This window comes from Phycisphaeraceae bacterium (genome assembly GCA_019636655.1).
In the GTDB taxonomy this organism is placed as follows: Bacteria; Planctomycetota; Phycisphaerae; order Phycisphaerales; family UBA1924; genus JAHBXB01.
The window spans coordinates 57,672-115,342 of record JAHBXB010000007.1 but is presented as its reverse complement, the minus strand read 5'-3'; the positions used below and the strand labels follow the sequence as shown (position 1 = coordinate 115,342).

Annotated in this window: 49 protein-coding genes and 2 tRNA genes (2 of these 51 cut by a window edge); 23 read left to right on the top strand and 28 right to left on the bottom strand. The window is 68.5% G+C overall.

Annotation, left to right across the window (positions count from 1 at the left end; genetic code table 11):
- Window positions 1-97, top strand: the end of a protein-coding gene (locus KF745_15090) for a hypothetical protein (protein ID MBX3359742.1). The gene continues 206 nt to the left of window position 1, outside the view; the window shows 97 of its 303 coding nt (coding positions 207-303); the start codon falls outside the window, past its left edge; the stop codon is at window positions 95-97.
- Between the two features lie 99 nt (window positions 98-196).
- Here KF745_15090 and KF745_15085 read toward each other — a convergent pair whose 3' ends face one another.
- The 8 genes from KF745_15085 to KF745_15050 all read right to left on the bottom strand — a co-directional run bounded on the left by KF745_15085 (window position 197) and on the right by KF745_15050 (window position 6,314).
- On the bottom strand, window positions 197-1,135 hold the full coding sequence (locus tag KF745_15085) for a fibro-slime domain-containing protein (GenBank protein ID MBX3359741.1): 939 nt from the start codon (window positions 1,133-1,135) through the stop codon (window positions 197-199).
- A gap of 296 nt (window positions 1,136-1,431) precedes the next feature.
- Window positions 1,432-2,364 (bottom strand): fibro-slime domain-containing protein, encoded by a 933-nt coding sequence (locus KF745_15080; GenBank protein MBX3359740.1) that lies wholly within the window; start codon window positions 2,362-2,364, stop codon window positions 1,432-1,434.
- Window positions 2,365-2,620: 256 nt separating this feature from the next.
- Window positions 2,621-3,268, bottom strand: coding sequence for a transcription termination/antitermination factor NusG (gene nusG, locus KF745_15075; protein MBX3359739.1), 648 nt, complete (start codon window positions 3,266-3,268; stop codon window positions 2,621-2,623).
- A gap of 60 nt (window positions 3,269-3,328) precedes the next feature.
- Window positions 3,329-4,030, bottom strand: coding sequence for a preprotein translocase subunit SecE (gene secE / locus KF745_15070; GenBank protein ID MBX3359738.1), 702 nt, complete (start codon window positions 4,028-4,030; stop codon window positions 3,329-3,331).
- A 131-nt stretch (window positions 4,031-4,161) separates the two neighbouring features.
- A tRNA-Trp gene (locus KF745_15065) sits at window positions 4,162-4,234 on the bottom strand.
- 73 nt (window positions 4,235-4,307) lie between these two features.
- On the bottom strand, window positions 4,308-4,493 hold the full coding sequence (gene rpmG, locus KF745_15060; protein MBX3359737.1) for a 50S ribosomal protein L33: 186 nt from the start codon (window positions 4,491-4,493) through the stop codon (window positions 4,308-4,310).
- Window positions 4,494-4,663: 170 nt separating this feature from the next.
- Entirely contained in the window at window positions 4,664-5,866 is a 1,203-nt protein-coding gene (tuf, locus tag KF745_15055; GenBank protein ID MBX3359736.1) for an elongation factor Tu, read from the bottom strand.
- Window positions 5,867-6,242: 376 nt separating this feature from the next.
- Window positions 6,243-6,314: transfer RNA gene (locus KF745_15050), tRNA-Thr, on the bottom strand.
- Between the two features lie 280 nt (window positions 6,315-6,594).
- Here KF745_15050 and KF745_15045 point away from each other — a divergent pair.
- Window positions 6,595-7,293, top strand: a complete 699-nt coding sequence (locus tag KF745_15045) for a hypothetical protein (GenBank protein MBX3359735.1) — start codon at window positions 6,595-6,597, stop codon at window positions 7,291-7,293.
- A 12-nt stretch (window positions 7,294-7,305) separates the two neighbouring features.
- Here the strand turns inward: KF745_15045 and KF745_15040 are convergent, their stop codons facing one another.
- From KF745_15040 to KF745_15025, 4 genes are all read right to left on the bottom strand, one after another.
- The gene (locus tag KF745_15040) at window positions 7,306-8,379 is read right to left on the bottom strand and encodes a DUF4105 domain-containing protein (protein ID MBX3359734.1); all 1,074 of its coding nucleotides are present in this window, start codon (window positions 8,377-8,379) and stop codon (window positions 7,306-7,308) included.
- Between the two features lie 82 nt (window positions 8,380-8,461).
- The gene (cls, locus tag KF745_15035) at window positions 8,462-9,895 is read right to left on the bottom strand and encodes a cardiolipin synthase (GenBank protein ID MBX3359733.1); all 1,434 of its coding nucleotides are present in this window, start codon (window positions 9,893-9,895) and stop codon (window positions 8,462-8,464) included.
- A gap of 48 nt (window positions 9,896-9,943) precedes the next feature.
- Complete coding sequence (locus KF745_15030) at window positions 9,944-10,777, bottom strand: hypothetical protein (GenBank protein MBX3359732.1); 834 nt, start codon at window positions 10,775-10,777, stop codon at window positions 9,944-9,946.
- On the bottom strand, window positions 10,774-11,340 hold the full coding sequence (locus tag KF745_15025) for an RNA polymerase sigma factor (protein MBX3359731.1): 567 nt from the start codon (window positions 11,338-11,340) through the stop codon (window positions 10,774-10,776). Before KF745_15025 ends, KF745_15030 begins: the two co-directional genes overlap by 4 nt.
- A 407-nt stretch (window positions 11,341-11,747) precedes the next feature.
- Between KF745_15025 and KF745_15020 the strand changes: the two genes are divergently transcribed.
- A complete protein-coding gene (locus tag KF745_15020) occupies window positions 11,748-13,796 on the top strand; it encodes a S8 family serine peptidase (GenBank protein MBX3359730.1) in 2,049 nt (682 codons plus the stop codon).
- Window positions 13,797-13,824: 28 nt separating this feature from the next.
- Here the strand turns inward: KF745_15020 and KF745_15015 are convergent, their stop codons facing one another.
- Complete coding sequence (locus KF745_15015) at window positions 13,825-15,081, bottom strand: amidohydrolase (protein ID MBX3359729.1); 1,257 nt, start codon at window positions 15,079-15,081, stop codon at window positions 13,825-13,827.
- A 78-nt stretch (window positions 15,082-15,159) separates the two neighbouring features.
- Here KF745_15015 and der point away from each other — a divergent pair, with 78 nt between their 5' ends.
- The 4 genes from der to KF745_14995 all read left to right on the top strand — a co-directional run bounded on the left by der (window position 15,160) and on the right by KF745_14995 (window position 22,621).
- Complete coding sequence (gene der, locus KF745_15010) at window positions 15,160-16,857, top strand: ribosome biogenesis GTPase Der (protein MBX3359728.1); 1,698 nt, start codon at window positions 15,160-15,162, stop codon at window positions 16,855-16,857.
- Window positions 16,858-17,032: 175 nt separating this feature from the next.
- On the top strand, window positions 17,033-17,923 hold the full coding sequence (locus KF745_15005; GenBank protein MBX3359727.1) for a hypothetical protein: 891 nt from the start codon (window positions 17,033-17,035) through the stop codon (window positions 17,921-17,923).
- 76 nt (window positions 17,924-17,999) lie between these two features.
- Complete coding sequence (locus KF745_15000; GenBank protein MBX3359726.1) at window positions 18,000-20,834, top strand: hypothetical protein; 2,835 nt, start codon at window positions 18,000-18,002, stop codon at window positions 20,832-20,834.
- Between the two features lie 62 nt (window positions 20,835-20,896).
- A complete protein-coding gene (locus tag KF745_14995) occupies window positions 20,897-22,621 on the top strand; it encodes a SpoIIE family protein phosphatase (protein ID MBX3359725.1) in 1,725 nt (574 codons plus the stop codon).
- 27 nt (window positions 22,622-22,648) lie between these two features.
- On the opposite strand, the gene KF745_14990 is transcribed toward KF745_14995, so the two are convergent.
- From KF745_14990 to KF745_14970, 5 genes are read right to left on the bottom strand one after another with little or no spacing between them, the layout of a single operon-like run.
- On the bottom strand, window positions 22,649-24,286 hold the full coding sequence (locus tag KF745_14990) for an NADH-quinone oxidoreductase subunit N (GenBank protein ID MBX3359724.1): 1,638 nt from the start codon (window positions 24,284-24,286) through the stop codon (window positions 22,649-22,651).
- Window positions 24,283-26,025: an NADH-quinone oxidoreductase subunit M gene (locus KF745_14985; GenBank protein MBX3359723.1), complete on the bottom strand. Its 1,743-nt coding sequence runs from the start codon at window positions 26,023-26,025 to the stop codon at window positions 24,283-24,285. The genes KF745_14990 and KF745_14985 overlap by 4 nt, the downstream gene beginning before the upstream one ends.
- Complete coding sequence (gene nuoL / locus KF745_14980; GenBank protein MBX3359722.1) at window positions 26,022-28,268, bottom strand: NADH-quinone oxidoreductase subunit L; 2,247 nt, start codon at window positions 28,266-28,268, stop codon at window positions 26,022-26,024. The genes KF745_14985 and nuoL overlap by 4 nt, the downstream gene beginning before the upstream one ends.
- A 47-nt stretch (window positions 28,269-28,315) precedes the next feature.
- Window positions 28,316-28,657: an NADH-quinone oxidoreductase subunit NuoK gene (gene nuoK / locus KF745_14975; GenBank protein ID MBX3359721.1), complete on the bottom strand. Its 342-nt coding sequence runs from the start codon at window positions 28,655-28,657 to the stop codon at window positions 28,316-28,318.
- Between the two features lie 11 nt (window positions 28,658-28,668).
- Window positions 28,669-29,643, bottom strand: coding sequence for an NADH-quinone oxidoreductase subunit J (locus tag KF745_14970; GenBank protein MBX3359720.1), 975 nt, complete (start codon window positions 29,641-29,643; stop codon window positions 28,669-28,671).
- 138 nt (window positions 29,644-29,781) lie between these two features.
- Here KF745_14970 and pgsA point away from each other — a divergent pair, with 138 nt between their 5' ends.
- The 5 genes from pgsA (at window position 29,782) to KF745_14945 (ending at window position 32,753) form a co-directional block, all read left to right on the top strand.
- Window positions 29,782-30,573: a CDP-diacylglycerol--glycerol-3-phosphate 3-phosphatidyltransferase gene (gene pgsA / locus KF745_14965; GenBank protein MBX3359719.1), complete on the top strand. Its 792-nt coding sequence runs from the start codon at window positions 29,782-29,784 to the stop codon at window positions 30,571-30,573.
- Window positions 30,570-31,109 carry a phosphatidylglycerophosphatase A gene (locus tag KF745_14960; GenBank protein ID MBX3359718.1) on the top strand — a complete coding sequence of 180 codons (540 nt, stop codon included), beginning with the start codon at window positions 30,570-30,572 and terminating at the stop codon, window positions 31,107-31,109. Before pgsA ends, KF745_14960 begins: the two co-directional genes overlap by 4 nt.
- A 20-nt stretch (window positions 31,110-31,129) precedes the next feature.
- Window positions 31,130-31,423, top strand: a complete 294-nt coding sequence (locus KF745_14955; GenBank protein ID MBX3359717.1) for a hypothetical protein — start codon at window positions 31,130-31,132, stop codon at window positions 31,421-31,423.
- Between the two features lie 13 nt (window positions 31,424-31,436).
- Complete coding sequence (locus KF745_14950) at window positions 31,437-32,045, top strand: class I SAM-dependent methyltransferase (protein MBX3359716.1); 609 nt, start codon at window positions 31,437-31,439, stop codon at window positions 32,043-32,045.
- A 75-nt stretch (window positions 32,046-32,120) separates the two neighbouring features.
- A complete protein-coding gene (locus KF745_14945) occupies window positions 32,121-32,753 on the top strand; it encodes a peroxiredoxin (protein MBX3359715.1) in 633 nt (210 codons plus the stop codon).
- A gap of 39 nt (window positions 32,754-32,792) precedes the next feature.
- Here KF745_14945 and KF745_14940 read toward each other — a convergent pair whose 3' ends face one another.
- Complete coding sequence (locus tag KF745_14940; GenBank protein MBX3359714.1) at window positions 32,793-33,719, bottom strand: DUF2950 family protein; 927 nt, start codon at window positions 33,717-33,719, stop codon at window positions 32,793-32,795.
- Window positions 33,720-33,794: 75 nt separating this feature from the next.
- The gene (locus KF745_14935; protein ID MBX3359713.1) at window positions 33,795-35,084 is read right to left on the bottom strand and encodes a DUF3300 domain-containing protein; all 1,290 of its coding nucleotides are present in this window, start codon (window positions 35,082-35,084) and stop codon (window positions 33,795-33,797) included.
- 205 nt (window positions 35,085-35,289) lie between these two features.
- Between KF745_14935 and KF745_14930 the strand changes: the two genes are divergently transcribed.
- Window positions 35,290-35,712, top strand: a complete 423-nt coding sequence (locus KF745_14930) for a hypothetical protein (GenBank protein ID MBX3359712.1) — start codon at window positions 35,290-35,292, stop codon at window positions 35,710-35,712.
- Window positions 35,713-36,222: 510 nt separating this feature from the next.
- Here KF745_14930 and KF745_14925 read toward each other — a convergent pair.
- Both KF745_14925 and KF745_14920 read right to left on the bottom strand, forming a co-directional pair.
- The gene (locus KF745_14925; protein MBX3359711.1) at window positions 36,223-37,857 is read right to left on the bottom strand and encodes a YifB family Mg chelatase-like AAA ATPase; all 1,635 of its coding nucleotides are present in this window, start codon (window positions 37,855-37,857) and stop codon (window positions 36,223-36,225) included.
- An 89-nt stretch (window positions 37,858-37,946) separates the two neighbouring features.
- Window positions 37,947-38,417 carry a hypothetical protein gene (locus KF745_14920; protein ID MBX3359710.1) on the bottom strand — a complete coding sequence of 157 codons (471 nt, stop codon included), beginning with the start codon at window positions 38,415-38,417 and terminating at the stop codon, window positions 37,947-37,949.
- A 246-nt stretch (window positions 38,418-38,663) separates the two neighbouring features.
- On the opposite strand from KF745_14920, the gene KF745_14915 reads away from it, so the two are divergent.
- Both KF745_14915 and KF745_14910 read left to right on the top strand, forming a co-directional pair.
- A complete protein-coding gene (locus tag KF745_14915) occupies window positions 38,664-39,890 on the top strand; it encodes a hypothetical protein (GenBank protein MBX3359709.1) in 1,227 nt (408 codons plus the stop codon).
- 54 nt (window positions 39,891-39,944) lie between these two features.
- A complete protein-coding gene (locus KF745_14910; protein MBX3359708.1) occupies window positions 39,945-40,280 on the top strand; it encodes a hypothetical protein in 336 nt (111 codons plus the stop codon).
- 117 nt (window positions 40,281-40,397) lie between these two features.
- Here KF745_14910 and KF745_14905 read toward each other — a convergent pair whose 3' ends face one another.
- Complete coding sequence (locus KF745_14905) at window positions 40,398-41,804, bottom strand: hypothetical protein (GenBank protein ID MBX3359707.1); 1,407 nt, start codon at window positions 41,802-41,804, stop codon at window positions 40,398-40,400.
- A 205-nt stretch (window positions 41,805-42,009) separates the two neighbouring features.
- On the opposite strand from KF745_14905, the gene KF745_14900 reads away from it, so the two are divergent.
- Entirely contained in the window at window positions 42,010-43,275 is a 1,266-nt protein-coding gene (locus tag KF745_14900; GenBank protein MBX3359706.1) for a hypothetical protein, read from the top strand.
- 138 nt (window positions 43,276-43,413) lie between these two features.
- Window positions 43,414-44,997 (top strand): aldehyde dehydrogenase family protein, encoded by a 1,584-nt coding sequence (locus KF745_14895; protein MBX3359705.1) that lies wholly within the window; start codon window positions 43,414-43,416, stop codon window positions 44,995-44,997.
- Between the two features lie 47 nt (window positions 44,998-45,044).
- Here KF745_14895 and KF745_14890 read toward each other — a convergent pair whose 3' ends face one another.
- Window positions 45,045-47,108 carry an HDOD domain-containing protein gene (locus KF745_14890; protein MBX3359704.1) on the bottom strand — a complete coding sequence of 688 codons (2,064 nt, stop codon included), beginning with the start codon at window positions 47,106-47,108 and terminating at the stop codon, window positions 45,045-45,047.
- Window positions 47,109-47,394: 286 nt separating this feature from the next.
- On the opposite strand from KF745_14890, the gene KF745_14885 reads away from it, so the two are divergent.
- The gene (locus tag KF745_14885; GenBank protein ID MBX3359703.1) at window positions 47,395-50,223 is read left to right on the top strand and encodes a DNA translocase FtsK 4TM domain-containing protein; all 2,829 of its coding nucleotides are present in this window, start codon (window positions 47,395-47,397) and stop codon (window positions 50,221-50,223) included.
- 80 nt (window positions 50,224-50,303) lie between these two features.
- On the opposite strand, the gene KF745_14880 is transcribed toward KF745_14885, so the two are convergent.
- From KF745_14880 to KF745_14870, 3 genes are read right to left on the bottom strand one after another with little or no spacing between them, the layout of a single operon-like run.
- The gene (locus KF745_14880; protein ID MBX3359702.1) at window positions 50,304-50,783 is read right to left on the bottom strand and encodes a hypothetical protein; all 480 of its coding nucleotides are present in this window, start codon (window positions 50,781-50,783) and stop codon (window positions 50,304-50,306) included.
- A 49-nt stretch (window positions 50,784-50,832) separates the two neighbouring features.
- Window positions 50,833-52,134 (bottom strand): glycosyltransferase, encoded by a 1,302-nt coding sequence (locus tag KF745_14875; protein ID MBX3359701.1) that lies wholly within the window; start codon window positions 52,132-52,134, stop codon window positions 50,833-50,835.
- An 8-nt stretch (window positions 52,135-52,142) separates the two neighbouring features.
- On the bottom strand, window positions 52,143-52,430 hold the full coding sequence (locus tag KF745_14870) for a hypothetical protein (protein MBX3359700.1): 288 nt from the start codon (window positions 52,428-52,430) through the stop codon (window positions 52,143-52,145).
- Window positions 52,431-52,521: 91 nt separating this feature from the next.
- On the opposite strand from KF745_14870, the gene KF745_14865 reads away from it, so the two are divergent.
- Window positions 52,522-53,082: a hypothetical protein gene (locus KF745_14865; GenBank protein ID MBX3359699.1), complete on the top strand. Its 561-nt coding sequence runs from the start codon at window positions 52,522-52,524 to the stop codon at window positions 53,080-53,082.
- Window positions 53,083-53,142: 60 nt separating this feature from the next.
- Here KF745_14865 and KF745_14860 read toward each other — a convergent pair whose 3' ends face one another.
- Window positions 53,143-53,478: an RNA-binding protein gene (locus KF745_14860; protein MBX3359698.1), complete on the bottom strand. Its 336-nt coding sequence runs from the start codon at window positions 53,476-53,478 to the stop codon at window positions 53,143-53,145.
- Between the two features lie 411 nt (window positions 53,479-53,889).
- On the opposite strand from KF745_14860, the gene KF745_14855 reads away from it, so the two are divergent.
- The 4 genes from KF745_14855 to KF745_14840 all read left to right on the top strand — a co-directional run.
- Window positions 53,890-55,455, top strand: a complete 1,566-nt coding sequence (locus tag KF745_14855) for a phage portal protein (protein MBX3359697.1) — start codon at window positions 53,890-53,892, stop codon at window positions 55,453-55,455.
- 80 nt (window positions 55,456-55,535) lie between these two features.
- Complete coding sequence (locus tag KF745_14850; GenBank protein ID MBX3359696.1) at window positions 55,536-55,967, top strand: hypothetical protein; 432 nt, start codon at window positions 55,536-55,538, stop codon at window positions 55,965-55,967.
- 68 nt (window positions 55,968-56,035) lie between these two features.
- Window positions 56,036-57,205, top strand: coding sequence for a DUF5309 family protein (locus KF745_14845; protein MBX3359695.1), 1,170 nt, complete (start codon window positions 56,036-56,038; stop codon window positions 57,203-57,205).
- 192 nt (window positions 57,206-57,397) lie between these two features.
- Window positions 57,398-57,671, top strand: partial view of a hypothetical protein gene (locus tag KF745_14840; protein MBX3359694.1) — the 5' end (the start) only. The gene runs 344 nt beyond the window's last position; only the first 274 of its 618 coding nucleotides appear in the window; the start codon lies at window positions 57,398-57,400; its stop codon lies off the right edge, out of view.

Sequence of the window (57,671 nt, the reverse complement as noted above, 5' to 3'; positions counted from 1 at the left end):
ACGGATGGGGTTCACCAAGTACGAGCGCAAGGGCAAGGGGTACATGGAGCGGACCGCCGGCACGCAGGGCCCGCGCAGCATCTCCGCCGACGACTGAGGCCCCGCGGGGGGCGGGCGCAGAAAAACGCCCGGGAGCCTTTGGGCCGCCCGGGCGGGAGAGTGCCGTCGCCTTGCGTTCACAGGGCCCGACGATCGATCAATCGAACACCGCGGCGGCCGACGGCAGCTGAGCCGGCAACAGCGTGAGCGTGGTGTCGATGCGGAAGTTGGACTGCGTACGGTGGCGCTCCGCGAAGAAGAACTTCAGCGAGTAGGTCTTGTTGTCCTGCAACCAGGCCAGGCGGTCGAGGTCGATCGTCTGGCTGACGGCCGAGTGGACGCCGCCCAGGTCGATGACGCACTTGCCGTCGATGAAGACGAACACGTCGTCGTCGCCGGTGAAGGTGAAGACCTGGCCGGCGCCGCGCTTGTACACGAATCGCGTGTCGATCTCGTAGGTGAAGTGGAAGTTCTTCGTCTCGCCGCTTGAGTTGCCGAAGAGCTCGCCGTTGATGGGGAAGAACCCGCCGCGGCCCTTGAAGAGCTCGTCGGTCTTGTCGTCGAACGTGTACATGTTCGAGTTGGGCTGGCGCTTGAGCGTGACGGCGTACGGGGCGGCCATGTTCACGCCGGGGACGTCCCGGAACCACTTGGCGAAGTTCTCGGCGTTGGTCGTCGAGCCGCCGAGGCTCGTCTCCTTGACGCCCGCGATGTCGCCGGGCTTGGCCGCGATGTGGCTGCGCGGAGGCGAGATGTTGCGGTTCATGGAGTCCCGCCACTGGGTCGAGACCTTGTAGCCGGTCGACTGGAACACGGGCTTGCCGTCCGCGTCGAGCTGGTCGGCGACCTCGCCGGCGTACATGCCGAAGCCGCGGGTGGGGGTGCGCTCGAAGTCCGCGTGCCCGCCCTGGGAGACGGAGAGCTCCTTGAAGTCACGGACCACGCCCGAGAGCGTCAGCGACGTCGGGAGGTGCTCAAAGGGATCCGCCGTCGCCGCCGCGCCGGAGTGCGGGGCGGAGACCATCGCGAGCCCGGCGGCCGCCAACACACCGAGCACCGAAACCGAAGCAAACACGCTGCTGGACTGCCGGTTCATAGTCAGGCTCCTCGTTCAATGGCCTTGCCTTCAGCGGCAGTCGGCCCGGCTTGGCTCCCTGCACGGCCCCCCTCGGGCAGGCCGGTCGAACGTCGACCGCTCACCTTCAGATGTACGATTCACCGGTGGGCGAACAAGGGGGTTGGGGGTGATCGCGGCGGGAGGCTGCGAACCTGTGCGGTCTGCACGGCCGGCCCTCGATCCCTGCCGCGAGGTTCTGCGGGCAGGTCCGAAGAAAAACCCCCGCCGTGGGGCGCGGGGGCACGTGCGCCTTGATTGGCAATCCTGCCGAGGGGTCAATCGAACAGGAACGCCGTCTTGGGCAGCTCGGCTGGGAGCAGGAACAGGGTGGTATCGATGCGGCAGTTGGACCGTGTGGTCCGCCGCTCGGCAAAGAAGAACTTGAGCGAGTAGGTGGATCCGTCGCGCAGGCCGTGCTTGGAAGCGAAGCGGTCCAGGTCGACCGTCTGTGAAACGGCGCTGTGCACGCCGCCCACGTCGATCGCCAGCTTCCCGTCGATGAACACGTACACGTCGTCGTCGCCGACGAAGGTGAAGGTCTGGCCGCCGCCCTGCTTGTAGACGAACCGGGTCGAGAGTTCGTAGGTGAAGTGGTAGTTGTGGTGGTAGGTCGGGTTCATGTCGTTGTAGAGGTCGTTATCGGCGGGGAAGAAGCCCTCTCGCTCGGCGGTGGACTCGTTGTCCTGCTCGTGGAAGCTGTAGATGTTCGTGTTGGGCTGGCGAGAGAGGACGATGGAGTGCGACTTGGCCATGTTCGTGCCCGGCACGTCCCGCCACCACTGCGCCATCGTCGCCTGGGAGGTGACGGCCCGTGACGAGGGGGAGGCGAGCGCCCCCGCGGCGTCGCCCTTGGACTGGTCGTACATCGCCGGCATGATGTTGCGGCCGCGGCTGTCGCGGTATTGCGTCTGGACCGATTTGCCCTCGCCGATGTAGACAGGCTTGCCGTCGGCGTCGAGTTCAGCGGCGACAAGGCCGACGCGGTGGCCGGTGTTGTAGGCCTCGAAGTCCGCGTGGCCGCCGGGCGTTCCCGCCGCGCGGAAGTCCCGCACGGTCCCGGCGAGCGTGATGGCCGCCGGGAGGTCGGCGTAGGGATCGCTCGAGAGCGCCCGGCCGGTGCCGGGAAGGGAGACGACGGTGAGCCCCGCCACAGCGATGATCCCCGCTGCCGACACCGCCGCATTCCTGCCGTGAGTTCCGCGCGCCATGACGTGTCCCCTGCGTTGGCCCGGGGAGGGTGCGCAGCGCGGTCCGGGCGTCGTCGCCCCACCCCCGGGCGCATCTTGACTCCCATCGCGCCCGAGCATCACGGGCGCCTGTACTCCAGACATGAGATACAGGGCGCGGAGCGGCCTCGAACCGGGGTTCGTGGGATGGATGATCGCATCCGGTCGCGCGGCCTGTGCGGACGGCGCGGACACGCGGTCACGGCCTTCGGCGGACGGGTGGAGACGGCCTGTCGGATCAGACCTCGTCGGCCTTGCCCAGCTGCCACTCCTCGAGGTCGATTGGGGCCTGGCGGCCGAAGATCGTGACCAGCACGCGGACGACGCCCTTGTCGGGGAACAGCTCGTCCACCGTCCCCTCGTAGCCCTCGAAGGGGCCCTCCTTGACGCGGACGTTCTCGCCCTTCTGGAAGACGAGCTTGACAGTCGGTTGGTCCTCGGGCTTGCGAGAATCGATGAGCATCTTCTCGATCTCGTGGTCCTTCATCGGCGTGGGGCGCCCCGCGGTGCCGACGAAATCACCGACGCCGGTCGTCTCCTTGATGAGGAAGAACACGTCCTGCGGGATACGGCCGTCGGGCTCGAGGCGCATCTCGACGAAGACGTAGCCGGGATAGAGCTTGCTCTCGACGATCCGCTGCTTGCCGCCCTTGACGGTCTTGGTCTTCTCGGTGGGGACCAGGATTCGGCCGACCAGGTGCTGCATCGCCTCGATCTGGACCTTGCGCAGCAGCGTCTCGCGGACGTACGACTCCTTGTTGGAGGCGACGCGGAGCACGAACCAGTTCATATCACCCTGCCGGATCGGATCGTCGCCGGTGATCACACCGGCCCGCTCCGGGGCACCCTCGGTTTGGCTGTCGGTCGTAGCGTTCTTGTCGGACATGGCTGGAGCACCCTTTCCCGCCCACCCCGGGGCATCGAGCGAAGAAGACACGCCGATCGGTCAGGATCCCGAGCCCGTCGCCAGGATGCCGATCGCGCGGAAGAACAGGGAGAACACCTGGTCGAACCCGTAGAGCACGCCGGCGATCAGCACCGACGCGAAGATCACCACGCCGGTGGACCGCACGATATCCTTCCGAGTGGACCAGTTGACCTTCTTCATCTCCGTGTCGGTGGCGACGAGGAAGTCCACCGTGCCGGGGCGGATCGCCACGACCCAGTAGATGATCACGGCGCCGATCAGCAGGACGATGCCGACCGCGGCGCCCTGGACCATCAGCGGCTCGACGGCCGCGGAGGCGGTGGGCGACCCGGTGACCTCGCCGGTGAAAGGCGCGGCCCCGCCCGCCGAGACGCGGCCGGCGCGGCTCAGGTCGGACTCGGGGGTGGCCCCGACGAACCCGGAGACGCGGAGCTCGGTGTTGAACTGGTCGTAGGAGAGCACCTTGGCGGTGCCGATCGAGGCGGGTGCATCGCCGGGGCGAGCGGGCTTGGCGAGGAAGGTCACCACATCGCCCGGGCTCACCGCGCCGTTCGTGCTCTTGAGCTGGAAGGACCAGACCGACTTGGGCAGCGACTCGAACGCGAGCCCGGCCTGGGAGTACACCCACGCCGAGGTGGCCAGGACGACCACCGCGAGCAGCGAGGCCGTGAGCACCCGCACCCAATACCCCTGCCCGGGCTTGTAGATTCCGATGGCCATCAGGACACTCCGTCCCCGATCCGTGGGGAGAGACCAGAACGCGTGCCGCGGCCTCGGGGCCCGGGGTCGGTTGACGGGATCGTTCCCCCGTCAGCCCCGGCCGCCGCAGAGTCTTCGACCGCTCGCACGAACACGCCGGGAGGGACTTGAACCCGCAACCTGCGGATTTGGAATCCGCTGCTCTACCAATTGAGCTACCGGCGTAAGGACTCGGCCAGGGACAGGCCGTTCGCCGCGGGATACACGCCGGAGCGAGCCGCCCGCGGCGTGAACGGGCTCACTTCCTCTTGACCTTGTGCAGCGTGTGCTTGCGCAGACGCGGCGAGTACTTCTTGAAGCCGGCCTTGATCTTCTCGGCGACACCGCCTTTGACGTTGATCTCGGTGCGGTAGTTCAGGTCACCGGTCTCGGTGCACTGGAGCCACACGAACTCGCGGGCGGCCGCTTTTCCCTTCTTTGCCATCGCGAACGACCTCTTTCAAGGAACCTGGTTTCGGGGCCGCCGGCTCCCGTGCGGTTTCGACGCCCGGCGGACCCGATTGGGATACTCGAACCTTCGGAAATCCGGCCCACCGGGTTCATCCGGCGGGCCGGGGATGGATCAAGCGGCCGGCCGCGGGGCCGGGCCGGGGCTTACTCGATGATCTCGGTGACGGTGCCGGACCCGATGGTGCGGCCACCCTCACGGACGGCGAAGCGGAGGCCCTTCTCCATGGCGACGGGCTTGTCGCCGAGGTCGACCTCCATCTCGATGTTGTCGCCGGGCATGCACATCTCGGCGCCGCCGAGGAGCTTGACGGCCCCGGTGACGTCCGTGGTGCGGAAGTAGAACTGCGGGCGGTAGCCGTTGAAGAACGGGGTGGTCCGGCCGCCCTCTTCCTTGGTCAGGACGTAGACCTGGCCCTTGAACTTGGAGTGGGGCTTGATGGAGCCGGGCTTGCAGATGACCTGGCCGCGCTCGATCTGGTCCTTCTCGATGCCGCGGAGCAGCGCGCCGACGTTGTCGCCCGCGATGCCCTGGTCGAGGGTCTTCTGGAACATCTCGACGCCCGTGATGGTGGACGTCTTGTTGTCCTTGTGCAGGCCGACGATCTCGACGGCGTCACCGACCTTGACGATGCCGCGCTCGATACGGCCGGTGGCGACGGTGCCGCGGCCCTTGATCGAGAAGACGTCCTCGACGGACATGAGGAAGGGCTTGTCGGTCTCGCGGGCGGGCTCCGGGATGAACTGGTCGATCGCAGCGAACAGCTCGTCGATGCACTTGTTGGCGGCGTCGTCCTTCGGGTTCTCCAGCGCGGGCTTGGAGGAGCCGCGGATCACCGGGACCTCATCGCCGGGGAAGCCGTACTTCTTGAGCAGGTCGCGGACTTCCATCTCGACCAGGTCCAGGAGCTCGACGTCGTCGACCAGGTCGACCTTGTTCAGGAACACCACGATGTAGGGGACGCCGACCTGGCGGGCGAGCAGCACGTGCTCGCGGGTCTGGGGCATCGGGCCGTCCGCGGCGGACACGACCAGGATCGCGCCGTCCATCTGGGCGGCACCGGTGATCATGTTCTTCACGAAGTCGGCGTGGCCCGGGCAGTCGACGTGGGCGTAGTGCCGCTTGTCGGTCTCGTACTCGGTGTGCGAGGCCGCGATGGTCACGGTCTTGGTCGCGTCGCGGACGGTGCCGCCCTTGGTGATTTCCGCGTAGGACTTGGTCACCACGCCGAACTTCGCGCCCGACCGGGCGGAAAGGGCCGCCGTCAGCGTGCTCTTGCCGTGGTCGATATGCCCGATCGTCCCGACGTTGACGTGGGGCTTGGTCCGCTCAAAAACTCCCTTCGCCATCTGTGAACCTCCAACCGTGAGTACTGGTGTGTCCGTCGAAACAGTCGAGACAACCGGTGCAACCTTAGGATCCAACCAACCGAACCCCGAGATCGACAGGCCCACCGCCCGTCGCCGCCCGGAGCGAAACTCGAACAAACGCGGCGGACGAACCGGCAACCGTGCCGGAACACCGCCGTGCACCCCCTCCGACCTCCACCGACAAACGCCGCTTCCCGGCCCGCTCCCCCGGACCGAACCCGCCTGGGAAGGGCCGGAAGTCTATCGCCCTCAACCCTTCCGGTCTGGGGCGGACCGGATTTCCGGCCAAGCCCAGTCGGCAGGCTGAGGAAACCCGGCGGGGAAGGCCGGGGTACCACGGAGCCGAGCCTCAAAAAGCCGCTGATGGGACTTGAACCCACGACCTCACCCTTACCAAGGGTGTGCTCTACCACTGAGCTACGGCGGCCTTTCGTAAACAGTATCCGCTCCGGAGCCTGTAAGCCCCGGCGCGGTGGGATGATACCTGAGGCGGGGGGGAGGTCAACAGGCACCGGGGGCGCGGGCCGGCCAGCCCGCGCCGACCGCCCCGGACCGAATTTGCGGTAGCATGTCGGGCCGTTTCCAATGTTGCCCGTCTTCGGGACCGCTCCAACAGAAAGGCGTACCCCATGAATCCCCTTGACTTGACCGGTGCGAGCCTCCATTCCGGGTGCTGCAATGCGCACTCCGGCGCGCGGCGGAGGTTCTTGAAGGGCTCCCTTCTGGGGGCCGCGGGGTTGGTTGGGGTCGGGGCGATCGGGTCCGGCGTCGCTCTTGGCCGGACGGTCCAGCCCCTCTCCAAGGAGCAGCGAGACGCGCTGACCCCCGAGGAGATCATCGCCCGCATGAAGGCCGGGAATGAACGGTTCCGCTCGGGCCGGCTGCAGACTCGGGACTTTCTGAGGGAGCAGCGGGAGTCCGCCGCGGGCCAGTACCCCAAGGCCGTGATCCTCAGTTGCATCGACTCGCGGGCCCCCGCCGAGATCGTCATGGACATGGGAATCGGCGAGGTTTTCAACTCCCGCATGGCGGGCAACATCGCCAACGCCGATGTGATCGGCGGCATCGAGTTTGGCTGCAAGGTCAGCGGGGCCAAGGTGCTGCTGGTGATGGGCCACACGGCCTGCGGCGCGATCAAGGGGGCGATCGACAACGCCACGCTCGGCAACCTGACCGGGCTGCTCGCGAAGATCCGGCCAGCGGTCGAGGCGACGGAGTTCGAGGGGGACCGGACCTCAAAGAACCCTGCTTTCGTCGACGCGGTCGCGCGGAAGAACGTGTCGATGACCATCGACGTGATCCGCGCCCAGAGCCCGGTGCTCGACGAGATGGAGCGGAAGGGGACCCTCGACATGGTCGGCGCCATGTACAACCTTGAGACCGCGCAGGTTGAGTTCTTCACCTGACTCCGGCCGGGGTCACCCGCCCGGGCGGGTCGGCGCGGCGGGGATCGAGGGCAGGCCCTCGCGGATCCGGGCGGAGAACTCGGTGGAGCCCTCGGCCGCCTGGGCCCTGGTGTTCACCCGGCTCTGCGCGCGGAACTCCGGGAACGGGAGCGGCGTTGAGAAGTGGCCGGACTCGTAGATCACCCGGTCCCACCGGCCGTTCATCAGCAGGTTCGGTTTGAGCGGGATCCACGGCCGGCGTGCTGCGGCGCTGTAGATGATGTTCATGCCGCAGGAGTTGGTGACGGCGTTGTACCACTCGGGCCGGGTCTCCATCGAGATGGTCCGGTCGAGGTAGTCGAGGAAGATCCGGCGGAGCCGCTCGGGCTTGAACTCGAGGCGGTAGACGAACACCTCCTCGCCCCGGTGGTTGGTCCGCAGCCCGATCACGTCCCGCTCTTCGGCCCAGATGTAGATGAGTTCGTACTGGCGGTAGAGCCCGCGGATCGCGGAGTATTCGTCGCCCTTCTTCTTTCTCGTTTCAATGGAGCAGCACAGGAACTGCCCGTCGTCGAACCCGAAGGTGACGAAGGTGTGGCAGATCAGCGTCGGGCCCCAGTAGGACATGATCAGGTCGATGCTCTTGAGGCGGGAGAGATCGACGGTGCGGGTGGTGTACCTGGCGTCGTAGTCAGCCTCGGAGCGGTAGGCGAAGTCCCTGACGTTGCGGATCGTCACGCGATCACCGTCGATCTGCACCGACGGCGCGACCGCCACATCAGGCATCCAGTCCCGCGTGTTGGACGCCGGCGTCAGCAGGAACCAGATGAGCACGACCCCGAAAGCCCCAAGGAAGATCACCAGGGCACTGCGGCGACGCGGGTAGAACCCGGCAAGGCCGACGCACCCGACGATGAAAACCCCCGTGAGCGTCACCCGAACCCAGGCCCAGGGCAGGTTGGAATAGAGGATCGCGCCGACGGACCACAACGCCGCGATCACAAGCGAGAGCCACAGCACGCTCAGACCCGCCAGAGCGAGACTGCGCCGCCAGCCCGTCCGTTGCGTCGCACGATCCTCAACGACGCCCTCGGCGGATTCGGGCACAGGTTCGGCGGGAGATTGTTGCTGCTGCTGATGATGATGATGATGATGAGACATCGCCTGGGCTCGTTAGCGATAGCGAAGTCTACAGCAGCGGGCTCATCAGCCGCGCCAGATTCTCCGCGATCTTCCGGCGCAGCGGGCGCCGCCGCCACACCTCCAGATCCAGCGGGTTGCTCTCGGCGAAATATCGCTCCTGGATGCGGCGCAGGTCGGCCGTCACTCCCTTGTCGTACAGGACCACGACCGCCTCGGCGTTGAGCACGAATGAGCGGATGTCCATATTGCTCGACCCGATCAGGGCGATCTCGCCGTCGATGCTCACGTGCTTGGCGTGGAGGAACCTGGCGTGGTACTCGTGCACGACCACCCCCATGCTCAGGAGTTCGTCGTAGTAGGATCGCTGCGCCAGGCACACCAGCACCTGGTCGGGCTGGCTGGCGACCACGATGTGCACCTCGATGCCGCGCAGCACGGCGGTCTGCAGCGCCTGCAGGAGCGCCTCGTCGGGGACCAGGTACGGGGTGGTCAGCACCACCCGCTCCCTCGCCGCGTGGATCAGCGCCACCACCAGCCGCTGAACGTTGGGGACGGGGAAATCCGGGCTGCTCGGCAGCACCTGGGCATCGACGCTGCCCGCCTTGTCCGGCGCTGGGAAGTGCCCCTCCAGGTCCAGCATCTTCCCGGACTCAAGGAACCAATCCGCGGCGAAGAGCGCCTGCAGTTCCAGCCCCACGGGGCCGACGAGCCGGACCATGAGATCCTCGTACGCAAGCCCGGGCTTGAACGTGGAGTCCACGATATTCTGCGAGCCGGTGTGCGCCACCGCCCCGTCGATCACTGCGATCTTGGCGTGGTTCCGCAGGTCCAGCCGCGCCCGTGGATGGAACATCTTCACCGGCAGCGAGCAATGGGCCTCCGCTCCTGCCGCGTGCAGCGCCGCGAGCGTCCCTGCCCGCCAACGAGACGAGCCCAGGTAGTCGATCAACACGCGGCAGGCCACGCCGCGGGCGGTCGCGCGCCGGATCGCCTCGATCACCTTCATCCCCGTGGCGTCGTTTGCGAAGATGTAGAACATCAGGTGCACGCTCTGCGCAGCGCTGTCGATGTCCGCCACCAGCCGGTCGATCCAGGCGTCGTACCGGTCGATGATCTCGGTCGAGTTGCCCGCGAGCGGCCGCATCCGACCCAGGTTCCGGACCAGCAGGCTCGCGTGCGCCAGCGACTCGGGGAGCGGAGGCTCGGCGACGAACCCGGCCTGGCTGATCCGCTCGCGGATCGGCTCGGCCACCGGCGGCAGTTTCGCGACCTGGTCCAGCCGCCACTTGGGGTACGTCGGCCGCCCGATGAGGTGATAAAGAATCAGCCCCGGCCATGGCAGGAAGAACAGCAGCAGCAGCCACCCCTTCGCCGCGGCGGGCGTCCGCCGGAACGGAACGACCACGATCATGATCAGGCGGATGACCCACTCCGAGGCAAAGTAGAGGGTTGTCCAGGTGGTTGGGTCGTGCGGGAGCATGGCGCGCCAGCCTACCCGAGAGCGCCCGGTCCTGTGGAGGGCGCGCCGCTACGGCTCGTACGCGTGATCGATCACCGCCGATCGATCCAGCGGTGTGATCTCGTACATCACAACCCCGGGCAGGCTGCGCTTGAACACGTTCAGCCCCGCCCCGCCCGGCACCCTCGCGTCGTCGCCGGACTTGCCCATCAGCACCAGCACCGGCCGCCCCTCGACCTTCGCCAGCAGCATCGAGGTATACCCCGACAACGGCGACTGGCCGTACGTCCAACCGACCAGCGCCACGCCGTTGGCCGGGTGGAAGAGCACCGCGCGGCCGAGCGCCTTGCGCGTCGTGTCCTTGAACTCCTCATCGTCCTTGCACGCCCAGTCCGGCGTCCACGACTTGGCCCCTTGCGCCGAGTAGATCGCTGTGGCCGTCAGCGACGGGTTGGCGCCCTCGCCGCCCGACGGGCCCGATGTCGAGAACGCCGCGAGGTACACGCCGATCCCGCCGGCGATCGCCACGACCGCGGCGATCGCGCCGTAGTGCACGCGGTTCGGCCTCCAGCGGCCGGTCGCTGCACCGGATGTGTGGGCAGCGGGGTCGGGCGCCTCCACCGTTTTCATCGGCGCTGGCGGAGCACTGCGCGGAGCCGGGGCCGACTCGGGCTCGAGGTCCAGGCTCGACTCTATCTCGGGAGCAGCTTTAACGGCTCGCATCGGCGGGGGCGCGAACACCGCGCGCAGCCTCGCATCGAGCCGGAGTTGCACATCCAGAGCCGACCGAAGCGCAGCATCGGTGCTCAGTTGTGCCTCGAACGCGGCCAGTTCGGCGCCGACGAGCGTGCCGTCGAGGTACGACTCAATACGTGCATCGGACTCGTTCATCGGTTGACTCACGAACTCCCCCCTTTCGGTCTCTGGCCATCCGCGCTCGCCGGCCCCGATCCGGCGAGGGATGCTCGCATCTGCCGCCGCGCGCGATGGACGTGGCTCATCGCGGTCCCCTCGGGAATGTCCAGCGCCACGGCGATATCCCGGTAGGGCATCTCCAGAACCACCCGCAGCAGGAGGCACGCCCTGGCCTGCTCCGTGAGTTCGTGCAGCGCACCGAGCATGCGGTCATCGAACACAGTTTCCGCGGCGACGATCTCGCCTCGGGAGTTCACCACCGGGGCGAACGCGACGCCGGGGCCATGCCCCGGAGTGGCATCCAGGGCCGATGGATCAACACCCCCGGTGCGATGACGCTGGTGTTTGCGGCGCTGGTTGATCGCCGTGAATCGCACAATCCTCGCCATCCACGCCAGGAAGCTCGTGCCCGGCTGGAACTCGTGCAGTTTGCGCAGGCCCGTCACGGCGGCGTCCTGCACGACATCCGCCGCCCCTGAACGGTCGCCCAGCACGCCGGCGGCGATGCACCACAGGGCTCGGTGGGCGTTCTGGTACTCGGTGGCGAACATGGCTTGGTCCAGGCGCGGAATCGGCGCAGGCGACCCCGACCTCCCCGAGAACGCAGGTCGCGTTGGCGCCGCTTCCATCCCTGAATCCATGTCGCGAGGGGCCACGATGCTTGCATCCTATTAGGACGCGCGGACGAACCGGTACCGCTCGACCGTCGTGCAAGAAGTAGACATGGTTCTAGGACCCGGCGTCCCGTGGCTCTGCGAACTTTCGGTCCGTCGGCGCCGTTGGTAACGCGTTCGCCACACCCGCCAAACCGATTGGACTGGCGTTGCGAAGAGATGTGAGTACACTCGAATACTGCCGATCGGCTGATACGCACAAAAACCACACACCCCTGTGCCGCCTGCCAGACGGGCGTTACCGGACGCCCAAGCGACCCCACCCGCAAGATCCGACCAACGCCATGCGCACGACCATGATGAGTCAACTCGCTGCCGGTCTGAGCGTCCCGGCCTCCGTGCTTTCTGTCCTTATTCTGGCGTGCGGTGCGGCCGCATCGACCGGATCGTCCGACGTCCGCGCCGCGGCCGGGCCTACCAAGAACGCGAAGGCTGTCGCTTTGGCCCCGGAACGCATCGTGCTGTGGGCCGGCGCCGGGTCCGAGGCGTTCCTGATCGACACCCCTGACGCCCCGACCAGCCCTGCCGCCCGCGACAACGCGGACATGGCCACCGCCGCCGACCCCGCACCGGCCCCCACGCCCGGCTACACCATCACCAACACCGTCTTGATCAAGGCCGCCAACCTCGGTGCCGCGCAGCCGGTGCTCGATGCCGCCAAGGCCACCGCCGCTCCCATGGCCTCGCTCTCTGGCTGGCACATCGCCACCGCCCCATCCGTCCGTTCTGCGGCGGCCCTCGCCGCGGCCCTGCGCGCCGGCGGCGCCGTTGAGGAGGCGTACGTCGACATCGCCCGCCCGATGCCGCTCCGCACACCCAACGACCCGAGCCTCTCCCTGCAGTGGCACCTCCAGAGCCTGGCGCCGGGGACGATCGATGTGAACGTCGTTCCCGCGTGGAACGCCGGCTTTACCGGGACGGGGATCACCGTCGCCGTCGTGGAGGACGGCTACTCGACTACCCACCCTGACATCCTGAGCAACTACGACGCCGCGTCGAGCATGGCCGGGAGCGGGCTGACCGGGCACGGCACGTCTGTCGCCGGCCTGGTCGCGGCGACCGGGAACAACGGCCTCTTCGGCGCCGGCGTCGCCTATGGCGCCAAGGTCTCCAAGCTGTACCGCGGCTCCACCAGCGTTGATCACGTCACCGCGTTTGGGTTTCGCAACGACGTGAACTTCATCAAGACCAACTCCTGGGGCCCGTTCGATAACGGCCTGATCACCTACCTCACCGCCGCGGAGCGCGACGCCCTCGCCCAGGCCGTCGCCACTGGCCGTGGCGGCAAGGGCACTGTCTTCTGCTGGGCCGCGGGCAACGGCGGGGTCTTCGACCGGCTCGACTATGACCCCTTCGCCTCGTCCCGCTACGTCATCGCCGTTGGCGCGGTCGACAACACCGGCGTGCGCGCGTACTACAACGAGACCGGCGCCTCGATGTTCATCGTCGCACCGTCCAACGCCGACGGCATCCACCCATCCATCTACACCACGACCGGCACCGACACCTTCGGCAACGGCTTCGGCGGCACGAGCGCCACGTCGCCGCAGGTCGCCGGCGTGATCGCCCTCATGCTCCAGGCCCGCCCCGCGCTGACCTGGCGCGACGTCAAGCACATCCTTGTCCGCACCGCCAGGTGGACCGACGCGTCCAGCCCCGGCTGGCGGCTCAACGGCGCCGGCCGCCGCATCTCGTACGACTACGGCTTTGGCGCCGTCGACGCCGCCGCGGCCGTCTCGCTCGCGCAGGCCTGGCCCTTGGTCCAGCCCGAGCAGTCCTTCGCCACGCCGCTCCTCAACGTTGCCACGCCGATCCCCAATGCCAGCACTCCCGGCGTCACCCGGACGACCCTCGTCGGCTCGTTCCTGAACGTCGAGACCGCGGAGCTCGTGCTCAACGTCTCCCACACCGCCGTGGGCGACCTGCGTGTCACGCTCACGTCCCCCTCCGGCACCGTCTCGGAGTTCGCCACACCGCACCCGGACCCCACCGACAACTACACCGGCTTCGTCTTCACCACGGCTCGCTGCTGGGACGAGCGCAGCAACGGCGTCTGGACCGTCTCGATCTCCGACGAGCAGGGGCCCGCCGACAGCGGCACGTTCAACTCGTGGCAACTCAAGATCTACGGCACCACCGCCTGCCCCGCCGACTGGGACGGCAACGGCACCATCGAGCCCGCCGACATCGCGGCTTACGTCCAGCAGTGGGTGGCCGATGTCTCCGGAACGACCACGCGGACGAACTTCGACGCCGACCCGCAGATCACCCCCGCTGACCTTGCCGGGTTCATCCAGGCCTGGGTCGCGGCGCTGAACTCTGGCGGCTGCTAACCCTCCCCAACCCGCAGATAGGCCGGGCTCAGTCTCGCTCCAGCGCCAGTCCGCACATCACCTCGATTCCTGTCTCCATCGCTGCATCAACGAAGTCGAACTCCGGCTGGTGCAGCGAGGGGTATCCCGCGCCGCCGCGATCCGGCATTCGTTCCGGCGGGCACAGCCCGAGCATGAAGAAGCAGGCGGGCACGTGGTGGCCGTAGTAGGAGAAGTCCTCCCCCCCCATGGTCGGCTCGTCCACTTTGCACACACGGGCATCCCCGAGCGCGCGCCGCGCGGTCTCGAAGAACCGCCCGGTTGCTCCCTTCTCGTTCTCCGTTACGGGGTACCCCTCCTCCCACTCGATGCGTGCCTCGCATCCCATCGCCCTCGCCGTGTGCTCCGCGATCGCGAACAGGCGTTCCTTCGCCAGCACGCGCATCCCCGGCGTGAGCGTCCGCACCGTCCCGCCGAGGCGTACCGACTCGGGGATGATGTTCCGTGCCGTTCCCCCGGCGATCGTCGCCACCGTCACCACCACGCTCTCGAGCGGCCCCACGCTGCGCGAGGTGATCGTCTGCAGGGCCCCGACCACCTGGGCCGCGGCCACGATCGGGTCGCGGGCAAGGTGCGGGTACGCCGCGTGCGCCTGCGTCCCCTTCACTGTCACCGTGAACCCGTCCGTCGCCGCCAGGAGCGGCCCGACGCGGCTGCCTACCACGCCCAGCGGCAGCTGCGGCCATCCATGCAGCCCGTAGATGACCCGCACGGGCTCCCCAAGCCCGGCTCCCCCGCCTTCCCCGCCCCCCCGGCTCGCATCGTCTCCCTCAAGCACGCCCTCCTCGCACAGCCGCCTGCCGCCCGCGCCCCCCTCCTCGGCGGGCTGGAACACGAGCGTGACGCTGTTGGGCCGCTCCGATAGTGTCGAGAGCACCCGGGCCACCCCGAGCAGGTTCGCCGTGTGCCCGTCGTGCCCGCAGGCGTGCATCACCCCGGGCGTGGTCGACGCGTACGCCGCCCCGGTCCTTTCGACGATCGGCAACGCGTCCATGTCCGCCCGCAGCGCTATGGCACCGCGTCCGTCTGCCCCCGGCACGGTCGCCGGAAGGTGGGCCACGACCCCGGTGCCGCCCGCCAGCCCCGCCCTGTGGCGGATACCCAGCCGGGTCAGTTCCCGTACAACGACCCCCGCCGTCCGCCGCTCCTGATACGCCAGCTCCGGATGGGCGTGCAGGTCATGGCGGAGGGCCGTCAGCTCCGGCATGGCCTCGCGGATGATCTGTCGCAGACGCTGGTTGGGCATGGTTAGAGTCTACGACTTGCCGGTGCCGCGAACCTGCGGAGCCCGGCATCCGCCAGTTCAAGCCTAAAGTCCGCCCCTATGCCGCTCCCTCGCGTTGCTATCGTCGGCCGACCCAATGTCGGCAAGTCCTCGCTGCTGAACATGCTGGCCAAGGACAAGGTCTCGATCGTCGACCCCACGGCGGGCACGACGCGCGACCGGGTCTCCACCATCGTGACCCTCGACTCCCCCGACGGCGAGGGCCCCGACCGCGAGCTGGACCTCACCGATACCGGCGGCTACGGCGCCTATGTCGCCGAGGGGCGCCGCTTCAACGAGGTCGGAGCTGATCTCGCTTCGCTGACCCACGACATCGAGCACCAGATCTCCGAGGCGGTCCGCTCCGCCGATCTGGTCCTGCTCGTCGTCGACGCCCAGGCCGGCATCACCCCGGCGGACGAGACCGTCGCCCGCCTGCTCCGCGAGCGCGTCCTGGGCGCCCGCGAGCCCACGGCCCCCGCACGCGCCAAGGGCGCGGCCAAGCCCAAGGCCAAGCCGGGCGCCAAGAAGGCCGCCGACAGGAAGGCCGAGGCAAGCCGCAAGGTCCGCGTAGTCGTTGTTGCCAACAAGGTCGACGGTCCCCGCTGGGAGGGGCACGCCGCGGAGGCCGCGAGCCTCGGCTTCGGCGAGGCCCTCTGCGTCTCGGCCCGCAACAACTACCGCCGGCGCGACCTCATCGACAACCTCTGGACCATCGCCGGCGAGCTCGCCGCCGAGCAGGACGAGGCCCCGGCCGCGGAGGACCTCAGCGGCGCCATCCGCGTCGCTATCGTCGGCAAGCGCAACGCCGGCAAGAGCACGCTCGTCAACTCCCTGGCGGGCGAGAAACGGGTCATCACCTCCGAGATCGCAGGCACCACCCGGGACGCCGTGGACGTCAAGTTCGAGATCGACGGCAGGACCTTCATCGCCATCGACACCGCCGGGCTCCGCAAGAAAAAGGCCTTCGCCGACCGCATCGAGCACTGGGCGTTCGACCGCATGGTCCGCGCCATCCAGCGGGCGGACGTCGTGCTCATGCTCATCGACGCCACCGAGCCCGTCTCCCAGGTGGACGAGACGCTCGCCAAGATCGTGAGCCAGTCGTACAAGCCGGTCGTGCTGGTCGTCAACAAGTGGGACATGGTCGAGGGCCGCAAGAGCGACAAGGGCAAGGCCGTCTCCCCCGACGCCTACGAGAAGTACCTCCACAAGGCCATCCCGGGCCTCGCCTACGCCCCGCTCTCCTTCGTCGCCGCCTCAAACGGCCGGAATGTCCGCAAGACCCTGGACCTCGCCCACGAGCTCTTCGAGCAGTCCCGCGAGCGCGTCACCACGGGCAAGCTCAACCGCCTCGTACGGGGGATCCTCGAGACCCGGGGCCCCGCGAGCAAGCTCGGAACCTTCGCCAAGGTCTACTACGTCGCCCAGGTCGCCGTGCAGCCCCCCACCATCGGCCTGGTCGTGAACAAGCCCGAGCTGTTCAAGCAGGAGTACGAGCGATTCCTGATCAACCGGTTCCGTGACGAACTCCCCTTCGGCGAGGTGCCCATCAAGCTGCTGATCAAGGGCCGCAAGCGCCGCGACGGCACCATCCCCTTCGCCGACATCTTCGAGCAGGAGGGCGAGTTCGACGAAGCCGCGGGCCAGCCCCAGCGCGTCCCGCGGGTCACGCGCCCCAAGCGGGCCCGCTCGATCGCTGAGATCTCCAAGGAATGGTCGGAATCCGACGCGGCCGCGTTTTTCGACGAGGCCTGAGCCGGCGGGGCCGCTCCGGCGCCGTGTGATCGTGGACACGACCACCTAACGCCCACCGGGACTCGAAAGCGGCAGCCCCGGCTCGCGAAGAACCGATGCACGCGTACGGTACGTAGTAATGGTGCCGGGCCCTTGCCGGCGCGAGTCGGGCACGGTCCGACCCCAGGAGCACGGCATGACGTCGGCACGTCTGTTGACAGTTTTCACAGGGCTCGCCCTCTCCGGCGCGGCGATCGCGCAGGAATCGCCGTCCGCCTCGCCTCCGTCTCCCCAGCCGGCCCGGGAGGCCGCTCCGGACACGGAACCGGCGCGGGAGTTCATGGACGCCGATGACCTGCTCCGCGCGCTCGAGACGGCGGACAAGGACATCAGAACGCTCACCGCCAGCATCCGCTACCTCCGTGACTTCGGCGAGCTCGAGGCCGCGAGCGCCGAGGACCGCCGGGGCACGCTCACCTTCCGGTCGGACGCCGGACCGACGTCCGACTCGGCACCCGAGCGACGCTTCGCCGTCGACTTCGACACCCTGTACATCAACGGGCAGAAGCGGCTCGAGCGCCGCACGTTCATCTTCGACGGTGCGTGGCTGATCGAGAAACTCCCGGACCAGAAGCAGATGTTCAAGCGGCGCGTGGTGCCGCCGGGCCAGCGGGCGGATCCGCTCCGCATCGGCGAGGGCCCCTTCCCGGTCCCCATCGGCCAGAAGCGGGCCGACATCCTCGCGCGGTTCGAGGCCACCCTCCTGCCATTCGATGACCACCTCGACGCCAGCGAGTCGGCCCGGAAGAACTTCGCCGACACCGTCCAGCTCCGGCTGGTTCCGCGCGAAGGGACCGATGAAGCGCGCGACTTCCGCGAGGTGCGGCTCTGGTACCGGACCGGCAGCCTCCTGCCTCGCATGGCCCGGACCGTGAACTCCGACGGCGGACGCACAGAGGTCATCCTCGTTGCAGTCGCTACAAACGGACCCGTCGATGACCGGCTATTCGATACCAGCGCTCCCCCGCCATCCGAAGGGTGGAACGTCGAGATCAGGGAGTTCCGCAAGCCGGCCGATGCTCATTAGCACGGCCAGCGCGTTCCGCCCGAGTCCATGGTGGCCCCGGGTGCGAACAGGCCGCTGTGGGGCTCGAGGACCACGCGTGAACACGTCGGGCAACAGCACGCGAAACACTGGCCAGGGAAATAGACGGACCCGCGCCCGGCGCGGCACGGTCATCGCGTTCATCCTGATCGCCGCGGCGGGTGTCGCCCCGTCGCCGCGCGACGCCGCCTCCGCGCCGCCGCAGGCGGCTGAGCCGATGGAGCGACCCTCGCAGCCCGCCGCGATCAGGCGGCTGCTCCGGGCCGAATACCTCACTGAAGACGAGCTGAAGGACCTCCGGATCTTCCACGGCCTCTGGGAGCCCGCCGACCTGGATACCCCGGCGCGCATGGCCCGCGCGGCGCTCACCAGCGGCGCGCTGGATGACCCCTCGCTCAAGTCTCTCGACGCCGATCCTCTTGACCGAGCCGAGGCGATGCTGCTCCGCGGCGAACTCGCCGAGTCGCTGGCCGCGCTGGAGGGCCGTGCCGATCCTCGCTCGGTCCGCATCCGCGCCGAGGCCCTCGCCGCCATGGGGCGGTACGACGACGCGGTCGAGGCCATGGCGCCGCTGGTGGCGGCCGCCGTGGCCGGATCACTCCGGACTCCGGCCGACCTGGTCGACGGAGTCCGCGTGCTGGCGCTCCGGTCCCGCCTCCGAGCCGGCGATGGCCCCGCCGGCGGCGACTACCGGGCGATGATGTCGATCCTTGCCCGGGTCCGGGATTCGCTCGACCGGCTGTACTGGCCGGCCATGCTTGTCGAGGCCGAGTTGCTGCTGGACAAGGACAACCCCAGCGAGGCCCAGCAGGCCTTGATCCGCACGCTCGAGCTCAACCCCTCGTGCGCTCGCGCGTGGGCGATGCTCGGCGACATGGCCGTGTGGTCCTTCGACCTTGCCGCGGCGGAACGGATCGCGGCCCGCCTCGACATCACAACCCAGGCCGCGGGCACGGCGGCGGGCGACGAGCAGGACGCGGACTCGGCACGGGGCGCCTCGCCGCTGGCTTCGATGCTCCGCGCCCGCGCGTCGCTCCGCATCAACGATCCCGAATCAGCCGCGGAGCTGCTCGACGAAGCGCTGGCCCGATATCCGGCCATGCGCGGGGCGGTCGCGCTCCGGGCCGCCGTCGCCGCCCGCGCCTACGACGACGAGGCCCTGGCGAAATGGACCGCCGCGTACGACGCGCTCTCGCCCGGCTCGGCCCTCGCGGTGTACGAGATCGGCCGGACGCTGGCCGAGGCCCGCCAGTACGCGCTCGCGGCCGACTACCTGGGCACGGCCCACGAGCGGCTCCCCTCATGGCCTGCGCCGCTGATCGAACTGGGACTGCTGGAGATCCAGGCCGGGCGCGACGCCCGCGCGGAGCGCGCCCTGACCGAGGCCACCCGCCTGGATCCCTTCAACGTGCGGGCCGGCAACAGCCTGAAACTGGTCACCGAACTCCGCTCCTACGACACGATCGAGAGCGAGCACTTCATCATCCGGTACAAGCCCGGCATCGATGGCGTCATGGCCCGCGAGATGGTCGGCCCGCTCGAGGAGAACTACCGCATCGTGACGGGCGCGGGGCCGGGCGGGATCGATTACGCGCCCACCACCAGCGTGACCGAGGACGGGCTTCCCAGGACTGTCATCGACCTGATGCCCGACCACCGCTGGTTCGGCGTGCGCATCGCCGGGATGCCGGCCATCCACACCATCGCCGCGAGCACCGGCCCGGTGATCGCAATGGAGACCCCCCGCGAGGGGGCCAACCACCTGGGCACCTACGACTGGGCCCGCGTCGTCCGGCACGAGTTCACCCACACCGTCTCGCTGGCGCGGACCAACAACCGGATCCCCCACTGGTTCACGGAGGCCGCGGCGGTCTATCTCGAACTCGCTCCGCGCGAGAACCAGACCTGCAGGCTCCTCGCCGATGCCCTGCGATCAGACGCCCTCTTCGATTTCACCGCCATCAACCTCGCGTTCATCCGGCCGGAGAAGCCGACCGATCGGTCCCTTGCCTACGCGCAGGCCCACTGGATGTACCAGTTCATGATCGAGCGTTTCGGCCGCGAGGCGCCGCTGGAGTTGATGGATCAGTACGCCAAGGGCGTCCGAGAGGAAGCCGCGTTCCAGGCCGTGCTCGGCGTCTCCCGAGACGCGTTCTTCGACGCCTTCACGCAGTGGGCACAGGGGCAGGTCCAGGCCTGGGGGCTCGCCCCCAAGGCAGGTCAGCCCACGATCCGCGACCTGCTCCGGCGCGAGGCCGCGGCGAAGACCGAACCCGCCGACGAGGATGCCGCCGATCCGCTCGATCGGAAGCCCGCCGCCAAAGCGGACCAGCCGGTCGATGATGACAGCCTTCCCGACATCACCCGCGAGATGGTCGGCCGCTGGCTGGACGAATACCCCGACCTTGCCGACGCCCTCGAGATCGCAATCGACATGGACCTTCAGGGCACGGCGGGGGTCCCGACCGCCGTGCTGGTCCCGTTGCTGGAGCGGTACGCCGCTGCGCGCCCCGTGGACCCGCTCCCTCACCGCCTCCTCGCCAAGTACTACCTGGCGGGCAACGGTGATGGGCCCGACGCGGCGATCCCGCACCTCGAATACCTCGATGCCCGCGAGCAGAAGTCCCCCGCTTACGCCGCCGAACTCGCCCGGCGGTACGCCGCCACGGGCAACTGGGACGCCGCGTTCGCCAAGGCCGAGCGGGCTACGCAGATCGCCCCCTACGACCCGCAGGAACGGGAGCTCGCCGCCAGCGTCGCGATCAAGAAGTCGGACTTTGCCGCGGCCGAGCGCCACCTCACCGCCCTCACGCAACTCGAGCCAGATCGCCCGATCCATAAACAGCGGCTCGAGGCCCTGAAGGCCCTTCGCGACCAGCACGACGACCAATAGACCCGGACCTCTCCAGCATCCGGACAATTCGCGGCTGGCGGATACGATCGACCCGACCCGCGATGGCCCAGCCGCACCCCAATCCTGTCGACCCGGCGGACCCCGCCGGCGACCCCGCCCAACCGGACCGCGGCCCGCTGACGCTGCGCGACTTCGTCACCGACGCGTCGCTGGTCGCTGTCTGCGACGAGCTCACCCGCATGACCGGCGTGCCGATCTGGATGCGCGATGCGGGCGGGAGCGCGATCGTGCCGGGGGATCGCGGGGCCGCGTGGATTACGGTGAGCGACGAGTCCGCCGCGGAGCGCGCGTTTGAGCTCGCCGGACGTGCCTACGTCCCCGCCGCCCCGACGTTCCGGGCTGTTCTCCGTATCTCGACCGGGGAACTCGGCCACCTGGTCATGGCCGAGCCGGTGCCGGGAACCGGGAAGCAGCGGCACTCGCTTCGCAACGCCTTGACGCGGCTGGCCGCCACCGTCTCCGAGGGGTGCGAGGCCCAGGTCTCACTCCGCCAGCGGGTGCTCGAACTGGGCGCCCTGTACCGTCTCAGTTCCATGCTCGTGCAGAGCGAGGACGCCGATTCGCTCCTCACCGCGGCTCTCGACCTGGCTATGGACGTGCTCCGCGTCGATGGCGGCTCGATCTCGCTGGTCGAGGACGAGGAGGCCGACCTGGTCGTCAAGGCCTCCCGGGGCCTGAGCCCCGAATGGGTGGCCGGGAGCGCGAGCGCCGCCCACGCCAGCACCATCCGCAAGGCAGCGCTCGGCGGTGAGATCATCGCCGTCGACGACCTGACCACCGACCCACGCATGCCCGACCCGGAGCGCGTCCGAGTCGAGGGGCTTGTCTCGCTCCTCTCGACGGGCCTGATGTACCAGGGCCGCGCGATCGGGCTCATCCGTCTCTACGCCCGGACTCCCCGCCGCTTCACCCGCGCCGAGAAGGGCCTGCTGCGATCGATCGCCGACCAGTCCGCCGCGGCGGTCATCAATGCACGCCTCCGTCGGCTGCGGGAGGAAAACGAACGGGTTCGTCACCAGGTCCGCCTCGCGGCGAACGTCCAGCGGCGCATGCTGCCCCGCGCCATGCCCACGATCCCCGCCCTTGACATCGCGGCCAAGTACCAGCCCACGACCGAGTTGGGGGGCGACTTCTATGACCTGATCCCCCTCAGCGGGAATCTTGGGATCGTCGTTGGCGACGTCGTCGGCAAGGGCGTCCCCGCGGCGCTGCTCATGTCGGCCGTGCGGGCCTCCTTGCGTGCCCACGCCCAGGATGTCTACGACCTCAAGGAGGTCCTCGCTCGGGTGAATGCCGCCTTGGCCGCGGACACCCACGACGACGAGTTTGCCACGCTGTGGTACGGCGTCATCGACCCCGCGACCCTGCGGCTCACCTACTGCAACGCGGGTCACAACCCCCCGCTGCTGATCAGGCGATCGCCAGGCCGGCCCGTTCGCGCCGAGGACATCACCGAACTCGCGGAGGGCGGGATGGCCCTGGGAATCGACGCCTCGCAGCGGTACTCGGGCGGCGTCTGCCAGCTCGCGCCGGGGGACATGCTGGTCGGCTTCACCGACGGGCTGATCGACGCGCTCTCCTTCGCCGGCCGACGATTCGGCAACGCGGGCCTCACGGCGGCGCTGCTGGAAACGCTCAACTCCGCCCCGGACTCCAGCGCCGCCCACGTTGCGGAGCGGCTGTTCTGGCACCTCCGCCAGCACACCGGTCTGCACGCCCGCACCGATGACGTCACGCTGGTCGTGGTGCGGGTCCGCGCCGGATAACAACTCCCGGCGCCGGCTGGCCTGACCTCAGTTCTGATTCGTTCGCGGGTCCTGCGGTTCGCGGGGCGCGGGCGTGCCCTCGGCTCCGGCCGCGACCGGCCGCGCCCGAGTCCCCTTGTAGAGCGGCTGGGTCTGCACGAGGTCGAATGCTGCACGCGAGAGCGGGTCGCTCACCGCCACCAGCGCCACCACCCCGGCGGCGCCGACAAAGCCCGCGATCACGCGCCCATTGAACGGCGTCCGCACGACCGGCCGGCCGATCGGCGCTGCATCCGGCGCTTCCAGCAGCGCCATGTACGCCAGACGCAGGTAGTAGTACGCGCTGATCGCCGAGTTCAGGCACAGCACGATCACCAGCACGATCTCGCCCTTGGAGATGCCGGAGGTGAACAGCGTCAGTTTGCCCATGAACCCCAGGAGCGGGGGCAGCCCCAGCAGGCCCATCGAGCAGATCACCATCACCCACGCCAGCAACGGGTGGGACTGGTAGAGCCCCCGCAGGTCCGCGATGCTCTCCGCCTCGTCCCCCGAACCGTCCGGCGTGCGCCGCTCGATCGAGGCGACGACCGCGAACGCGCCGATGGTCATCGCCGCGTAGCACGTCAGGTAGAACAGGACCGCGGAGAGACCGTTGCTCGCGACCGTCTCCCCCGGCCCCGCGATCAGGCCGACCAGCATGTATCCTGAGTGCGCGATCGACGAGTACGCCAGCAGCCGCTTGACTGACGTCTGGAGCACGGCGAGCACGTTCCCGGTGAACATCGTCAGCACGGCCACAACCCACAGCGTGAGCCGGATCGTCGGCGGCAGCGACTCGCCCGTGCTGGCCGGGGTCGAGCCGAAGGACCAGCCCACCGCCGACAGCACCAGCATCAACCCGGCAAAGCCCGCGGCCTTCGGCACGAACGCGAGCATCGCCGACACCGGCGACGCCGCCCCCTGGTACACATCCGCCGCGTAGAACTGCATCGGAACCGCGGCGATCTTGAAGCACAGCCCCAGCACGATCATCAGCACGCCCGCGACCGCGAGCGGGCTGATGCCACCCGCGGCGTGCTGGGCCGCCAGCGAGGCCTGGATCCCGGCGAGCGACGTCGTGCCCGTGGCGCCGTACAGCAGGGCGAACCCGTAGAGGAACACCGCCGCGGAGAGCGCCCCCAGGAAGAAGTACTTGACCGCCGCCTCCATCGACCGGTTCCCCCGCGTCGAGATCGCGACCATCACATACGTCGGCAGGCTCGTCAGCTCCAGCGCCAGGAACAGCCAGATCAGGTCCGGCGCGCCGCCGCAGAGCAGGCACCCGGTCAGCGAGAACAGGAAGAATGAGTAGAACTCCGCCGTGTTGGACCGGATCGCATCGAACCGGGCCCCACGCGCCACCGCCGCCTCGTACTCGCGATCGACCGTCCCCTGCAGCAGCGGCACCAGCAGCAGCCCCGCCGCGCACACCAGTTGCTTGTAGTAGTACGCCAGGCCCGGCAGCGACGACCCCACGACCCCCTCACCCCGCGCCGCCAGAGCCCACGCGGCGACCAGCCCGACCGCGCTCAACGGGCCGCAGAGCCGGCGCACCGACCTGCTCGGAGAGAGCCCGATGACCATCACGACGCACGTGGTGATGAACAGGGCGATCTCGGGATAGAGACCGGCGATGCGATCGATCATCGCGGGGCTCCTTCCGTGTGCTCATGCCCCCCGTCGGCCGGCCCATGCGAGTCGTCTGCATCGTGCCCAGCATTCGTGGCGGGTTCTGCCTCAGGCCCCGCCACCCGCCCGGCGTTCGCGGCCATCGCCTGCCGCCGGTGCTCCAGGAATCCGGCCAGCTGCCGCGAGGGACCGTCGAGCACGTCCACCAGGGGCTTGGGATAGAAGCCGATCGCGATGCACGCCACCGCCAGCGGCACCAGCACCCCGATCTCCCTCGCGTTGAGGTCAACCGGCAGCGTCGAGTGTCCCTCGGCGTGTGCTTCAGAGTGGTTGCCGTGCCCGTGCCCGTCATCGCCATGCCCGGTGGGAAGCTCGAGCTTGCCCCACACGATCCGGCCGACAAGGAACAGGAGGTACATCGCCGTCACGATCATGCCCAGCGCCGCGAAGAACGCGAACCAGGGGCCCAGTTCGCCGGGCACCGCCGCGCTCAGAGCGCCGTGAGACGGCCAGCCGCTCCACCCCTGGAACGTGCCGATGAGGCAGAAGAGCTCACCGACAAAGCCGTTGAGTCCGGGCAGGCCCACGGAGGCCATCGCGAAGAAGACCATGAACGTAGCCCACACCGGCATCTTTGCCGCGAGCCCGGACATGTGCTTCATCGAGTGCGTGTGGTACCGCTCGTAGACCATCCCGATCAGCAGGAACAGCGCCCCGGTCGACAGGCCGTGGTTGATCATGTACAGCACCGAGCCGGTCAGCCCGATGGCCGTCATCGAGAACATCCCCAGGATGCAGAAGCCAAGGTGCGACACGGACGAGTACGCCACCAGTTTCTTGGCGTCGGTCTGCACCCAGCAGATCAACCCGGCATACAGGATCCCGATGAGCGACAGGACACCGATGGCGGGGGCGAAGTGGATCGCGGCATCGGGCGTGAAACCCAGGCCGAAACGGTAGATCCCGTAGGTTCCCAGCTTCAGCAGGACGCCGGCCAGGATGACCGAGCCCGCCGTGGGCGCCTGCGTGTGCGTCAGCGGCAGCCAGGTGTGCACCGGGAACAGCGGCACCTTCACCGCGAACCCGATCATGATCGCCAGGAACACCCACGACTGCACCGACAGCGGCAGGGCATTGGCCGTGGCGCTCAGGTCGCTGAACTGGAACGACCAGCCGCCGTTCTCCGCGCCCAGCGGCATCCCCGCAGCGCTCTTGACCGCGAGGAACACGAAGCCGGCGAGCGTTATCAGCGAGCCGGTGAACGTGAACAGGAAGAACTTGGTCGCGGCGTGCCGCCGGTCGTTGCCCCCGTACAGGTTGATCAGCACGTACATCGGGATCAGCGTGAACTCGAAGAAGATGTAGAACAGGATCAGGTCGCGGGAGAAAAACACCCCGGTCATGCACGCCTGGAGCGCCAGGAACCAGCCGTAGTAGGTCCGCACCCGCTCCGTGATGGCGCTGTACGAGCACACCACGACGATCGGCCCCAGCAGCACCGTCAGGCCCACCAGCAGCATCGAGACGGTGTCCGCCGCCAGCGACAGCGACAGGCCGATGCCCGGGAACCAGGGCTGGATCCACTCCATGTGGTCGCTGCTCCCTGCTGCCCAGGGGAACTGCGCCGCGACCACCAGGAACCACGCCAGGGCCGCCAGCGTCGCCGCCGTCGCGAAGGTCTTGGCGCTCCGGGCCGGAATCAACGGCATCGCCAGCGCCACCGCCAGCGGGATGGCAATCAGCATCACCAGGTTCATGCGGCACCCCCGGCGACGATGATCACGATCAGCAGGAACGCCCCGACACCCGTCACCATCCGCACCGCGTAGTCGTTCAGCACGCCGGACTGAGCCGGCCGGATCGACGAGCCCACGCCGCGCGGGGCCCACCCCGCCGCGTCCACCAGCCCGTCCACCAGCAGCTTGTCGATCAGGAAGCAGATGTGCGAGACCACCCGCAGCGGCAGCACAAACAGGAAGTGGTACAGCTCATCGACGTACCACTTGTTCTGGCCCCAGCGCGGGATCGGTCCCATCAGCGGGATCAGCGCATCGGCCCGGCTGGTCGCCGCCGTGGTCCGGCCCGCCAGGTGCAGCCACCAGGCGACCAGGATCCCGGCGATCGCCAGGATCCCCGACACGATCGGCAGCACCGCGTGCGGATCGAACCCGAAGAACGTCGCGTGCTCGTGCCCGATCGCGTGCACGTTCGCCGTGGAGTGATCGACCATCCGCCCGGCCCAGCTCGGCTCGCCGCCGTGCGTGAACACGAGCGGGATGACCGCGAAGGTCGCCACCGCCAGCACGGTCAGCACCAAGTTGATCGCCCACCCGGGGGCGTGCGGGTGGAACTCCCCGTGCCCGTGCCCGGCGTGCGCCCCGTCGTGGGCGTCATGGCCGTCGTGCCCGTGGCCATGCCCGTGCTCAGCGTGATCCCCCGCGCCGTGCCCGTGAGCCTCCTCCCCCGCCTCGAACGCCACCGGCCCCTCGAACACGCGGAAGTACACGCGGAAGGTGTAGTACGAGGTCAGGCCCGCCGTGATCAGCAGCAGCCACCCCACCACCTGCGTGTGCGGGTTCACGAACGCATCACCGATGATCAGGTCCTTCGACCAGAACCCCGCCGTGATGTAGGGGAAGCCCGACAGGTTCAGGCATCCGACCAGCATCGTGAATCCGACGATCCGCCACCCCGGGATCTTCCGCAGGCCCGAGAGCTTGCGCAGGTCGAGCTGCCCGGCGAATCCGTGCATCACCGCGCCGCACGCCAGGAACAGCAGGGCTTTGAAGAACGCGTGCGTCAGCACGTGGCTCACGCCCCCCTCCGGGCCCAGCACGCCCAGGCCGCCGAACATGTACCCCAGCTGCGAGATGGTCGAATACGCCATCACGCGCTTGATGTCGAACTGCGCCATCCCGATCGTCGCGGCCCAGAACGCCGTCAGCCCGCCGCCCCACGCCACGATCGGCAGCGCCCACTCGCTCGCCGCGTACAGCGGCATGAACCGCGCGACCAGGTACACCCCCGCGGTGACCATCGTCGCCGCGTGGATCAGCGCCGAGACGGGCGTCGGGCCCTCCATCGCGTCGGGGAGCCAGGTGTACAGCGGCAACTGCGCCGACTTGCCGAACGCGCCCACGGTAAGCAGCACCGGGATGAGCTGGACCAAGAAGGGCACCTCGGCCAGTCGCCCCTCCAGCGCCGCATCCATGTGCGGCTTGATGAGCGGCCACAGCTCCTCGTACCGCACCGTGCCGAACAGCGTGAACGTCAGCCAGATCCCCAGCGCCAGCCCGCAGTCGCCGATGCGGTTCATGATGAACGCCTTCTTCGCCGCGGCGACGGCGGAGGGCTTCGTGTAGAAGTAGCCGATCAGCAGGTACGAGCAGAGCCCCACGCCCTCCCACCCCAGGTACAGCAGGATCAGGTTGTCGGCCATCACCAGGCACGACATCGACAGCACAAACAGGTTGAACGCCGCGAAGAACCGGCTGTACCCGACACCCACATCCCCGGCCATGTACTCGCTGGCGTACAGCGCGATCAGCGTCCCTAGCCCCGTGACGAAGAGCATCCAGAACAGCGTCAGCGAATCGACATAGAACGAGAAGTGGGCAACCAGGCTCTGCGCCGGTTTCCCGCCCCACTGCACGTCGATCCAGTCCCACACGTGCGCGATCTGCGGCGTGGCCGGGTGGCCCAGCGACTGCGCGTAGGTCCAGGCGATCGCCGCGAAGGCGCCCGCCAGGCACACCACCGTGATCACCGCCGGCAGCTTCGTCCTAATGCGGAGCGCGGCGCACAGGCCGCACAGCAGCGTCGCCAGCATGGTGAGGGCCGGCACCCAGGCCACGGCGCCCGCCCCGGCCACCGCTTTCACCGGCGTGAAGAGCCCGGCCGCGCCGTGCGCGGCCTCCGCCGCGTGCCCGCCGGCCTGCACCGCCAGCGCACTGCCCGAGGCCAGGACGACGGCGCCAATCTGTTGCACGATCTCAAGCACTCGCCACGACCATCCTTCTCTGCCCCGGCCCCCGGTTGACCCGTTCCCTACCCGCGCATCTCGCGCCACTGCTCGGCGTCGAGCGTCTCCTTCCGCCGGAACAGCAGCACCACGAGCGCCAGCGCCAGCGCCGCCTCCGCCGCCGCCACCGTCAGGACGAAGATCACGAACGTCTCCCCCGTGTGGTTCAGCCAGAACCTGCTGAACGCGATCAGGGCGATGCCGGCCGCCTGGAACATCAGCTCCGTGCACAGGAACATGATGATCAGGTTCCGGCGCGTCAGGAAGCCGATCAGCCCGATCGCGAACATCAACGCCGATACCACCAAGTAGTGCAGCAGGGTCGACTGCGGCATCGCCTCGGGGGTTCCCGCCTGGGCCAGCGTCATCAACTGCGTCATCATGCGGCGGCCCCTGGCGCCGTCGGCATCTCTTCGCGAAGGCGCGTCGCCGCCGCCCGCTTGGCCGCGTCGTCCATCTCCACCTTCTTCCGCGCCAGCACCACCGCCCCCAGCATCGCCATCAGCAGCACCACGCCCGCCATCTCGATCGCCCCGGGGTGGTCGTTCAGCAGGCTGAACGCGATCCCTTCCACGTTCGCGAGCGAGATTCCGGCCGGGATCTCCACCGTCCGCTCCACCCCGTCCGGGCTCGCAACCACGGCGGTCCGCTCCCTCAAATCAATCTGGTACGCCCCGCGCTCTCCCTCCTCGCCGACCCCGCGGACGATCCGCTCCGAAGCCGTCATCACCCCCGCATCCACCAGGTCCCGCTGGATCTTGAGGGGCAGTTCCTGCAGCAGTGCCACCTCCGACCCCGCGGGCCGCATCGGCAGCCGCGCCGCCCCGTTCCCGATCATCGTGGTCAGCGCCGCCAGCACCGCGAACCCCGCCACCGTCGCCACGATCGGCTCGCGGCTGTATCGGTCGTAGTCCTGCAGCGCGTCCACCGCGTCCGCCGTCGGCGACTCGGTCGCCAGCATGATCACGAACAGGTAGGTAATCAGGATCGCCCCGGCGTACACGATGATCAGGGCAAACGCCATGAACTCGGCGGACAGAAGCAGGTACAGCCCCGCGCTCGAAACGATCGTCAGGATGAAGTACAGCGCCGCGTACACCGGCCTTGGATGGCTGATCACCCGCAGCGACGCCCCCAGCGCAATCAGCGAAAAGATGTAGAACAGCGGACCCGGCAGCGCCGACGGCGTCGTCCGCAGCCCCACCGCCAGCAGAACCAGCCCGAGACCCACCGCTCCCAGGATCGCCCCGATCACCTGCGGACTCACCCCGCGCCGCGGCAGCGCAAGGCAGACCCCCCCGGCGCCCACCGCACAACCGACATAGAGCAGGACCGGGCTGAAAAGTTCGGTCAAACCCAGACTCCGCGATCCCGCACCCCCGCCAAGGCCTAGGGCGTGAGGATAGAGCAGGGCCCGACCACGTTCAACACGCGGCGGCTCTCAGTGCCTCCGGTGCGGACTCCTTCACTCGATCCACTACGATGACGCGGCATGGACCCCGCCTCCAGCAATCCTGTTCCCGTCCCCTCGGCCTCGCGTGAGACGCCGCCACCGCCGGCCCTCGCGCCCACGCCCCTCCAGCGCAGGCTCCCCAACATCCTCACCGTTGCCCGGGTTTTCCTCGCGATCGGCTTCTTCGCGTCCCTCGCCGGGTTCGACTACGAACGGTCGCTCCCGCTGCTCTCGCTCGCCCCGGTCCCCCGCCAGCACCCGTTCCTGCCGCAGCTGGTCGTCGCGGCGTCCCTGTTCGCCGTCGCGGCCCTGACGGACCTCCTCGACGGCTACCTCGCCCGCAAGTGGCGCGTCACCAGCGCCTTTGGCCGCATCATGGACCCGTTTGCGGACAAACTGCTGGTCATTTCCGCGTTCATCCTTCTCGCCGGCCCCGGCTTCTCCGTGGGCGGGCGGGCATGGTCGATTCAGGTCTCGGGCGCTGAACCGTGGGTCGTCGCCGTCATCCTCGCCCGTGAACTGCTGATTACCTCGATCAGGGCGGTTCTGGAGTCCGACGGCGTCAAATTCCCCGCCACGATGAGCGGCAAGCTCAAGATGGTCCTGCAGTCCGTCTGCGTCCCCACCATCCTGGGCATCCTCTCATTCGCACCGGCCGTCACTTGGCCAGAAGGTGGCGGCGGGGCAGTTCGAACCCCGGCGGGGTGGTTTATTGCCGGGCTGGTCTGGCTCACCGTGCTCGTAACAGTCTGGTCCGGCTGGCCTTATGTCCGACACGCCGCCGCTCTGATGAACACCCGGTCGGACGCGGCCCCGGGAACCGACGCGTGACTCCCCCCTCCCCCCTCCCCCTCTCCCCCGTCGGCTGGTTCTTCGTAACCAGCGGAGGCCTCGGCACGCTTCGCCCAGCCCCCGGAACATGGGGGTCGCTTCCGCCAATCGGACTGGCAGGGCTCTTGATCCTCGGCGGCATCGTTCCCACTGGTAAGGACCCCAGTGCCGGGGCGATCTACCACACGGTCCTCCTCACCCTGTGCGCCATGGCGTCACTCGGGTGTATCGCCTTTGGACCCGCTGCGGAGGTCCGCTGGGGCAAGAAGGACCCATCGTCGGTCGTCGCCGATGAGACCGCCGGCCAGTGCCTCCCCCTGCTGGGCCTGCCCGCCGCGAGTTTCTCGACCACCCCGCGCCTGGCCCTCACGCTCGCGCTGGCGTTTGTCTCCTTCCGGATCTTCGACATTCTCAAACTCCCGCCCGCCTATTCGCTCCAACGGCTCCGCGGCGGTTGGGGAATCCTGGTGGACGATCTGGTCGCCGGCGTCCAGACGCTCATTGTTGTGCAACTGGTGACCCGCCTCGCGTTCTGAGCAAACCCGGGAGACTCACCATGCCCTGCCTGCTCGGCTTGCTTGCCTATTTCTTCCCGCGCGTCGTCATCATCCTGATCTTCCTGACCAGCAACTACCTCGCCAAGGCCTACCAGACGGTGCTGTGGCCCGTGCTCGGGTTCCTGTTCATGCCGCTCACCACCCTCGCCTATGCGTTCGGGATGAACTCCAACGGCGGCATCTCGGGCCTCTACCTGGTCCTGGTTGTCCTGGCTGTGCTGATTGACCTTGGCATCCTCGGGCACGGTGCACAGCGCACCACCACCGTCGCCACCCGGCGCGTCCGCCGTTAGTAGGAACCCCCCGATGGACACTCGCGCCCACTGGGAAAGCGTCTACGAGACCAAAGGGGACGCCGAACTGAGTTGGTTCCAGGCGACCCCCACCACGTCGCTCGCCTTGTTCGATTCCATCTCGCCACTCCCGGAACGAGTGATCGATGTCGGAGGTGGGCAATCGGCTTTGGCCGGCGAACTGGTCGGCCGCGGCGTCCGCGAGATCGCGGTGCTGGACATCTCGGCCGCGGCGATCGACCGTGCCCGCGCCCGCCTCGGGGAGCGGGCCGACCGCGTCCGCTGGATCGTCGCCGATGCGCTCGACGCTGGCGACGTCGGTGAGCTTGACCTCTGGCACGACCGCGCGGTCTTCCACTTTCTCACTTCCCCAGACGACCGGCGGCGGTACATCGCGACGGTGGAGCGGGCGATCCCGCGCGGCGGGCACGTGATCATGGCCACGTTCGCACGAACCGGACCTGAACGGTGCAGCGGGCTCCCCGTGTGCCGCTACGACGCCTCGCTGCTGGCCGGCGAGTTCGGCGAGTCGTTCCGGCTGGTCAACTCCGCCGCCGAGGACCACGGCACGCCGTGGGGCAAGAACCAGGCGTTCGCGTACGCCGTCCTCCGTCGTGTGTAGCCGCGCTGTCCGGACAATCGACCCCCCACTACCATTCGGTGGATTCTCGATTCCTTATCACACCAGGAGGATCTCATGTCCATCCAACTCGGCGACACGGCCCCCGACTTCGTCCAGGACTCGACCGAAGGCAAGATCAGGTTCCACGACTGGATCGGAACGAGCTGGGCGGTGCTCTTCTCCCACCCCAAGAACTTCACGCCCGTGTGCACGACGGAACTGGGCGAGGTCGCCAAGATCAAGAAGGAGTTCGATAAGCGCAACGTGAAGGTGATCGGCCTGTCGGTGGACCCGCTCTCCAGCCACGAGCAGTGGTCGAAGGACATCGAAGAGACGCAGGGAACCAGGCTCAACTTCCCGCTGCTTGCCGATGCCGACAAGAGCGTGGCCAACCTCTACGGCATGATCCATCCCAACGCGAGCGACACGTTCACCGTCCGCAGCGTCTTCGTGATCGGTCCCGACAAGAAGGTCAAGCTCACCATCACCTACCCACCGAGCACCGGCCGCAACTTCGACGAGATCCTGCGCGTGATCGACTCGCTCCAGCTCACCGCCAACCACAAGGTGGCCACGCCGGTCAACTGGAAGCACGGGCAGGACTGCATCATCCTGCCGTCGGTTCCGAACGACGAAGCGAAGAAACTCTTCCCCAAGGGATTCAAGGAACTCAAGCCCTACCTCCGCACCACCCCTCAACCCAACTGAGCTCCCCGCCCCCTACGCCCACGCTCGACCCGGCGCGGCCTACTTCGTCGTCCCGCTCACGCGCCACCCGTCCGAAGGGTCGTACGCCTGGATGGTCTGCGCCGAGTCCTTTCCGGCATCCTTCTCGTACACGATGCCATCGACGCCGACCAGGAAGGTCATCACCCCGGTTCCGTCGTACACCGCCGGCCACGCCACCACCGCGAAGCCCTCGGTGAGCGAGCCGTCCTTCATGTATTCCTTCGCACCGCTCGGGGCCCCCGATCCCTGCCGGACCAGCACGCGGAAGAAGTACCCGTTGAACCCCAGCGACTCGCTGAGCGAGTTGTCGCCCCTCGCGGCGACGGGGCCCAGCGGCGACTGCGGCTCGCCCGGGCCCGCCTCCCAGTACAGCCCATCCTTCTTCCCCGGCGTGCTCGCCAGACGCTGGGCATAGTTCGGGATGCCGTCGCCGTCCGGGTCCGACTTGCGGTACTCCTCCTGCGCTGCGGGCAGCAGGCCCATGAACTCGATCGTCCGAAGTTCGTTGTATCCGACCCGCAGGTCGGTCAGGTTCTCTACTCCGGCCGGGGTGTTGAACATCCAGCGTCCATCCACCTTCTCGAGCGGCACGGGAAACTCGACGCTCTGCTCGCCGATCAGGACGGTCGCCGTGCCGTCCGCGTTCTGTACGACCTCGTGGTGCTTCTCGATCGCCTGGGCGAACCGCCTCACGTCAACCGCGTCGACGACCGGATCGCCGCTGCTGAGTTGATCGACCTCCGGGCCGAAGACCTGCCTGAGGTAGGCGCGATCGTCGTTCGCCGTCCCGTACGCCAGCGCCTGCACCGCATCCTCGGGAGTCGCGAACGTCAACTGGGTCACGACCTGCGGCTCGGTCGCGCTTGTCGCAGCCGGCTGCTTGGCCGTCGAGCACCCTGTCAGAATCGCGGCCGCAACACCCACCGCCGCTGCAAAACCGAGCATCGTTTTCATGGGAGGCTTCTCTCTTGAACTCGACCCGACTGACCCAGTGATCAACACCGTCCGCCCTCGCCCCGCTCAGCGCCGGCCTCTTCCCCCGCCGCCGCGGCTGAACGATCCGCGCTGGGCCGCCGCCGCGCGCCCGCCCCCGCCGCCGCCCGTGCTGAACGCGCTGGGCCTCGACGAGGAGGGCGTCGAGCCCATTGACGACCGGGTCGGCGGAATCGCGGGCCTGGAGGACGGCGACGCCGATGAAGGGCGTGACGAGGGCATCGAGGTCGGCCGCGACGTCGTCATCGACGAGGGCCGTGCCGTTGGCATCGACGAGGGCTTGCTGATCGACGACGCCCCGGGCGAGGGGCGCGCGGCCGAAGTCGTCGACGGTCTCGGCGCCGGCCGGCTCGCGATCGGCGCCGCGCCCGGCTGCCGGTTCGGGATGCTCGCCGCGGCGCCGCCCGCCCCGGCGTTGCGGTAGTTCGACAGGTTGGGGGTCTGGCCCTGCGCCAGGGCGGGGTTCATCCGCTGCGTGTTCGGCTGCCAGCGTGCCCCCTCGCGCGTCACCGCGTTCACGTTGGTGTTCCGGTTGTTGATATTGATGTTGTTGTTGTTGATGTTGACGTTGCGGTTGATGTTCACGTTCGAGTAGTGGCTCCCGCCCCATCCCCCGCCCCAGCACACGTACCCGCCGTGCCAGTTGCACCCGCAGCTGTTGTTGGCGATGATCGCCCCCACCGCCACCCCCATCCCGAACCCGATCACGCCCGCGGCGACCACCGAACTGGAACTCGGCGCCGCGTACACGACCGTCGGGTTGTACGTCGGCACGTAGATCACGTTCGGCTGGGCCGGCTGGATGATGATCGTGTCCCCGCTGGTCACCACCGTCTGCTGCGGTGTCGACTTGAGCGCCCCGTTGGCCTGGGCCCGGGCCCGGAGTTTCTGCACCGCCGCCATCACGTCCGACGACTGCACGACGTACGCCTCCCCCAGCGCCTTCGTCCAATCCATGTACTGGTTCATCATCTTGATGACCTCGGGCACCGCGGCGACCATTTTCACCGACGGTTCCCAGTCGGTCGCCTCGATCTTGGCGTCGTCGCCGCCGGAGTTCACCAGGTCCCCCGCGGCCTTCACCTGGTCCGGATAGACCGACGCCGCGAGCACGTTGGCCAGCAGCGGATCCGGGTACAGCGCGATCGGCGCGAGCATCTCTTCAAGGTCGGCGTCCGAGAGCGTGCTCTGGGGCACCTGAGGCTTGGCCCCGCCGACCGCGCCGGGCGGTGTCGAGGGTTGCCGCGTCATGCCCGCCGCCGTGCCGGCCGTGAGGGCCAGGCCCAGCAGAAACAGTTGAACAAGCGACTGTCGCATCGCACGGCCTCCACAACGCCCGCCCCCAACTTGCACAGTATGCGAGAACCAGCCGGGAACGCCAATCCGGCCCGCGACTACACGAAGGGCGCGAAAAGTGCCGTCCTCGGTGCGTCGCGCCCGCAGTGGCTTGGGCATCTCCTTCCAGTAGCGGTCGACGACGCTGCTGTCCTCGCTCATCGCAAGGGTCAACGCCTCATTCGGCATGATGAGCACGATCACGCTCGCGGATGACGCCGCGAAAAGCCATGGGCAGAGCTGGTACAGCTCCGCTTTCCCTACGACAACGTGGCAGTCGACAAGCTGGTGTACCCGGGTTCGCAGCACACAGCCAAAGCATGAGAGCCTGGCCGTCACCGTGCCGTCCGAGCCATTGACCTCGAACGATCGGGATGTACAGAACCGGATGGCTGCATACACGATGGCGCCCAATCCGAACACGAGACTTGCCGCGACAGGATGCGCAACGGGCGGTGGGTCGAACTCGGACATCGCGAGCGTGTACATCACGACGACCGTAGCAGCACCCCCAAGAAAAATGCACGCGCGGGTGCAGTTTCAGTCGCTCGACAATGCGGCACACCCCATCGGCGCGCTGCTCGATGGGCAGTTCATCACGGAGCCTTGAGGAGAGGCCGCCGAACACGTCCATGCTCCCGCCGCCGCGAGCGCCCCAGGCGACGAACTGATCCACAACATCTGTCCTGAGCACCGGGTTGAACACCACCGACCGCAGACGGTGGCCAGGGGGACGATCCTCCAACTTCGGGCTCACCATGCGGGCGGCATACGTAGCGACCACGATGAGCCACGGCACAACGCACAGTGATGCCGCCGCAATCAACACGATCGCCGCATTCAGATCTCGGCCGCCAAAGATCGCCAACATCCCGACACCCGCAACACCCATGACGCCAACAAGCAGACCGATAGCTCGGTATATCCACAGGTTCGGCGGCTGATACGCCTGCTCTGCTCCGCACTCCGGGCAGCACCGATTCCGCTGGATTCCCTCCAGTTCGTACGAGCAGTACCTGCAGCGTCTCTTCGCATGCCACTTCATCTGAAGTCGTCCCGGTCCACGCCGCGGCGCTCGAACCCGCCGGTAGCCGCCGCGGCCGTCGCTGACCTGCCCCACTCACACCTTCCGATCCAGCAACCGGTACGAGATCGCCTCCGTCACGTGCGCCGCCGACACCGCCTCGCTCCCCGCAAGGTCCGCGATCGTCCGCGCCACCCGCCGAACCTTGTCGTACGCCCGGGCCGACAGGCCTAGTTCCGTCATCGCCCGGCCCAGCATCACCCGCGTCGGCTCGTCGATCGCCGCCATCGAGTCCAGTTGCCGCCCCGACAGGCGCGCGTTCGTGGTCCCCGCCCCCTGCCGCGCGATCTGCCGCTCCCGGGCCCGCAGCGCCTGCTCCCGCATCTGCGCGCTGCTGGTCCCCCGCGCCTCCCCGGAGAGGTGCTTCCACGACACCGCCGGCGCTTCGATGTGGATATCGATCCGGTCGATCAGCGGCCCCGACAGGCGCGACAGGTACCGCTCCATCGCCCCGCGCGACACCTCGCTGGTCGGCATATCCCCCTTGGGCGTCGGGTTCATCGCGCACACCAGCATGAACGACGCCGGGAACCGCACCGCCGAGTGCGACCGCGCGATCGTCACCACGTGGTCCTCCAGCGGTTGCCGCAGCGTCTCCAGCACGATCCGCGGAAACTCCGGCAGTTCGTCCAGGAACAGCACCCCCCGGTGCGCCAGCGAGATCTCCCCCGGCTTGGGCACCGCCCCGCCCCCCACGATCGCCGCGGACGACGCCGTGTGGTGCGGCGAACGCACCGGCCGGGCCGTCACCAGCCCCTGCCCCTCGGGCAACTGCCCCGCGGCGGAGTAGATCCGCGTGATCTCGATCGCCTCGTCCACCGTCAGCGGCGGCAGGACGCCCGGCAGCGCCCGCGCCATCATCGTCTTGCCCGTCCCGGCGGGGCCGAGCATCAGAACGTTGTGCCCGCCGGCCGCCGCCACCACGATCGCCCGCTTCACCGCCTCCTGCCCCCGCACATCCCCGAAGTCCACCGACGCCGCGGCGGTCGCCAGCATCGCCGCGACGTCCACCGCCGGCGCCGGCCTCGCCTCGATATCGCCGGCGATGATCCCCACCACCTCCGTCAGCGTCCTCACCCCGATCGCCTCGATCCCCGGCACCAGCGCCGCCTCGCTCACGTTCTCGTGCGGCACGACGACCCCCTTGGCCCCCTTCGCCGCGGCGAGCGTCGCCATCGCGATTACGCCGCGCACCGGCCGCAGCCGCCCGTCCAGCGCGAGTTCCCCCGCGAAGAGGTACTGGCGCGGATCGAACTCGAACTTCTCATCCCCGTCCCCCGCCGCGTCGACCCCCGAACCCCCCGCACCGGACCGGGCTCGCCCCGCCGCCCCCGCGCCGCTGTACGCCCGGCGCGTCGAGGTTCCCGAGAGCACCCCGGCCGACATCAGCACGCCGATCGCGATCGGCAGGTCGTAGAGTGGCCCCTCCTTCCGCACATCCGCCGGCGCCAGGTTGATCACCACCCGCCCCATCGGGAAGGCGTACCCGCTGTTCTCGATCGCCGCCCGCATCCGCTCGAACGATTCCTTCACCGCGGCGTCGGGCAGCCCAACGACCACGGCCCGCGCCTGCTCGGACCCCGTGCCGACCGCCTCGTTGAGGTCCACCTCAACCTCGCACGGGTGCGCCTCGATCCCTTGCAACAGAAACGACTGAACGCGGGCAATCATGGGAGCAGAGCATACCGAACATTGGGCGGACGCAACAGAGAGTAATCGAGATCGTGAGTCAGGCGAGCCAGCGATCGCGACTTTCGGCCCTAGCCCTTCCGCCCCTTCCCGCACTCCGGGCAATCCCCGCTCAACCCCGTGCAGTCGTACCCGCACCCCGCGCACTGCGTCGCGGGCCGCCGCGCCCGGCGCACCGCCATCACGACTGCCGCCCCCGCCAACGTCGGCATCCACAGCGGAAGACTCACCGACCAGTTCGCGTTCCCCGACCCATCATCCCAATATCGCACCACCCCCTCCTCCGGCCACCACCGCAGCGTGAAGGGACGGCCCATCTGGAACCACAGCCCACCTACCGACCACCCCATGGTCGTGTACGCCCCCAAGTTGTGCACCGATACCACCCCGTCGCGCAACCACATCGTTCGCCGCGGCGTGCACCGCCACGTCACCAGCCACATCGACGCGACCCAGCACACCGCCCCGGCGCCCGCGACCGCCCAACCGGCGCCTCGCACCCACCGACGCCAGTTCCGGATATTCCGTGCTCCCGCTGCCATGAGGGCAAGCCTACCCGGGACGCACGTCAGCTCGTGTAACGGAGTTGTCAACAGCGACGATCCGTCTCCGTCCCGCACGGGCAGACGAACATGGAAGTGCTGGACACGTCTCAGGTTACATGATGATTAACGCCATAAGCCACAATATTGTGGACTCTCGATTGTGCACCGTTTTCAGTCGATGCTTGCAATGACGGTCGGTTTCAAGAGAGTATGTCGTCGTTGATCCTCTCGGAGGCCAGACCCATGCGATATTCCCGCAGCCTTCAATCCACTACAAATATCCTTCTGCTCATCCTCCTTATCCTTGGCCTTGCAGGCTGCATCACCACCAAGGAAAAGTCTAAAGAACTCGCCCGCGTCGCGAAGGACTGGTGCCTCACCATCCGCGCCTCGCAGGTCATGCCTGTCTACCCGCTGACGCGCGACCTCCGTCCCGGGGATGTCTTCATCACCACCACGCCCATCGGGAAGGAAGTCGACCTCTTCGAAGAGAAGGGCTTCTTGCCGCTGGACGTGCACATGAAGCGCCTCGACACGGACGCCGCGATCAAGGCCTTCTACGCCACCCGGCTCGGCGACGGCGCCGCGTTCCCAAATCCGGTCAACACGTGGACCGATCTCCCCGCCGCGGCCTTCCCGGACTACACCGTCGAGATCTCCCGCTCCGGCGGCATCAACCTCGCCATACCCGTCCAGGGCATCCCGGTTGGTCTCAGTTACCTCGGGGCCGCCGCGGCGAGCGCCACCGTCTCGCTCAAGGGAGCCCAGACCGCTGGTCTGGACCTCGCCACCCTCCAGCCCATCCTGCAGACCTGGGAGATCGACAACCGTGGCCTGCTCTCCGCCTACGCCACCGACCCCGCCGATCCCAAGGCCACCCCGGTCTTCCTCCGCATCGTCACCCGCGTCTACCGCGTCAAGTCCGTCTCGGTCTACCTCGACGACGCCTCGAAGTCCGGCGCCGAGGCCGCGGCGGGATTCGAGCTCCCGACGCCTGATCCGGGCGCCCCCGACCCCAAGAAGACTGCCGCCGAGCAATACGAGGAGATCGCGACTCGCCTCAACACCAAGCTCACCGACCAACTCGGCGGAAAGGTCCGCCTGATCAATGTCTCGCGCCGCTCCGTCACGATGGACGAGGACTTCCCCGAGGCGATGTGCATCGGTTACATCGCCTACGACTGCCAGATCCTCCCCGGCGGGGTGCTGAGCGCGCCGGTCCCCTCCTACCAGCGGCTGACAGGCGCCGCGACGGCCGAGACCGCGCCGCTCAACAGTGCTTCATTCGTTCAGGCTTGGTACACCGCCGACGAGGCCGCTCGTGTCCCCCTCATCCGCGCCTGGATCACTCAGAATCTGACGCCGCCCGATGGGGGTGATCCGCCAAATGCGGTCAGCGTCCTCTCCGAGTCCAAGTGGGACCTCGAGCGCCGCCGCATGATCCGGGACCTGGGCATGATGCCGCGCTGACTCGCCTGCTCGGCAGCCTTCCGACGAAATCGCCCCAATCCAGGAGCCGCCTCGATGGCCAAGTCCCCCACGAAATCGAAGAAGAGCAGCGCCGGATCCCGCGCCAAGAGCAAGCCCGCGCCCGCTGAACCTGTGCACCCCAGCGTCCACGAGATCGGCCGCGTCGTGGCCGCGGGCCGGACCGTCGCGGGCAACCGCGTCGACGGCGCCGCCACAACGGCCCTCGCCGACGCCGGAACCGGAGCCCCCGCTTCCGCCGGCTCCACCATCGTGCCGCGCGTCAACGTCGGCGCGGCGGTTCAGGCCGCCATCAGTTTCGAGAACGCCGCACAGGTCATGGCGCAAGCCACCGACGACACTCGCCAGATGTTCAGCGTGTCGTGGGGGTGACTCTCACTCAAACGGCCCTGCCGCCAAAAAATTGCCGCGGCCCGGTTGTGCTCCCGGACCGCGGCACGCAGCCTGCACCCGCGCCCAATCGCGGGTAACCGCCTTGTTTTCATCCCGTCAGCAGCCATTCTGAATCGCAGCCACCCACGCGCTCACGAACTGAGCGATATCAACAGGCTCCACCACGCCATTACCGTCAAAGTCACCCGCCAGCGTTCCCTGCTGCAGGCTGGTCAGCCATGCGTTGATGAACACGGCGATATCCGTAGGCTCCACGGCTCCGTTCCCATCGAAGTCCGCAGGACAACCGGGGCCGTCGGACAGTGTTGCTATCCAGGCATCCGATGCAAGGCCGAACTCTGGATCGACCTCGCGGTACCCCCAGCCGGCCACGGTCTTGCCGTCCGCAGAGACCCCGGAGACCTGCTTGAGCACCCAGTCGGACATATCCGCGCCACCCTGCGCCAGCACCTCCGCCAGCACCCGTATTCCGTGCGCCTCGTCCCAGATAAACGGGGTGCTGTTTCCGAGGTTCGATGCGATGAGTGTCCCGACGATTATCGATCCGTCCGCCGAAGCCGCCACCGGCCGGCTGTGAGGCAATCCAAGGTCCGGCCGCGCACCCAGCAGGACCAGCCCGTCGCTCTCCGTCCAGCGATAGGCAAGAAAGCTGCCGTAGGACGAAGTCACAAACTGCGTGCTCGCAATTCCGATCACGGTCGATCCATCCGCTGAGATCGCCACCGGCTGCGAGTTCACCAGGTTCGTGGGCACACCGGTCAGCGGGATCTGCTCGAACCCGTTCTCCTCGGTCCACAGGTATGTCTCAAAGGGCGTCGAGAGCAGCTCGCCGTCATTGTCGTAGTACGCCTGCAGCGTGTGCACCAGCACCTTCGAGCCATCGCCACTCACCGATGTCGCCCATGACTGCTGCGAGAACGGCACCTCGCCAAGATCCACCATACCCGTCGCGGCCGTCCACCGGAACCCGTGCACAGCCCCGTCGGGAAACTCCTCCGTCACCGTGGTGCTCGCTCCCACCAGCACAGATCCATCATGGGAGGCGGCGTGGACCTCGCTCGGGTCACCGATGTACTCGTTCCCCCCCGCCACATAGCCCATGTACGAAGTCCCCTGCCCATCGACCCATCGTGCCGCCCCCCACCCGCCGCAGAACGGGCATTCCGGTGTGTCCACACATTGGAACAAGAAGCCGAACTGTGTGTTCCCATCACCCGAAATCCGCGACAGGTACGTGCTCTCGACCGTGCACAACTCAGGAATCAGCACCGTGCCCTCGGCTTGAGACCACCGGTATGAGTGGTACCACCCGTCGTTTCCGAGATAAATCCCCGAGATCTTCGATCCGTCAGCCGACAGCCCCATCGCATAGATCTCCCAGTATGGGAGATCCGTCGGCACCGCTTGCAGCGTCGCCGTCTGCCCCATGGCCGAACCCGCTCCGGCAAGAGCCATCACCATCGCCTGCTTGATCACGCGCTGAGCCAATCGGGAAACGTGCATGACAGGTCCTTTTCTGTTGGCCTCTCGGGGAGCCTCGCCAAGCCGTCAACCGCTGACTACGCGGCGGCGCTCCCGAATTGTCGCCAACATTACCACCTGACATCGACCGTGCCAGTAGTTTCCGGAAATCTTGCAGGAAATTTTCTTGCGAATGTTTCCACACGGCGTGTGGCCTGTACGGATTTGAGTAGCCATAATGACCTGCATGACCCCAGCAACTCTCTCTGAATCCAGTCTTGAGGAGAATGCACGAAGCGCCATCCACCGGCTGCAGTCTTCGCTTGCAGAGGCTATGGATCAGGTACGATCCGAATGGAACCCGTCCACCGGCCGCTTTTCCGATCTCGGCACCAGGCTTGGCATTGACAAGAAGCTTGCATGGAAGATCGGCCGGGTCATGCGTACCAGCGATCCCTTCGATGCGGCGACCAACCTCCCCGGCAGCGCTGGGTTCGAGAAGTTTCTCGTCGCCGCGCAGAAGTCCGGCGTGTCCGCAACGTCGATCGCTCGTCTTCGCAGCAACTACACCGACTACTTGGCGTTGATCCGCACCCACGCTCCCGACAAATCGGCCTTTGAGACCATGATCTCCCGGTACTCTCGGGGTGGCCCCACGCGGACCGATCTCGACCAGCGAAAGGCAGCGTTTCGTGCCAACGCCTACCTGTTCGGGGTCCGTGCCAAGCTACAGATCCGCGCCGATTTTCTCCACCCCGCGGTCTCGGGCCGGCCCGAAATGATGGACGTCGCTTCAGTTCGCGGGTTCGTCGACCTGGTTCGCACACGACCCGAGGTTGCCTGGCCGATTAGCCGCGTCGCCTACCGCGACGACCACCAGCACATCGCTACCTCGCTCCAGCACCTTGAATCAATCGATCCTCCGGAGCGATTCTCCAGTGCCAGCGAGTTTGTTGATATCCCGCTGCTTGGCGAGTTCTGCTCCCGTCCGCTCGCCCGAATTTACGGCATCGCGAGCCCTGATGGATTGCCTGAGGCCATGATTGCCGGCGGCGCGGTTGGCCAGACCGGCGCCTGCACCTGCATCACCGGCGAGGTCAGCCGCGACCACGCCCCCACTCGACGCGACGCCAACAACCACTTCACCGGCGCCGCAGTCCGATGCTTCACGCCGGCGGAGCTTTTCGTGTGCGACCAGTACGTGCACCGCGATCTCTTCGGCAAGATGGAGTACGAGGTTCTCCAGGTCAGCGAACTCAACAAGCGTGCGACCGGCGACCGGCAGCTCGACGTCATGCGTCTTCCGATCCGCGAGCGAGTCGCTTATCTCGGCACCGGCACCGACGTCAGCGGCCTCGAGGCATTCCCGCGGTTCCGCGAGATGATCTCTCATGTGTTCAGCAGACTCGGCTGGAAGGCGGACGACTTTTTCGTCTACCGACTTACACTGCAGTACCCAACCGTTCCGGCCTGTGTCCTGATTGAACACCCCCTCCCGCCACGCGCAACATAGAACCGATTCCACTAGAAAACCCGGTCTCGCCCGACACGATCCGATTCACTCCACCGGCGGGCGCTGTCCGGCATTACCGCTCGTCTGCCACCAGGTGCCGCATATCCTGCTGCTTCTCCACGTTGTACTTCGAGCATCATGCCCACCCACCTGCCCCTCGATTCCGTGATCGAGTCCGCGGCCAGCGCGATACGCTGGCTCCGCACCACAGATCGGTCCGCGCTTCTTGACGCCATCGCCGGCTCGCTCTCCGCGAACCGCGACTCGATCATCCGGACCACCGCGGACGAAACCGCCCTCACCCCCGACGAACTCGCCCCCGAGTTCGACCGCATGGTCGGGACCCTCGCCATGTTCGCCGACGTCCTGCGCGAAGGCTCATGGCTCCGCGCGGCGATCGATCCCCACTGGCGCGCCCCCACGCTCCCCCCTCCGCCGCACTCGGCCCCCATCCCCAACGGGTGCATCGGCCCCAACCACGACGTCCGCCGGATGCTCATCCCGCTCCCCGGCGTCGTCGCGGTCTTCGGCGCCAGCAACTTCCCCCTCGCCTACGGCGTCTGTGGCGGCGACACCGCCAGCGCCCTGGCGGCCGGTTGCCCCGTGGTCGTCAAGGAACATCCCGCTCACGTCAAGACCGGCCGGCTCCTCGCCCGCATCGCCGCCGACGCTTGCCGCGAGCGCAGCGGGCCCAAAGGGGTGCTCGGCTACATCCCCGATGCCGACCCCGGCGCCGACTTCCGTACTGCCCGTGACCTTGTTTCACACCCCTCTGTCGTCGCGGTCGGCTTCACCGGCTCCCCCGGCGCCGGCCTCGCCCTCGATCGCATGGCACGCGAGCGGCCGACGCCCATCCCCGTGTTTGCCGAGATGGGCAGCACCAACCTCGTCCTGGTCACCCGCGACGCCGCCACCCAGCGCCCCCGGGAGATCGCCGACGAACTCGCGGCCTCGATCCTCTCCCGATTCGGCCAGCAGTGCACCAACACCGGGCTGATCCTGCTCGATGCGCCCGACACCTCAGCCACGGACGACAGGCACCCGTTCTTTGCTCGTCTGCGCGAGTCCCTGCTGGCCGGCCGTCCCCGCCGAATGCTCTCGCCCGCTGTTCATCGCGGCTACCGCGACCGCCTCAACGATCTCGCCGCGGCTCCTGAGACGGACGCCAGGATGCACGCGCCCCCGCACACCGGTCTGGCGCCGCTCGTCGATGTGCCCGCGATCATCTTCGCGCGACCTGGCCCGGACCTCTTTGATTCCCCCCGCTTCCGCGCCGAGATCTTCGGCCCCGCGTGCATCGCCTCAACGATCGATCTCTCGCGACTAGAACCGCTCATCGCCCTGCTCCGCGGCGTCACCGGCACGTCACCGTGGGGCGCACTCGTAGCCAGCGTCTACCTCGGCGAGACCATCCGTCCCGAAGACCGCGCGGTGGTCGAGATGCTCCAGCACGCCGCGGGCCGACTCGTTATCAACGGCCCTCCCACCGGCGTCCGCGTCTCGGCGGGTACGGTCCACGCGGGCCCCTTCCCCGCCACCAACCGCCCGGACGCCACAGCCGTCGGCCCGCTGGCCATCGAGCGATGGTGCCGGCCGGTCTGCTTCCAGAACTGCCCCGAGGCGCTCCTGCCGCCCGAACTCCGCGATGCGAATCCGTTGAATCTGGTCCGACTGGTCAACGGCTCCTGGACGCGCGACGCGGTCCGGCCCTCGAGCCGCTGAGGAAAGCCGGACCGCGCCGCCAACGCACACGCCCACTTCGAATCGTCCTATGCCGCGGCCTTTGCCGCGCCGGACATGGTCTGGATGACCCCCGCAAGCCAGCGATCAAAGTCGCTCAACATCTCGGTCTTCAGGGCGTACGCGTTCGCGCCCGCCTTGAGGCACAACTCCCGGTCCGCCTGTTCGGTGGAGGCCGACACCACGATCACCGGCGTTATGCCGAACACCGGCCGCGTCCGCAACTCGCGCACGAACTGCTCGCCGTTCATCCCCGGGAGCAGCATGTCGCACAGGATGAGGTCCGGCCGCTTCCGAGGGCCGATGCCCTTCTCCAGCGCCGACAGCGCCTCCTCGCACGAACCCGTCACCGTCACCCGCGCGTTGCACCGCTTCTGCAGGAGCAGCGACATCAGGTGCGCGGCCATCGGATCATCCTCGATCAGCAGGATCTCCATCACCGGCGTGCCCGACGCAGGCTTCGCCGCCGCTGCGGACGCAGGCGATTGCTTGACGATCCCGCCCGGCCTTGCCGCGTGCACCGCCGGCGTCCCGCCGATCGCGACCCGCGCCGAGCTCTCGTCTCGCGGCGTCGATGCGGCCCGCGCCAGCGGCCGAGCCGCCCTGGCCGTGTCGATCGCACCCTCGGTCGCCATGCACACCCGGTTCCGCCCGCCTCGCTTGGCCGCGTAGACCCCCTGGTCTGCGGCGTGCACCAGGGCTTCGGGGCTGGCGAACGAGATCCCCGCTCCCGGCTCCATGCTCGCCACCCCCACGCTGATCGTCACCTTGATCGCCTGTGCCTTCGCGCCGGTCCCCTCGAGAGACACCGGCGTCGCCTCCATGGCCGCGCGGAGCGATTCGGCCATCTCCATAGCGCGATCCAGCGTCGATGCCGGCAGGATTACGCCGAACTCCTCGCCCCCGTACCGGCACACGTCCCCGGCGTCGCCGACGTGTTCGGCCAGTCGCCGCGACAGCTCCATCAGCACCGCATCCCCCGCCTTGTGCCCGTGCTCGTCGTTGACCGCCTTGAACTTGTCCGCATCGATGAACAGCACCGACACCGAGCCCCCGGGCTGGCACGCCGCCTTGAACGCCGCACTGACCGTATCGTCGAAGTACCGCCGGTTGTACGCCCCGGTCAGCGCATCGGTCACGGTCTGCTTTACCAGCACTTCGTTGTTGTGCTGCAGCTCGATCTGCTGCATCACGAGCCGCTCCTGCGCACTGGCGAGGATTGCCGCGATATCCGGGTTCTCCCCCGTCCGCACTTCGAGCGCCCGAGCCAGCTCCGCGCCGTCCGCGGCGGCAGACTCGATCAGCCCGACGACCCGCTCCGACGTGAGCCCGAACCATGACTTGCCCCACTCCCCGGCCCGCTCGATCTTCTCGCCGTTGCTCTTGAGCGTCAGCGCCCCGGCAAATACACCGGCCAGCGCCACCACCCGCACCAGCGCCGTGAACTCGCTGTTCTCGGTCACCGCGAGGTGGTGCCGAGCGATGCACCGCACCAGCGACGGCGGCAGTTTCCACCGCTCCGCCAGCGCCTCGCCCGCCGAGCAGTGGTCGAACCCGAGCGCCTGCCGCTCCGTAGTAAAAAGCCTGTCGTGGTCCTCGCCCGCCTCGTGGATCACCGCCGCGTAGTCCTGGCCGAACGTCGCGTTGCAGGCGAGCATCCCGATGTCCTGCACCAGCGCTCCAAGGAATGCCTCCTCTGGATCGCACGCCCGCGTCTCGGTCGCCAGACGTTTCGCGCCGGCTGCACAGAAGGTCGCCCGCCGCCAGTATGCGTCCAGGTCAAACCCGCTCTTGCTCGCCCCCTTGGAGCACTCCACGAGGCTGAAGCCCAGCGCGACCGACTTGACCGTATTGAGCCCCAGGTACCCCAGCGCCCTCTGGATCGTCCTGCACGGCTGCTGCAGCGCGTAGTACGAGGAGTTCACCGTCTTGAGGACCTTCGTCGCCATCGCCGGGTCCGACTGAATCGCCCCGGCGATCTGCGTGATCGTCACGTGCGGGTCCGCCGTCAGTTCCAGCAGCCGCACCGCGGCCGATGGAAGCGACGGGAGGGTCGAACACGACAAGACCTTCTGAAGGCTGGGTGCACTCATCAGTCACATCCATGTGAAATCGATCGCCAGACAGAACCAGGACAAGACTCCCTGGTCCAGTCCGACAACCGCTTGAGGCACCACACTCCTGGGTGCGGCCTTGCCACTCAATCGGCCTGTTTCGTGGCCAGTGTGAGCCACCGGGCTAGGGTTCGCGCCCGAAGCCCACATTTCTGTGGCACGAACTTCCCATTCAACACCCCCTGAATAGGGAACGCCGATTGCCTACGCCCCACCGGCGGGCTTTTGACCCCCCCTTGCCGACCCGGCCGATAACCCCCCTCTTATGGCTGAGAGTGCACTTTCCCGATCCGCCGGTCGGGCCCTCGGGGCTTCCTCCGCGCGCGCGTCCAAGTCCGCCTCCTCCTCCCATGACCCTTCGCTCCTCTGGCGACGGGTCTTCTGGATGGCCCTGGCCGCGTGCTGGCTGTTCCTGGCGGTCAGCGCCGTCACATTCAACCTCGCCGACCCCCCATCCCCGATCGTGACCCCGGCCAACGACCCGGTCGCCAACTGGTGCGGCCGTGTCGGCGCCGCGGCGGCGTACTACTCCTACGAGATGCTCGGCCTGGGTGTCTGGGTCCTCATGCTCCTCTGGGGCCTGCACCTCTCCATCATGGCCGCGGGCAAGCGCGTCGGTCACCTCGGCGTCCGCTTCCTGGGCGCCTTCCTCATGGCCGGCTCGTTCGCGGCGATCCAGGCCCTGCTGCTGCCCAACTCCGGCCCGGTCCGCGGCCTCGGCGGCGGCCTGATCGGCACGGTGGGCACCCACGAACTGACCACCCGGTTCAACGCCCTCGGCGCGTTCATGATCCTCTCCCTGGTGTTCATGGTCGGCGCTGTCGTCGCCCTCGACGCCTGGGCCCTCGTCGCGGCCCTGTGGGCGGGCAAGGCGGTCATCAGCGCCGGCCGGCCCGTCGCCCGGCTCGCGGCGTCCGTGGGGGGAGTGGCCCGAGCCAAGGTCGAATCGGTCGTCGCCGCCCGCCTCGCCACCGCCGGAACCGACCCCGAGGTCCGCCTCAACGACCTCGACGATGATGAAGAGATCCCCGGCCGCGAAGAGAAGCCGCGCCGTGCCCGCACCGCCGAACCCGACGATGACGACGAGCCCATGCTCGAGTTCGGCGATGAGTCCATCACCGTCGATGAAGACGAGGAGGCCGCGCTCGAGACCGCCGAGGCCCGCGCCCACCAGAAGGCCGCCGCCAAGGCCCGGCGCGCCCGCCCCGTCGCCGAAGCGGTCGACCCCTACCCGCCCGTTGAGGACGACACCGAACCCGCCGCGGCCGACGACGCCGAGCCCGCCCAGCCACGCACGTACGACCCCGAGGCGCTCCGCGCGAAGATCGCCCGGCTCCCCCTCCGCTTCGCCTCCGCGACCACCCGCGCCGCGACCGAAGAGGACATGCGCGACATCCAGAACGCCTCGGAACTGGAGGGCTACCAGTTCCCGGGCCTGGACATCCTCGAAGACCCGGAGGTCAACTACTCCGAGCGCATGGAGGCCTTCGTCCGCGAGCAGGCCGAGATCCTCGGCCGCGCCCTGGCCGAGTACCGCATCGACGGCGAGGTCGTCGGCATCGAGTCGGGCCCGGTCATCACCAACTACGAGATCCGCCTCGCCCCCGGCACCAAGGGCGCCGTCCTGCAGTCGGTCGCCTCCGACCTCGCCCGGGCCCTCAAGGCCATCAACATCCGCATCGTCCCCAACACGGCCGGGCGCGACACCGTCGGCATCGAGGTCCCCAACGCCATCAAGGAGAAGGTCCGCCTCAAGGAACTCATGACCCGCTCCGAGGCCGCCAGCAAGATGGCCCTCCCGATGTTCTTGGGCAAGGACGCCGCCGGCGAGCCGCTGGTCGCCGACCTCGCTTCGATGCCTCACCTGCTCATCGCCGGCACGACCGGCTCGGGCAAGTCGGTGTGCATGAACACCGTCATCATGTCCTTCCTCTACACGCGCAAGCCCAACGAGCTCAAGCTTGTGCTGGTCGACCCCAAGATGGTCGAGCTCAACCAGTTCAAGGACATCCCCCACCTCATGTGCCCGGTCGTCACCGACATGGCCAAGGCCGCCGCCATCCTGGAGTGGGCGGTGGGCAAGATGGACGAGCGCTACGAACTCCTCGCCGAAGCCGCCTGCCGCGACATCACCAGCTACAACTCCCTCCCCTGGGAGGAACTGAAGGAGCGCTTCAACCCCGCCACGCCGGACGAAGAGGCCCGCATCCCCCGCAAGCTTCCCTACATGGTCTTCGTCATCGACGAGCTGGCCGACCTCATCATCACCAACAAGGAAGTCGAGCAGTTCATCGTCCGCATCGCCCAGAAGGCGCGTGCCGTCGGCATCCACCTCATCGTCGCCACGCAGCGGCCCCAGGCCAACGTCGTCACCGGCCTCATCAAGTCCAACATGCCAGCCCGCATTTCGTTCAAGGTGGCCAGCGGCATGGACTCCCGCATCGTCCTCGATCAGAAGGGCGGCGAGCTGCTCCTGGGCCAGGGCGACATGCTCTACCTCTCGCCGCGCTCCAGCAAGCTCACCCGCGCCCAAGGCACCCTCGTCGACGACGCCGAGATCCGCAAGGCCGTCAAGTTCATGCGGACCATCGCCACCCCGACCTACGAGCGCCAACTCATCCAGCTCCGCTCCGCCGGCGCCGCGGCCGAGGCCGCCCGCGACGGCTTCATGAACGCCCAGGAGGACGACCTCTTCGACAAAGCCGTCGAGATCGTCCTCGAGACGCGCCTCGGCTCGGTCTCCATGCTCCAGCGCCGCCTCGCCATCGGCTACACCCGCGCCGCCCGGCTCGTCGAGATGATGGGCGAGGCCGGCATCCTCGGCGCTCACAAGGGCACCGTCGCCCGCGAGGTCATGATGTCCCTCGACGAGTGGCACGCCCTCAAGGCCCAGGCCGAGGCCGACGCCCAGGCCGGCGGCCCTCCGGACGCCTCGGCGTCCGAGCCCTCCCCTCAGCGGCTGTCACTCGCCGACGCCGTCAGCGGCGCCCGCTCCGACTCCGAGGACCCCTTCGAGGATGCGTTCCAGGACGAGGACGGCGACGAGCGCCACACGACCGTTCCCCGGCGCGACGACGACGACTCGATCATCTGAGTCACCGATCTGGTCCCAACTGAAAAGGGCAGGCCGAGGCCTGCCTTTTTTCATTGGTATCGATTCGACGAGTCTTCGATCTATGGGTTCGCCGCCGAGCCCGAGTACCCCGATTGGATCCACATCTCGCGCGGCACCGGGATCACCCTCCCATCGCCGTTGCGCGAGGCCTCCAGCGAATCCCGCGTGCCCGTGATCGTGATCGAGTACGGCGCCGGCGGCAGGATCTCGTACCAGTAGAACACCGACGGCTCGAACGACGCATCGATCGTCCACACCTCCGCCTGCACGTACGACTCCGCGGCGGAGACGAACCCGGCCGTCTCGCTCACCCAGAACTGCTTCGTGGACCCGGGCTTGATCTCCACCACCCGGGCGCTCCGGCGCGACCCCGTCTCGTTCGTGCCCCGCTGGCCCACCCAGATCCGCGCGCCGAGCATCGCATCGGACTCGTTGGAAATGCTCACGCTCGGGCGGCTCGCGGAGCAACCCGCGAGCAGCGCACCGAGCACGGCCGCCGCGATCACCTGGATCCAGCACCGATTCGCATGGGTCGTCATCGTCCACCTCCAGAGTGCCCCCACCACGCCCCGATGATACTTGAACGGGCTACCGCACCAGACCGGCGTTGTATTCCACACCCGATCGGGGTGACTCGCCATTCGCATGGAGCGCCTCCAGGTGCTCGACCGCACGCGCCGCGCCATCCTCCGCGGCCACCATCTCGCCCAGGCTCGCCGCGCGCCGACACACGCCGTCATCCTCGAGTATTCCCCGCAGCGCCTCGCACAGCCGCGGCGCCGTGGCCCTGGCGTGGGGGAGCATCCCACCGACCCCAAGCCGCACCAGCCTCGCTCCGTTGTCGAACTGGTCGTGCGCCAGCGGACACGCCAGCGACGGCCGGCCCGAGCGCAGCGTCTGCGCCGTTGTGCCGATCCCCGCGTGGTGAACCGTCGCCGCGGCACGCGGCAGCACCGTGGAGAACGGCGCGTACGTGAATGCCCGCACCGTCGGCGGCAGGCCCCGCGGTGCATACTCGGTCCGCCCCACCAGCAGCACACCCCGCCGGCCCAGCAGCCGGCACGCCTGCGCCGCGTGCTCGTAGAACCGCCCGCTCGCATGCACCGCCGCCGTGCCCAGCGAGAACACGATCGGCGGCTCCCCGTCACCCATGAACCCCTCGACCTCACCCGCATCCGCCTCGTTCGCTGCGTGCCGGTCAAACCACGGGAAGCCGCAGATCCGCCCCGTCGGCGGATCGCCCTCGATCGGCGGGCAGAATCGCGGCGACCACAGGCCCAGGTTCACATCCCCGCCCAGCGTGTGCGACAGGTAGATGTTCTTCTGCTTGGGCAGCCCCATCTCCCGCCGGACCCGGTTCAGCGCCGGGTCCAGCAGCACCCTCAGCAGCCCCCGCGCCACCGCAAGGTTGAGCCGCACCGTCCACCCCGCCGGCTCGGCGCTCGACGTCGGACGCAGCACCGGACGCGAGCCCGGGTTCATCCACGCGATGGGCGCCAGCCCCGCGATCGCCAGCGGGATCCCCGCCTCCCTCGCCACCCACGGCACGCCGAGGCAAATCGAGTGCGACACGATCACATCCGGCCTGAACTCCCGGATCGTCTCCCGCATCCGCTGGATGATCAGCGGCACATGCGGCAGCAGCAGGCGCCGGAAGACCACCATCGGCCCAACCATCGGGTCCATCGCCCGGCTGCCGGCGATGAGTTCCTTGAGGTCCACCCGGTCCCCCAGCGGGTACAGCGGGATCCCCTCGTCACCGGCCTGCGATTCAAACGCCGGGTTGATCAGCAACGCGGGCTCGTGCCCGCGCGCCGCGAGCGCCCGCGCCATCGCCATGAACGGATGCACGTCCCCGTGAGAGCCAAGCGTGGTCAGCAGCACTCTCATCCGCGGCGTCACCCCTCGCGAGATCCCCCGCCTTCGCGCCGCGCCCCCCCGCTCCCACCACCACCGCCCCCGTCCCCAGCGCCCAAATCCTTCTCACGGCTGCGGTGCAGCTCGACCTCCTCGATCGTCGTCCGCCGCAGCGTCACCTTCCCCTCCGGCGTGTCCTTGGTCTGCTCCTCGACCTTCTGGCTCACCACCTTGCGATCGCGCGACACATCCGCCCCGGCCCCCTTGATAATGTGACCGAAGAACTCCCCGAGAGATCGGGCGATCGATTTGCGAGGCGGTGTTGGCATCGCACCCTTTCCCGGCCGACTCCTGCCAGATGACCAAAGAACGCAGCGGCTCCGCACGAACGCAAACGAGCCCGCCTCCCAAGGATAGTGCATGAGCGCCACCGCGCCACAGTCTCACGCCGGCCCCACCGAAGCCCCCCCGCTGTTCTACGAGGTGCAGCACCCGCCCACGTGGGCCCGGTGGCTCTTCGCCATCGCCACGATGCCCGCCGTGGTAGTCATTCTGGTGGTCCTGGTCCTCTCGCCCCGCACCGGCGGCTCCACCTGGCCGCAGACCATCGCACTCGGCGTCTTCGCGTCCTTCATTCTCTCGCTGACGCTCCTGATCTCCCGGCTCAGCCTCACCATCGCCGTCAACCCGCGTCACATCCGCGCCTCCCTCACCCCGATCTGGCGCACCACGATCCCCTTCGCCCGCATCGACCGCTGCGAGGTCATCGATTCCTGGGCGGGCATGAGCAGTGTCGGACTCCACTGGGTCCCCAGGACCGGCTGGGTCTACTCCATGGGCGCCCGCCGCGCCCTGCGCATCAGCCTCCGCAGCGGCCGCCGAGTCCTCCTCTGCACCCCCCGCGCCGACGACCTGCTCGCCGCGATCTACCTCGCCGCGGGCGGTGACAGCCACCCGGCCCCCAGCCCGCCGGCCCAATGAAAAACCGGGGCCCACTCGGGCCCCGGCTCCTTGAAATCAGATCATCTGTTCGACCGCTGATTACCAGCCGCCGCGGCCGCCGCCGGAGCGACCGCCGCCACCGCCGCCGCCGAACCCGCCGCGACCGCCGCGACCACCACCGCCGCCACCCGCCTCGCGCGGCTTGGCCTCGTTGACGGTCAGGTCGCGACCATCGATGTTCTTGCCGTTCAGGCCGGTGATCGCGGCCCGAGCGTGCTCATCGTTGCTGAACTCGACGAACCCGAACCCGCGCGGACGGCCGGTGTCGCGGTCCATCACCAGGGTGGCCGAGGAGACCTCGCCGAACTCTTCGAAGAGCTCGCGCAGGCGCGACTCGGACGTGCTGAACGAGAGGTTACCGACATAGAGCTTCATCATCTGCTGCTTCCACAGTTTGCCCGAGAGAGATTTCAGACCGGTGCTTGAACTCGGGCAAGAGGAAGCGTCGGCAGGCCTCCAGAACCCGGTCTTGTCTCCCCGACATTGGGAAGCTGGTGGGTCTGGAGTCGACCCAAGCATAGCCGGGCACTTCCACCCCAAGCCACAGGTTCCCACTCCAGCCCCCCTCCCTTTGCCGCCAGGGGTGATTCTGCGCGCACAAAACGGCCCTCGGGCCGCCCCTGCTCGCTCACAATTCTCAACTTTTTATCTACCTGCAGCCAAACGACTTACGCACCACTTGAGCCCTCCACCCCGCGCCCCTGTGCGCGCGCCGGCGCTCCCCCGCCCCTGGGTAGCGACGCACACCCGCTCACCTCGCCAATCGCACCAAAGGGGACACCGGACATGGGCTACATCCTGACACCCTTCGCCGACGTCGGCCCCCGAGGCCTCAGCGACGCCCTCCTCCTCTCTCTCATCGCCCACCACGAGGGCGTCTCCCTCCCTCGCTTCCGGCGCCTCTGGGCCTACTACCGCAACCCCGTCACCCGCCTCTCGCCCCGACCCGGCTCGCGCCTTGCAAAGCCCTACCGCCTCGGCCAGGAACAGGGCCTCCCCCACCGCTTCCGCGATGAGCCCGCACCCCTCCCCGGCGACGGCCCGCGCGCCGACAAGGAGGTCGTCATCGAGAACGACATCGCCTGGCGCCTCCACACCATGATCGAGTTCATGTTCGGCCGCCCGCTGCGCTTCGTCTCCCTCGCCGACGACCCCCGCACCCGCTCCCGCATCGAGGCCGCTCTCGACCGCGTCTGGGAAGCCTCCGGCGGCATCGCCCTCCTCCAGGACCTCGCCCTGCTCGCCCACGTCTACGGGCACGTCGATCTCATCGTCCGCCCGGCGCCCGCTTCCCCCATTCATCAGCCCGGCGCCGACCCGGCCGACCCCGCCGCCGCCGCGCGGATCGAAGCCGTCGAGCCCACCCGCGGCCTGGCCCTGCTGAACCCCGACGACTTCCGCATCATCGACGCCTACATCCTCCACTACCAGCGCGAGAGCGCCGCCGTCGAGCCCGCCCCATCCGGCTTTGCCCGCCCCATCCGCCGCTTCCTCGGGCGCGGCGCCGACCCGGGCGCCGACGACCTCCCCGGCGCCCGCCGACGCCGGCTCGAAACCGTCACCGAGATCCTCTCGCCGCGCCATTGGCAGCGCTACCAGGGGGACTTCGACGCCGCCGGACCCGGCGCCATGCGCCTCGTGGGCGAGGGGCCCAACACCATCGCGCCCGGGATCGTCCCGGTCGTCCACATCCAGAACCAGAGCCAGCCCTTCGCCTTCGAGGGCCTCGGAGAGGTCGAGCCGCTGATCCCCCTCCAGGACGAACTGAACACCCGCCTCAGCGACCGCGCCAGCCGCGTCACCATGCAGTCCTTCAAGATGTACCTCTGCAAGGGCATCGACGGCGTCGACCGCGCACCGGTCGGGCCCGGCACCGTCTGGTCCACGGACAACCCCGCGGCGTCCATCGACGCATTCGGCGGCGACGCCGCCTCGCCCAGCGAGGACCGCCACATCGAGGAACTCCGCGAAGCCCTCGACAAGGCCAGCGGCGTCCCGCCCCTCGCCACGGGCGTCGTCCAGGGCAAGGTCGGCAACCTCACCAGCGAGAACGCCCTGCGCATCACCCTTGCCGGCCTGCTCTCCCGCACCGCCCGCAAGCGCGTCACCTACGGGCGCGGCCTCGCCCAGGTCTGCCGCCTCGTCCTCACCGCGCTGCACCACGCCGGCGTCCTACAGACCGCCGAGCACGACCGCCTCGTCCGCATCGACTGGCCCGACCCGCTGGAGCCCGACACCGCCCAGCGACTCATCGAGGCCAAGGCCAAGCGCGACCTCGGCGTCCCCGCCGCCACCGTCCTCAAGGAACTCGGCTACGCCGCCGGCCCCGACGCCGACCCGGGCGTCGAGTAGCCCGCGCCCAGCGCGTCCTCGCACCCACCGTCAACCCGCACCACCAAGCCTCTCGCACCACCACGACAAGGGGGACCCACATGAACGACACCGCGACAACCACCAACTCCACCTTCAATCCGCAGGCAAGCGGCGAGATCGGCCAACTCCAGGCCCGCGTCGCCTCGCTCGAATCCGAACTGGGCGCAGCGCGCACAGCCCTGGGCGAATCCGACCGCGCCCGGCGCGTCCAATCGGCCCTGATCCAGCACCACGCCTTCGACCTCGACACCGCGCAGGTCCTCGTCGAACGCCTGATCGCCGGCCAGGATCCGCCCCGCATCGAGGAGGCTGTTCGCGAACTCCGCCGCAAGAAGCCCTACCTCTTCCGCGCCGGCGCCGCGACGCCCTCCATGGGGGCCCACCCGACCGCCGAACCGCCCGACAACCTGAGCACCCTCGCCGGTCACGCCGCCCGCACCGGCGACCGCCGCAGCGTCATGGGCTACCTGCGCGCCCGCCGCAACCACTGACGCCACCGACTCACTCACCGTTTCCCGTTCGCACCACCGACCGCACAGCACACAAGGGGGACACCATCATGGCCTTCACCGGAAGAGCAACCTTCACCGCCGGCGCCGACCTGCCCGAACTCATGGAGGACGTCGCCGACATCGTCGGCATCGTCAGCCCCTTCGAGACCCCGCTCCTGGACTACCTGGGCGACGCGAAGCGCGCCGCCACCAGCACCATCCACGAGTGGCTCGAGGACTCGCTGCTCCCCAACACCGACACCATCAACCAGTCCACGTTCACCCCGTCGCCCCAGTCCGCGACCGCCATCACCGTCGTCAACGCCGATCGCTTCCGCGTCGGCGACCAGGTCCGCCCCGACGCCTCCCGCGAGGTGATGCTCGTCACCGCTATCGCCGGAAGCGTCCTCACCGTCGTCCGCGCCTACGGCGGCACCACCCCCGCCACCCTCGCCAACTCCCTCAAACTCTTCATCCTCGGCAACGCCGCGCTCGAGGGCGACTCCCGCCCGCCCGTGCTCGCCACCAGCCGCCTCCGCCGCCGCAACTACACCCAGATCTTCTCCTCCAGCGTCGAGGTCTCCGGCTCCATGCAGGCCGCGCGCCAGGCCGGCGGCGTCGCCGACGAGATCGACTACCAGAAGCAGGAGCGCCTCCGCGAACTCCTCCGCGACCTCGAGAACTGCGTCATCAACGGCGTCTCGCCCGCCGCGAACCCGCAGGGCTCCGCCACCGTCCGCCGCTCCATGACCGGCATCATCAAGTTCATCACCACCAACGCCTTCACCCCCGGCCAGGGCGGATTCCCGGTCGGCGGCGGCGGTGGCACCGACCTCACCGAGTCGCTCCTCAACACCGCCCTCCGCGCCGTCTGGGAACAGAGCAACGGCTCGGTCGACACCATCGTCGTCGGCGGAGCACAGAAACGACGCATCAACTCCTTCATCAGCGCCTCCCGCGGCTACACCCCCGCCGACACCCGCGTCTCCGACCTCGTCAGCGTCTACGAGAGCGACTTCGGCGTCTGCCGCGTCGTCCTCTCCCGCTGGGTCCCCGCCGATGCGCTCCTGCTCCTGGATTCCTCGCGCCTCAGCGTCCTCCCGCTCCAGGGCCGCTCGTTCGCCTTCAAGCCCGTCGCCAGCGCCGGCGACTCCGAGGCCGGCATGGTCCTCGGCGAGTACACCCTCGAGTGCCTCAACGAGAACGCCCACGGCATGATCCGCGGCCTCTCCGTCTAGCCCTTTCGCGCGAGCCCTCAGGGGGGAGGGGGGTGAAGCCCGACGTGCCCGCGGCGGCCCATGACACGCGGCGCCGCGCACCACGGCTTCCAGGCGGACGGGGGGGACGCTCTCCGATCCGCCGTTCACGTTCTTGCCTCACGCATCGACTCACGCTCGCCTCGCACGCACGCCTCACCGGGGGACCACCACATGTTCGCAGCCGACCGTGACCTGCTCATCCTCGAACCCTCCCTCTTCCGCGACATCTCCTTCCTCGCCCAGCGCATCCTCGAGACCACAGGCTCCACCTCCGGCGCCACCCTCACCATCACCGGCGACGCGGCCTCCCCCGGCGTCACGACCGGGCACGTCGTCCTCGTCGGCGGCGTCCCGCTCGAGGTGCTCGCCCGCACCACCGCCACCGTGCTCGAAGTCTCCCGCCCGCGCCTGGACTCCGAGTCCCCGCCCGTCACCCCGCCGACGC

What these genes read in the sequence shown, in the direction of transcription:
- KF745_15020 (MBX3359730.1), top strand. Translation starts at nt 11,748, where the DNA reads ATGCGCACGACCATGATGAGTCAACTCGCTGCCGGTCTGAGCGTCCCG.
- KF745_14900 (MBX3359706.1), top strand. Translation starts at nt 42,010, where the DNA reads ATGACCCCAGCAACTCTCTCTGAATCCAGTCTTGAGGAGAATGCACGA.
- KF745_14905 (MBX3359707.1), bottom strand. Translation starts at nt 41,804, where the DNA reads ATGCACGTTTCCCGATTGGCTCAGCGCGTGATCAAGCAGGCGATGGTG.
- KF745_14865 (MBX3359699.1), top strand. Translation starts at nt 52,522, where the DNA reads ATGAGCGCCACCGCGCCACAGTCTCACGCCGGCCCCACCGAAGCCCCC.
- KF745_14855 (MBX3359697.1), top strand. Translation starts at nt 53,890, where the DNA reads ATGGGCTACATCCTGACACCCTTCGCCGACGTCGGCCCCCGAGGCCTC.
- pgsA (MBX3359719.1), top strand. Translation starts at nt 29,782, where the DNA reads ATGGACCCCGCCTCCAGCAATCCTGTTCCCGTCCCCTCGGCCTCGCGT.
- KF745_14950 (MBX3359716.1), top strand. Translation starts at nt 31,437, where the DNA reads ATGGACACTCGCGCCCACTGGGAAAGCGTCTACGAGACCAAAGGGGAC.
- KF745_14920 (MBX3359710.1), bottom strand. Translation starts at nt 38,417, where the DNA reads ATGGCAGCGGGAGCACGGAATATCCGGAACTGGCGTCGGTGGGTGCGA.
- KF745_14995 (MBX3359725.1), top strand. Translation starts at nt 20,897, where the DNA reads ATGGCCCAGCCGCACCCCAATCCTGTCGACCCGGCGGACCCCGCCGGC.
- KF745_14850 (MBX3359696.1), top strand. Translation starts at nt 55,536, where the DNA reads ATGAACGACACCGCGACAACCACCAACTCCACCTTCAATCCGCAGGCA.
- KF745_14885 (MBX3359703.1), top strand. Translation starts at nt 47,395, where the DNA reads ATGGCTGAGAGTGCACTTTCCCGATCCGCCGGTCGGGCCCTCGGGGCT.
- KF745_15015 (MBX3359729.1), bottom strand. Translation starts at nt 15,081, where the DNA reads ATGCCCAACCAGCGTCTGCGACAGATCATCCGCGAGGCCATGCCGGAG.
- KF745_15085 (MBX3359741.1), bottom strand. Translation starts at nt 1,135, where the DNA reads ATGAACCGGCAGTCCAGCAGCGTGTTTGCTTCGGTTTCGGTGCTCGGT.
- KF745_14940 (MBX3359714.1), bottom strand. Translation starts at nt 33,719, where the DNA reads ATGCTCGGTTTTGCAGCGGCGGTGGGTGTTGCGGCCGCGATTCTGACA.
- KF745_14930 (MBX3359712.1), top strand. Translation starts at nt 35,290, where the DNA reads ATGATGAGCACGATCACGCTCGCGGATGACGCCGCGAAAAGCCATGGG.
- KF745_14945 (MBX3359715.1), top strand. Translation starts at nt 32,121, where the DNA reads ATGTCCATCCAACTCGGCGACACGGCCCCCGACTTCGTCCAGGACTCG.
- KF745_14925 (MBX3359711.1), bottom strand. Translation starts at nt 37,857, where the DNA reads ATGATTGCCCGCGTTCAGTCGTTTCTGTTGCAAGGGATCGAGGCGCAC.
- KF745_14875 (MBX3359701.1), bottom strand. Translation starts at nt 52,134, where the DNA reads ATGAGAGTGCTGCTGACCACGCTTGGCTCTCACGGGGACGTGCATCCG.
- cls (MBX3359733.1), bottom strand. Translation starts at nt 9,895, where the DNA reads ATGCTCCCGCACGACCCAACCACCTGGACAACCCTCTACTTTGCCTCG.
- KF745_14955 (MBX3359717.1), top strand. Translation starts at nt 31,130, where the DNA reads ATGCCCTGCCTGCTCGGCTTGCTTGCCTATTTCTTCCCGCGCGTCGTC.
- KF745_15005 (MBX3359727.1), top strand. Translation starts at nt 17,033, where the DNA reads ATGACGTCGGCACGTCTGTTGACAGTTTTCACAGGGCTCGCCCTCTCC.
- KF745_14910 (MBX3359708.1), top strand. Translation starts at nt 39,945, where the DNA reads ATGGCCAAGTCCCCCACGAAATCGAAGAAGAGCAGCGCCGGATCCCGC.
- nusG (MBX3359739.1), bottom strand. Translation starts at nt 3,268, where the DNA reads ATGTCCGACAAGAACGCTACGACCGACAGCCAAACCGAGGGTGCCCCG.
- KF745_14845 (MBX3359695.1), top strand. Translation starts at nt 56,036, where the DNA reads ATGGCCTTCACCGGAAGAGCAACCTTCACCGCCGGCGCCGACCTGCCC.
- rpmG (MBX3359737.1), bottom strand. Translation starts at nt 4,493, where the DNA reads ATGGCAAAGAAGGGAAAAGCGGCCGCCCGCGAGTTCGTGTGGCTCCAG.
- secE (MBX3359738.1), bottom strand. Translation starts at nt 4,030, where the DNA reads ATGGCCATCGGAATCTACAAGCCCGGGCAGGGGTATTGGGTGCGGGTG.
- tuf (MBX3359736.1), bottom strand. Translation starts at nt 5,866, where the DNA reads ATGGCGAAGGGAGTTTTTGAGCGGACCAAGCCCCACGTCAACGTCGGG.
- nuoK (MBX3359721.1), bottom strand. Translation starts at nt 28,657, where the DNA reads ATGACGCTGGCCCAGGCGGGAACCCCCGAGGCGATGCCGCAGTCGACC.
- KF745_14985 (MBX3359723.1), bottom strand. Translation starts at nt 26,025, where the DNA reads ATGAACCTGGTGATGCTGATTGCCATCCCGCTGGCGGTGGCGCTGGCG.
- KF745_15025 (MBX3359731.1), bottom strand. Translation starts at nt 11,340, where the DNA reads ATGTTCGCCACCGAGTACCAGAACGCCCACCGAGCCCTGTGGTGCATC.
- KF745_14880 (MBX3359702.1), bottom strand. Translation starts at nt 50,783, where the DNA reads ATGACGACCCATGCGAATCGGTGCTGGATCCAGGTGATCGCGGCGGCC.
- KF745_14915 (MBX3359709.1), top strand. Translation starts at nt 38,664, where the DNA reads ATGCGATATTCCCGCAGCCTTCAATCCACTACAAATATCCTTCTGCTC.
- KF745_15080 (MBX3359740.1), bottom strand. Translation starts at nt 2,364, where the DNA reads ATGGCGCGCGGAACTCACGGCAGGAATGCGGCGGTGTCGGCAGCGGGG.
- der (MBX3359728.1), top strand. Translation starts at nt 15,160, where the DNA reads ATGCCGCTCCCTCGCGTTGCTATCGTCGGCCGACCCAATGTCGGCAAG.
- KF745_14890 (MBX3359704.1), bottom strand. Translation starts at nt 47,108, where the DNA reads ATGAGTGCACCCAGCCTTCAGAAGGTCTTGTCGTGTTCGACCCTCCCG.
- KF745_14935 (MBX3359713.1), bottom strand. Translation starts at nt 35,084, where the DNA reads ATGCGACAGTCGCTTGTTCAACTGTTTCTGCTGGGCCTGGCCCTCACG.
- KF745_14860 (MBX3359698.1), bottom strand. Translation starts at nt 53,478, where the DNA reads ATGAAGCTCTATGTCGGTAACCTCTCGTTCAGCACGTCCGAGTCGCGC.
- KF745_14895 (MBX3359705.1), top strand. Translation starts at nt 43,414, where the DNA reads ATGCCCACCCACCTGCCCCTCGATTCCGTGATCGAGTCCGCGGCCAGC.
- KF745_14990 (MBX3359724.1), bottom strand. Translation starts at nt 24,286, where the DNA reads ATGATCGATCGCATCGCCGGTCTCTATCCCGAGATCGCCCTGTTCATC.
- KF745_14870 (MBX3359700.1), bottom strand. Translation starts at nt 52,430, where the DNA reads ATGCCAACACCGCCTCGCAAATCGATCGCCCGATCTCTCGGGGAGTTC.